Origin of the sequence: Lysinibacillus sp. NPDC056220, from assembly GCF_049315265.1 — a bacterium.
Classification (GTDB): domain Bacteria; phylum Bacillota; class Bacilli; order Bacillales_A; family Planococcaceae; genus Lysinibacillus; species Lysinibacillus pinottii.
This window is the reverse complement of record NZ_JBMOXD010000001.1, coordinates 57,672-115,342: the sequence shown is the minus strand read 5'-3', so window position 1 is coordinate 115,342 and position 57,671 is coordinate 57,672. Positions and strand designations below refer to the sequence as shown.

60 protein-coding genes (1 of these 60 only partly in view) are annotated in these 57,671 nt (G+C 38.7%); 51 read left to right on the top strand and 9 right to left on the bottom strand.

Annotated features, from left to right (window positions below):
• Positions 1 to 52: 52 nt before the first annotated feature.
• Positions 53 to 424 carry a hypothetical protein gene (locus tag ACOZBY_RS00535; protein WP_012293582.1) on the bottom strand — a complete coding sequence of 124 codons (372 nt, stop codon included), beginning with the start codon at positions 422 to 424 and terminating at the stop codon, positions 53 to 55.
• 386 nt (positions 425 to 810) lie between these two features.
• On the opposite strand from ACOZBY_RS00535, the gene ACOZBY_RS00530 reads away from it, so the two are divergent.
• Entirely contained in the window at positions 811 to 1,341 is a 531-nt protein-coding gene (locus ACOZBY_RS00530; RefSeq protein ID WP_036161135.1) for a hypothetical protein, read from the top strand.
• Positions 1,342 to 1,356: 15 nt separating this feature from the next.
• Positions 1,357 to 2,910: a flotillin family protein gene (locus ACOZBY_RS00525; RefSeq protein WP_012293584.1), complete on the top strand. Its 1,554-nt coding sequence runs from the start codon at positions 1,357 to 1,359 to the stop codon at positions 2,908 to 2,910.
• Positions 2,911 to 3,326: 416 nt separating this feature from the next.
• Here the strand turns inward: ACOZBY_RS00525 and ACOZBY_RS00520 are convergent, their stop codons facing one another.
• Positions 3,327 to 4,208, bottom strand: a complete 882-nt coding sequence (locus ACOZBY_RS00520; protein ID WP_422761225.1) for a tyrosine-type recombinase/integrase — start codon at positions 4,206 to 4,208, stop codon at positions 3,327 to 3,329.
• Positions 4,209 to 4,624: 416 nt separating this feature from the next.
• On the opposite strand from ACOZBY_RS00520, the gene ACOZBY_RS00515 reads away from it, so the two are divergent.
• Entirely contained in the window at positions 4,625 to 7,414 is a 2,790-nt protein-coding gene (locus tag ACOZBY_RS00515) for an S-layer homology domain-containing protein (RefSeq protein ID WP_422761223.1), read from the top strand.
• 379 nt (positions 7,415 to 7,793) lie between these two features.
• Here ACOZBY_RS00515 and ACOZBY_RS00510 read toward each other — a convergent pair whose 3' ends face one another.
• Positions 7,794 to 8,339 carry a GNAT family N-acetyltransferase gene (locus ACOZBY_RS00510; RefSeq protein ID WP_099806161.1) on the bottom strand — a complete coding sequence of 182 codons (546 nt, stop codon included), beginning with the start codon at positions 8,337 to 8,339 and terminating at the stop codon, positions 7,794 to 7,796.
• A 15-nt stretch (positions 8,340 to 8,354) separates the two neighbouring features.
• Positions 8,355 to 9,179 carry a methyl-accepting chemotaxis protein gene (locus ACOZBY_RS00505; protein WP_012293588.1) on the bottom strand — a complete coding sequence of 275 codons (825 nt, stop codon included), beginning with the start codon at positions 9,177 to 9,179 and terminating at the stop codon, positions 8,355 to 8,357.
• A 300-nt stretch (positions 9,180 to 9,479) separates the two neighbouring features.
• Between ACOZBY_RS00505 and ACOZBY_RS00500 the strand changes: the two genes are divergently transcribed.
• Together ACOZBY_RS00500 and ACOZBY_RS00495 are read left to right on the top strand one after the other, a co-directional pair.
• Complete coding sequence (locus tag ACOZBY_RS00500; RefSeq protein WP_207889758.1) at positions 9,480 to 10,685, top strand: MFS transporter; 1,206 nt, start codon at positions 9,480 to 9,482, stop codon at positions 10,683 to 10,685.
• Positions 10,686 to 10,709: 24 nt separating this feature from the next.
• Positions 10,710 to 11,435 carry a sulfite exporter TauE/SafE family protein gene (locus tag ACOZBY_RS00495; protein WP_422761220.1) on the top strand — a complete coding sequence of 242 codons (726 nt, stop codon included), beginning with the start codon at positions 10,710 to 10,712 and terminating at the stop codon, positions 11,433 to 11,435.
• Positions 11,436 to 11,488: 53 nt separating this feature from the next.
• On the opposite strand, the gene ACOZBY_RS00490 is transcribed toward ACOZBY_RS00495, so the two are convergent.
• The 3 genes from ACOZBY_RS00490 to ACOZBY_RS00480 all read right to left on the bottom strand — a co-directional run bounded on the left by ACOZBY_RS00490 (position 11,489) and on the right by ACOZBY_RS00480 (position 13,396).
• Positions 11,489 to 12,271, bottom strand: coding sequence for an enoyl-ACP reductase FabI (locus ACOZBY_RS00490; protein WP_012293591.1), 783 nt, complete (start codon positions 12,269 to 12,271; stop codon positions 11,489 to 11,491).
• Between the two features lie 148 nt (positions 12,272 to 12,419).
• Positions 12,420 to 13,019 carry a hypothetical protein gene (locus tag ACOZBY_RS00485; RefSeq protein ID WP_230584359.1) on the bottom strand — a complete coding sequence of 200 codons (600 nt, stop codon included), beginning with the start codon at positions 13,017 to 13,019 and terminating at the stop codon, positions 12,420 to 12,422.
• Between the two features lie 128 nt (positions 13,020 to 13,147).
• Complete coding sequence (locus ACOZBY_RS00480) at positions 13,148 to 13,396, bottom strand: ferredoxin (RefSeq protein ID WP_004232564.1); 249 nt, start codon at positions 13,394 to 13,396, stop codon at positions 13,148 to 13,150.
• A 106-nt stretch (positions 13,397 to 13,502) separates the two neighbouring features.
• On the opposite strand from ACOZBY_RS00480, the gene ACOZBY_RS00475 reads away from it, so the two are divergent.
• From ACOZBY_RS00475 to ACOZBY_RS00445, 7 genes are all read left to right on the top strand, one after another.
• Positions 13,503 to 14,531: a helix-turn-helix domain-containing protein gene (locus ACOZBY_RS00475; protein ID WP_036165957.1), complete on the top strand. Its 1,029-nt coding sequence runs from the start codon at positions 13,503 to 13,505 to the stop codon at positions 14,529 to 14,531.
• On the top strand, positions 14,532 to 15,974 hold the full coding sequence (locus ACOZBY_RS00470) for a RecQ family ATP-dependent DNA helicase (RefSeq protein WP_422761217.1): 1,443 nt from the start codon (positions 14,532 to 14,534) through the stop codon (positions 15,972 to 15,974).
• 86 nt (positions 15,975 to 16,060) lie between these two features.
• The gene (locus ACOZBY_RS00465) at positions 16,061 to 16,789 is read left to right on the top strand and encodes a LysM peptidoglycan-binding domain-containing protein (RefSeq protein WP_036161149.1); all 729 of its coding nucleotides are present in this window, start codon (positions 16,061 to 16,063) and stop codon (positions 16,787 to 16,789) included.
• A gap of 146 nt (positions 16,790 to 16,935) precedes the next feature.
• Positions 16,936 to 17,691: a metallophosphoesterase gene (locus ACOZBY_RS00460; RefSeq protein WP_012293596.1), complete on the top strand. Its 756-nt coding sequence runs from the start codon at positions 16,936 to 16,938 to the stop codon at positions 17,689 to 17,691.
• A gap of 113 nt (positions 17,692 to 17,804) precedes the next feature.
• A complete protein-coding gene (locus ACOZBY_RS00455; RefSeq protein ID WP_012293597.1) occupies positions 17,805 to 18,770 on the top strand; it encodes a YpdA family putative bacillithiol disulfide reductase in 966 nt (321 codons plus the stop codon).
• Between the two features lie 56 nt (positions 18,771 to 18,826).
• Positions 18,827 to 19,387 carry a glycerol-3-phosphate acyltransferase gene (locus tag ACOZBY_RS00450; protein WP_031417958.1) on the top strand — a complete coding sequence of 187 codons (561 nt, stop codon included), beginning with the start codon at positions 18,827 to 18,829 and terminating at the stop codon, positions 19,385 to 19,387.
• A gap of 4 nt (positions 19,388 to 19,391) precedes the next feature.
• Positions 19,392 to 20,933: an aminotransferase class V-fold PLP-dependent enzyme gene (locus tag ACOZBY_RS00445; protein WP_036165960.1), complete on the top strand. Its 1,542-nt coding sequence runs from the start codon at positions 19,392 to 19,394 to the stop codon at positions 20,931 to 20,933.
• 28 nt (positions 20,934 to 20,961) lie between these two features.
• On the opposite strand, the gene ACOZBY_RS00440 is transcribed toward ACOZBY_RS00445, so the two are convergent.
• Positions 20,962 to 21,930 (bottom strand): asparaginase, encoded by a 969-nt coding sequence (locus ACOZBY_RS00440; protein ID WP_031417960.1) that lies wholly within the window; start codon positions 21,928 to 21,930, stop codon positions 20,962 to 20,964.
• Between the two features lie 84 nt (positions 21,931 to 22,014).
• Here ACOZBY_RS00440 and prsW point away from each other — a divergent pair, with 84 nt between their 5' ends.
• The 37 genes from prsW (at position 22,015) to ACOZBY_RS00255 (ending at position 55,871) form a co-directional block, all read left to right on the top strand.
• The gene (gene prsW, locus ACOZBY_RS00435) at positions 22,015 to 22,689 is read left to right on the top strand and encodes a glutamic-type intramembrane protease PrsW (protein ID WP_012293601.1); all 675 of its coding nucleotides are present in this window, start codon (positions 22,015 to 22,017) and stop codon (positions 22,687 to 22,689) included.
• Positions 22,690 to 22,785: 96 nt separating this feature from the next.
• Positions 22,786 to 23,619 (top strand): spore cortex-lytic enzyme, encoded by an 834-nt coding sequence (gene sleB / locus ACOZBY_RS00430; RefSeq protein ID WP_031417963.1) that lies wholly within the window; start codon positions 22,786 to 22,788, stop codon positions 23,617 to 23,619.
• 15 nt (positions 23,620 to 23,634) lie between these two features.
• Positions 23,635 to 24,918 (top strand): PepSY1/2 domain-containing protein, encoded by a 1,284-nt coding sequence (locus ACOZBY_RS00425; RefSeq protein WP_422761212.1) that lies wholly within the window; start codon positions 23,635 to 23,637, stop codon positions 24,916 to 24,918.
• An 86-nt stretch (positions 24,919 to 25,004) separates the two neighbouring features.
• Entirely contained in the window at positions 25,005 to 25,664 is a 660-nt protein-coding gene (locus ACOZBY_RS00420) for a flagellar brake protein (protein ID WP_012293604.1), read from the top strand.
• A 96-nt stretch (positions 25,665 to 25,760) separates the two neighbouring features.
• Positions 25,761 to 26,435: a (d)CMP kinase gene (gene cmk, locus ACOZBY_RS00415; RefSeq protein ID WP_012293605.1), complete on the top strand. Its 675-nt coding sequence runs from the start codon at positions 25,761 to 25,763 to the stop codon at positions 26,433 to 26,435.
• 102 nt (positions 26,436 to 26,537) lie between these two features.
• On the top strand, positions 26,538 to 27,674 hold the full coding sequence (gene rpsA / locus ACOZBY_RS00410; RefSeq protein ID WP_031417967.1) for a 30S ribosomal protein S1: 1,137 nt from the start codon (positions 26,538 to 26,540) through the stop codon (positions 27,672 to 27,674).
• Positions 27,675 to 27,964: 290 nt separating this feature from the next.
• Positions 27,965 to 29,275: a ribosome biogenesis GTPase Der gene (der, locus tag ACOZBY_RS00405; RefSeq protein ID WP_031417969.1), complete on the top strand. Its 1,311-nt coding sequence runs from the start codon at positions 27,965 to 27,967 to the stop codon at positions 29,273 to 29,275.
• 107 nt (positions 29,276 to 29,382) lie between these two features.
• Positions 29,383 to 30,399, top strand: a complete 1,017-nt coding sequence (locus ACOZBY_RS00400; protein WP_012293609.1) for an NAD(P)H-dependent glycerol-3-phosphate dehydrogenase — start codon at positions 29,383 to 29,385, stop codon at positions 30,397 to 30,399.
• Positions 30,400 to 30,622: 223 nt separating this feature from the next.
• The gene (locus ACOZBY_RS00395) at positions 30,623 to 30,835 is read left to right on the top strand and encodes a DUF2768 domain-containing protein (RefSeq protein ID WP_008180416.1); all 213 of its coding nucleotides are present in this window, start codon (positions 30,623 to 30,625) and stop codon (positions 30,833 to 30,835) included.
• A 22-nt stretch (positions 30,836 to 30,857) separates the two neighbouring features.
• The gene (locus tag ACOZBY_RS00390; protein WP_031417970.1) at positions 30,858 to 31,640 is read left to right on the top strand and encodes a hypothetical protein; all 783 of its coding nucleotides are present in this window, start codon (positions 30,858 to 30,860) and stop codon (positions 31,638 to 31,640) included.
• Between the two features lie 93 nt (positions 31,641 to 31,733).
• The gene (spoIVA, locus tag ACOZBY_RS00385) at positions 31,734 to 33,212 is read left to right on the top strand and encodes a stage IV sporulation protein A (protein WP_031417971.1); all 1,479 of its coding nucleotides are present in this window, start codon (positions 31,734 to 31,736) and stop codon (positions 33,210 to 33,212) included.
• 199 nt (positions 33,213 to 33,411) lie between these two features.
• Complete coding sequence (locus ACOZBY_RS00380; RefSeq protein ID WP_004232618.1) at positions 33,412 to 33,684, top strand: HU family DNA-binding protein; 273 nt, start codon at positions 33,412 to 33,414, stop codon at positions 33,682 to 33,684.
• Between the two features lie 219 nt (positions 33,685 to 33,903).
• Entirely contained in the window at positions 33,904 to 34,473 is a 570-nt protein-coding gene (gene folE / locus ACOZBY_RS00375; RefSeq protein ID WP_012293615.1) for a GTP cyclohydrolase I FolE, read from the top strand.
• Between the two features lie 62 nt (positions 34,474 to 34,535).
• On the top strand, positions 34,536 to 34,754 hold the full coding sequence (gene mtrB, locus ACOZBY_RS00370) for a trp RNA-binding attenuation protein MtrB (RefSeq protein WP_004232621.1): 219 nt from the start codon (positions 34,536 to 34,538) through the stop codon (positions 34,752 to 34,754).
• A 252-nt stretch (positions 34,755 to 35,006) separates the two neighbouring features.
• Entirely contained in the window at positions 35,007 to 35,774 is a 768-nt protein-coding gene (locus tag ACOZBY_RS00365) for a heptaprenyl diphosphate synthase component 1 (protein WP_012293617.1), read from the top strand.
• A 14-nt stretch (positions 35,775 to 35,788) separates the two neighbouring features.
• Positions 35,789 to 36,493 (top strand): demethylmenaquinone methyltransferase, encoded by a 705-nt coding sequence (locus ACOZBY_RS00360; protein WP_012293618.1) that lies wholly within the window; start codon positions 35,789 to 35,791, stop codon positions 36,491 to 36,493.
• A 19-nt stretch (positions 36,494 to 36,512) separates the two neighbouring features.
• Positions 36,513 to 37,487, top strand: a complete 975-nt coding sequence (gene hepT, locus ACOZBY_RS00355) for a heptaprenyl diphosphate synthase component II (protein WP_012293619.1) — start codon at positions 36,513 to 36,515, stop codon at positions 37,485 to 37,487.
• An 86-nt stretch (positions 37,488 to 37,573) separates the two neighbouring features.
• Positions 37,574 to 37,990: a nucleoside-diphosphate kinase gene (gene ndk, locus ACOZBY_RS00350; protein ID WP_012293620.1), complete on the top strand. Its 417-nt coding sequence runs from the start codon at positions 37,574 to 37,576 to the stop codon at positions 37,988 to 37,990.
• A 276-nt stretch (positions 37,991 to 38,266) separates the two neighbouring features.
• On the top strand, positions 38,267 to 39,415 hold the full coding sequence (locus ACOZBY_RS00345; RefSeq protein ID WP_036161172.1) for a thiolase family protein: 1,149 nt from the start codon (positions 38,267 to 38,269) through the stop codon (positions 39,413 to 39,415).
• 15 nt (positions 39,416 to 39,430) lie between these two features.
• Complete coding sequence (locus tag ACOZBY_RS00340) at positions 39,431 to 40,198, top strand: 3-hydroxyacyl-CoA dehydrogenase (RefSeq protein WP_012293640.1); 768 nt, start codon at positions 39,431 to 39,433, stop codon at positions 40,196 to 40,198.
• Positions 40,199 to 40,267: 69 nt separating this feature from the next.
• A complete protein-coding gene (locus ACOZBY_RS00335) occupies positions 40,268 to 41,893 on the top strand; it encodes a long-chain fatty acid--CoA ligase (protein WP_198695200.1) in 1,626 nt (541 codons plus the stop codon).
• A gap of 126 nt (positions 41,894 to 42,019) precedes the next feature.
• Positions 42,020 to 42,250 (top strand): hypothetical protein, encoded by a 231-nt coding sequence (locus ACOZBY_RS00330; RefSeq protein WP_031417976.1) that lies wholly within the window; start codon positions 42,020 to 42,022, stop codon positions 42,248 to 42,250.
• A gap of 84 nt (positions 42,251 to 42,334) precedes the next feature.
• Positions 42,335 to 43,111 (top strand): CheR family methyltransferase, encoded by a 777-nt coding sequence (locus ACOZBY_RS00325; RefSeq protein ID WP_031417978.1) that lies wholly within the window; start codon positions 42,335 to 42,337, stop codon positions 43,109 to 43,111.
• A 298-nt stretch (positions 43,112 to 43,409) separates the two neighbouring features.
• A complete protein-coding gene (aroC, locus tag ACOZBY_RS00320; RefSeq protein WP_422761203.1) occupies positions 43,410 to 44,591 on the top strand; it encodes a chorismate synthase in 1,182 nt (393 codons plus the stop codon).
• Positions 44,592 to 44,594: 3 nt separating this feature from the next.
• A complete protein-coding gene (aroB, locus tag ACOZBY_RS00315) occupies positions 44,595 to 45,686 on the top strand; it encodes a 3-dehydroquinate synthase (protein WP_012293644.1) in 1,092 nt (363 codons plus the stop codon).
• On the top strand, positions 45,683 to 46,051 hold the full coding sequence (gene aroH, locus ACOZBY_RS00310; RefSeq protein WP_012293645.1) for a chorismate mutase: 369 nt from the start codon (positions 45,683 to 45,685) through the stop codon (positions 46,049 to 46,051). Before aroB ends, aroH begins: the two co-directional genes overlap by 4 nt.
• Before the next feature lie 18 nt (positions 46,052 to 46,069).
• Positions 46,070 to 47,170, top strand: coding sequence for a histidinol-phosphate transaminase (gene hisC, locus ACOZBY_RS00305; protein ID WP_012293646.1), 1,101 nt, complete (start codon positions 46,070 to 46,072; stop codon positions 47,168 to 47,170).
• Entirely contained in the window at positions 47,167 to 48,264 is a 1,098-nt protein-coding gene (locus ACOZBY_RS00300) for a prephenate dehydrogenase (RefSeq protein WP_012293647.1), read from the top strand. Before hisC ends, ACOZBY_RS00300 begins: the two co-directional genes overlap by 4 nt.
• A gap of 58 nt (positions 48,265 to 48,322) precedes the next feature.
• Positions 48,323 to 49,609 (top strand): 3-phosphoshikimate 1-carboxyvinyltransferase, encoded by a 1,287-nt coding sequence (gene aroA, locus ACOZBY_RS00295; protein WP_031417983.1) that lies wholly within the window; start codon positions 48,323 to 48,325, stop codon positions 49,607 to 49,609.
• A gap of 96 nt (positions 49,610 to 49,705) precedes the next feature.
• A complete protein-coding gene (locus ACOZBY_RS00290) occupies positions 49,706 to 50,974 on the top strand; it encodes a tetratricopeptide repeat protein (protein WP_031417984.1) in 1,269 nt (422 codons plus the stop codon).
• 14 nt (positions 50,975 to 50,988) lie between these two features.
• Positions 50,989 to 51,546 carry a ReoY family proteolytic degradation factor gene (locus ACOZBY_RS00285; protein ID WP_031417985.1) on the top strand — a complete coding sequence of 186 codons (558 nt, stop codon included), beginning with the start codon at positions 50,989 to 50,991 and terminating at the stop codon, positions 51,544 to 51,546.
• Positions 51,547 to 51,687: 141 nt separating this feature from the next.
• The gene (locus tag ACOZBY_RS00280; RefSeq protein ID WP_031417986.1) at positions 51,688 to 52,137 is read left to right on the top strand and encodes a DUF2487 family protein; all 450 of its coding nucleotides are present in this window, start codon (positions 51,688 to 51,690) and stop codon (positions 52,135 to 52,137) included.
• A 154-nt stretch (positions 52,138 to 52,291) separates the two neighbouring features.
• Positions 52,292 to 52,798, top strand: a complete 507-nt coding sequence (locus ACOZBY_RS00275; RefSeq protein WP_031417987.1) for a ubiquinol-cytochrome c reductase iron-sulfur subunit — start codon at positions 52,292 to 52,294, stop codon at positions 52,796 to 52,798.
• A 19-nt stretch (positions 52,799 to 52,817) separates the two neighbouring features.
• On the top strand, positions 52,818 to 53,492 hold the full coding sequence (gene qcrB / locus ACOZBY_RS00270) for a menaquinol-cytochrome c reductase cytochrome b subunit (RefSeq protein WP_008181573.1): 675 nt from the start codon (positions 52,818 to 52,820) through the stop codon (positions 53,490 to 53,492).
• 41 nt (positions 53,493 to 53,533) lie between these two features.
• Positions 53,534 to 54,301, top strand: coding sequence for a menaquinol-cytochrome c reductase cytochrome b/c subunit (locus tag ACOZBY_RS00265; protein WP_004232669.1), 768 nt, complete (start codon positions 53,534 to 53,536; stop codon positions 54,299 to 54,301).
• 238 nt (positions 54,302 to 54,539) lie between these two features.
• The gene (locus ACOZBY_RS00260; RefSeq protein ID WP_031417988.1) at positions 54,540 to 55,136 is read left to right on the top strand and encodes a DUF1405 domain-containing protein; all 597 of its coding nucleotides are present in this window, start codon (positions 54,540 to 54,542) and stop codon (positions 55,134 to 55,136) included.
• Positions 55,137 to 55,196: 60 nt separating this feature from the next.
• Positions 55,197 to 55,871 carry a zinc metallopeptidase gene (locus ACOZBY_RS00255; protein WP_008181566.1) on the top strand — a complete coding sequence of 225 codons (675 nt, stop codon included), beginning with the start codon at positions 55,197 to 55,199 and terminating at the stop codon, positions 55,869 to 55,871.
• Between the two features lie 56 nt (positions 55,872 to 55,927).
• Here ACOZBY_RS00255 and ACOZBY_RS00250 read toward each other — a convergent pair whose 3' ends face one another.
• The gene (locus tag ACOZBY_RS00250; RefSeq protein ID WP_008181565.1) at positions 55,928 to 56,797 is read right to left on the bottom strand and encodes a YitT family protein; all 870 of its coding nucleotides are present in this window, start codon (positions 56,795 to 56,797) and stop codon (positions 55,928 to 55,930) included.
• A 115-nt stretch (positions 56,798 to 56,912) separates the two neighbouring features.
• On the opposite strand from ACOZBY_RS00250, the gene ACOZBY_RS00245 reads away from it, so the two are divergent.
• Positions 56,913 to 57,248: a nucleotide pyrophosphohydrolase gene (locus tag ACOZBY_RS00245; protein WP_031417989.1), complete on the top strand. Its 336-nt coding sequence runs from the start codon at positions 56,913 to 56,915 to the stop codon at positions 57,246 to 57,248.
• Positions 57,248 to 57,671, top strand: partial view of a 4-hydroxy-tetrahydrodipicolinate reductase gene (dapB, locus tag ACOZBY_RS00240; protein ID WP_031417990.1) — the 5' portion only. 374 nt of this gene lie beyond the right edge of the window; 424 of the gene's 798 nt are visible here — the first part of the coding sequence; the start codon lies at positions 57,248 to 57,250; the stop codon falls past the right edge of the window. Before ACOZBY_RS00245 ends, dapB begins: the two co-directional genes overlap by 1 nt.

The window sequence follows — 57,671 nt, the reverse complement described above, 5'->3', positions numbered from 1 at the left end:
ACATGCTTTTTATGTATGAGCAAGTGGCAGTTCAAGCCGATGAGCCCATTCTTTATTTTTCCTCGGTTTGATCGCGCTTAGCTTGGCGGGAAATCCGTAATAAATCCAGCCCAAGCAATACGATAATGATATAGAACAGTGGGCTAGTAAATGATAAACCAATTTGTGACTGTCCACCGAGCAAAGTCAATACAATCCATAAACCAACTGTATACAGAGTCAAACCAATATAGGCCTTCTTAGACATCTTTTTATATCGACCTTTATCTAAGGCAAGCTGTATGATCACTAGCACGACTAATATAAGAAGAATCATTTTTTTAGTCAAGATCGTTGCAATCGTTGTGTCAGGGAAGAAATCATTAACAAATAATAATGTGAAAAATACTAGAATAAAGAAATTTAAGATCGTCGAGAGCTTCATGCTATATCTCCTTAGTTGCCATAATTCCTTTCTATTGTAACATGGTTCTATTAGATGGGAATGGATTTATGTTATATTAGAGGGAAAATTATAAATAGAGTAAAAATAATACAAGATAACCCTCAATAATTTTGTAGTCTGTGGTGAAAGAGCAAAATAATACTAGAAGCTGAATGAATCTTGCGCTTTCCATTTTATAATCTCCAGGTACTCTTTATGATGAATAGAAGCTTCCTTTCTACCCACTCCATCTATACTTTTATAACATTGCACTTAGTCACTATAAATATGTAAAAATAGGGGAATATTAAAAGTTTGAAAATTTTTGAAACTTTTTCTAAGTGACATCCGTATAGTAGGTAATATGATGAAAAGGGGTGAGCAACTTGACGCTATTTGGCTATTCACTCGAGCAAATCTTTTTGGTGGTTTTGATTTTTTCTGGTCTTGCCACAATACTAGTTATGTTTTTTGGTGATGCAGTTGAAGGTATTGGGGAAGGACTGCCCATTTTTAATCCGAGTGTCATTCTTTCTTTCATTACATTGATGTCTGCAGCAGGATTTATTTTAGAAAAACTAGCCTGGTTCTCTAGCGTTTGGAACATTATTGCTGCATGTATCATCGGCGCTATTTTAAGTACTTTTTTTTATTTATTTGTTCTCGTTCCACTACGGTCAGCAGATGTTTCATTGGCTTATACGGAAGAATCACTAGGTGGACAATTGGGAAAAGTCATTGTACCCATACCTGTAGATGGCTTTGGAGAGGTTGTCATTGAAACCACAAGTGGTATGATTTCGAAGCGGGCAACAGGCTATGATAATGAAGCCATTGACTATGATGAAACCGTACTTGTCGTGGATGTGAAGGATGGTACGCTTTTCGTCAGAACATATGAGAAAAAATTTGTCTAAAGGAGAGATGAGTCTATGTCAATCGAAATTTTAATCGTTTTAGGAATTGTAGCATTTGTATTAATAGCACTAGTAGGTTTATATGTATCAAAATATAAAACAGCAGGTCCTGATGAAGCACTGATTGTGACGGGTAGCTATCTCGGCTCTAAAAATGTACATAAAGATGAGTCGGGGAATCGTATAAAAATTATTCGCGGTGGCGGTACATTCGTATTCCCTATTTTCCAGCAAGCACAGCCATTAAGTTTACTATCTAGCAAACTAGAAGTGACAACGCCTGAAGTGTATACGGAGCAGGGTGTTCCGGTAATGGCTGATGGTACAGCCATTATTAAAATAGGTGGCTCTATCTCTGAAATCGCAACGGCAGCAGAGCAGTTTTTAGGAAAGCAAAAGGCAGAGCGTGAAGGGGAAGCACGTGAAGTGTTAGAAGGTCATTTACGTTCAATTTTAGGCTCCATGACGGTTGAGGAAATCTATAAAAACCGTGATAAATTCTCACAGGAGGTTCAACGTGTTGCTTCTCAGGATTTAGCTAAAATGGGTCTTGTGATTGTATCTTTCACGATCAAGGATGTACGAGATAAAAATGGCTATTTAGATTCACTCGGTAAACCGAGAATCGCTCAAGTAAAACGAGATGCTGATATTGCGACAGCAGATGCGGAAAAAGAAACACGTATTAAACGCGCAGAAGCATCGAAGGAAGCGCAAAAGGCAGAACTAGAGCGTGCGACAGAAATTGCGGAAGCGGAAAAAGAAAATCAATTAAAGGTTGCTGAATTCCGTCGTGAGCAAGATATAGCAAAAGCGCGTGCTGACCAAGCCTATGAGCTCGAAACAGCTCGTGCTAAACAGGAAGTAACGGAGCAAGAAATGCAAATTCGCATTATAGAGCGTCAAAAGCAAATTGAATTAGAAGAAAAAGAGATTCTACGTCGTGAGAAGCAATATGATTCTGAGGTGAAGAAAAAGGCTGACGCTGATCGTTATGCGGTGGAACAAAATGCAGCTGCCGAAAAAATGCGAGAGCTTGCACAAGCAGATGCAGAAAAATACCGTATTGAATCCTTAGCAAAAGCAGAAGCGGAAAAAATCAGAATGGATGGTCTTGCTAAAGCTGATGCAGAACGAGCACAAGGGGAGACAGAGGCAGATATTATTCGTCTTCGTGGTCTTGCGGAAGCTGAAGCTAAACGTAAAATTGCCGAAGCCTTTGAATATTATGGTCAAGCAGCTGTACTGGATATGGTTGTGCGCATGATGCCGGAATATGCAAAAGAGCTAGCGAGCCCACTTGGTAATATCGATAAGATTACAGTCGTTGATACTGGTGGTGGGGAAGGTAGTGGCGCAAATAAAGTAACGTCCTATGCGACTAATTTAATGTCTACACTACAAGAGACATTGAAAGAAACTTCTGGCATTGATGTGAAAGAACTGATCGAGAGCTATGCTGGTAAGCATACATTGCGTCCAGAATTAGAGCAAATTGCCCTAGGCTTAGAAAAAAAGCAGGCACCTGTTGAGGCTGTCGAAACAAAAGAGACTGTAGAGCAATCCTAATCAACCTAAATTTACTTAAAGAAAAACTGCAGCTCTAATTGTGATAGGCTCCCTATTAGGTAGACAGATCAAAAAATCTGTTTATCTAATAGGGATTTTTTTATGACAAAATGTTCTTTCACTAATGATGCAGTTTGAAATATCAGGAAAAGAACACATTAAGTGAAGCAGGAAAAAATTTCCGATGTATTGGTATCTTGGCAATGAAATCAACAGAACACCTAAAAAATATACTATTAAGAGAAATATTTCATTTTACAATAAGGACGTTAATAAAAAATTTTAATAGCATTCAGGGATGCACCAAAAAAAATCACTCTCTACCTAATGGAAACTCCATATCCACATATTTATGCAAAAAAGCCCAATCCTTTCAAATTGCGCTAATTTCGTTTTATATTCAATTTTACAAGTGGTCACATTATTTTTTCCTGAGAATACCCGTAATTTCTTTGCCAGTTCGGGATGATTTTCAGCTTTGCCAACTGCTTTTGTTTTGTTTCAGCACTGGTTCTTAAATACCGTCTTGTGGTGTCAATGCTTTTATGTCCTAAAATATCTGCTAAATCCGACAGTGGATTGCCGCAGTCTAAAAAGCTTCGAGCGAAATAGTGCCGCAGATTGTGGGGGAAAACCATTGCTGGATCAACTCCACATTGCTCTGCTACTTCTTTCATTGCACGTGCAATATAGGAACGGCTTATTGGGCTGCCTTTACTGCCCGTAAAAACGATACCGCTTTTCACATTTTTTTCCCTGCAATATAAGGATAAATAACCTTGTAAGTCCTTATGTATTACAATCGTGCGTACAGTTCCTTTATTCTTAATAAGAACCTTTCCGCTGTTGATAGCCTTAACGGTGATAAACTGCAGTTCCCCTATGCGTATTCCTGTGTAGGCAAGCGTCAGCATAATCATCGCGATTTTCGTCTTTTTATTTGTGAAGGCGCTTTCAATTAACTTGTCAAGTTCCTTTTGGGTAAGCTCATGTTGAGCAGTTGTCTGCTCTTGAATTCTGATAGCCTTTAGCGTGAAATCATCCAGCCCTATAAATTTAAAAAATTTGTTGACCGCCGCAATGCTGCGATTGACGCTTGAAGGTTTCAATCTTATTTCCAATAATTTTTTATACTCTATTAAATATTCTTTTTGCAATTTTCCGTCTTTTTTCTCTAAAAAAGCAAACAGTTTTAAAATATCTTTTTGATAGCTTCTAATACTATTTTTTGCGTATTCATCATATGTTAAATGTTTAATGAATTTAGGCAAAAAGTCCTTTAACGTGTTTATTAGCATAAAAATAATATACTCCTTTTTGACTTTGACACGAGTATATCAGCAAATATTACAATTTACAACACAGTTGCGATAAATATAATTATCGCAACTACTAGCTTTATAATAAACTATAATGAGCATAGTAAACCTTATATTATTTCATTATTCGAAAAAAATCGACAAAAAAATCTCAAAGCTTGCAAAGCACCTTCTTAGAAGGATTTTGTAAGCTTTTTTTGGTTGCGATAATTATATTTATCGCAACTAAAATAAAAAGATTGGTAAGTAAAGATAGGGGTGGGGCTGGGAGGGAGAAGCATTTTAACACATACTTAGACAATCTTTTTTTAACAGAATAAATCACCAAAGTAATATTAATTCAAATTTAAAGTTGTACCTTTAGGAAGTTACTAACAAATTGGAGGTAATGAAAGATGAACTATTTTGAAAGAATAACCGGTACTGTAAAAGGAATATGCAATAAGTGGACGGTTTCACTACTGTTATTTTTGATAATGTTTTTGTCACTCATGCCGCAGTTTTTGTTGTCGGTAAATGCGGATAGCGCAGCTACACTGTTTGTATCACCTAGTATAGTTTCCAACGACACCGCTCCTAGAGTGGATGGCGCAACATATGCTACGCTGCAGGGGGCGATAAATGCAGCACAGGACAATGATACGATTGCTGTAACAGAAGATATAAATCTATCCTCTGCGATTTCAATTATGAAAGATATTACGCTACTGGCTAGCGGTGGAAATTACAAGGTTACACTGGGTATTAATGCTAATTTTAGGGTTCAGGATGGCTTTGATTTGACTTTGGGAGGGGGCTCGGATACTGAAGTACTTACACTTTCAGGTCCCCAGAGAACAATTATAACCGTTGCAAATGGGAATATTGAAATAAACAACGGAGCAAAGCTTTTAGCGACTGGGCCTCGGAATATGGTACTGGATTTATACGATCCGAAGGCATCTGGAAAAATAACCGGCGGACATTTGGAATCTTCTGGATCAATCGCCATTTCGATGACGAATGGTGCCAGGCTGGAGGAAATCAGTGGCGGAACTATCATTGGTAAAACGCACTCGTTATATATGTATGACGAAGATACAAAAATCAATCTAATTTCGGGCGGCACCTTCAGAAATTTAGCTGCTTCTCCAGAGAGGTGGGCGAACGTTCAGGTGGATGGTAAGGCACAAATTGGTGAGATATCCAACGGGGATTTTTTTGCGGAACAAGAGATTGCTGCTCTTCGCCTGCTTCGTGGTGGAACTATTGGAAAAATTAGTGGTGGTCGATTTATTTGTGCCTATACCAAGCTTACTGCAAATTACTATGGAAGAGGCATTGACATTGTAGCATTGGGCGACCCATCAGGTATCGGTGAAATTTCTGGCGGAACTTTTGATGGAGAGATTGGTGTTCTGCTACTAGAAGACGGCGCTTTTATTAACAAGATTAGTGGTGGAACCTTTTTAGGTGGAGAAGCTGGGCTTCAAAATGATATTGGTGGAACTATTGATATCATTAGCAATGCCATTATTACTTCGACAAACGTTGGCCTTCTGAATGTTGGTACGATTAATGAAATCGGCAGTAATACAGAAATCACCGGAGATTCTATTGCCCTTTGGAACTATGCGTCGAATCATCCCAATGCTATTATCAAGCTCATCAGTGGGGGCAAATTTACCAGTGTCAGCGCATCTGGAGAAGCTTTCCTAAATGAAACGACGGTAAACATGATTTCTGGCGGCATTTTCATTGGCGGCTTCCATGCAATCAATTCAACTACTTTAAGTAGCACCTCTCCTGCAAAAATCGACACTATATCGGGAGGCGTTTTCTACGCCCAAACGACAGGCGATCCAAGCTTTGTGACTATCAATCTAGCCAATCCTTTAATTTTGGAACCGTTTTTATTGACTAACAAGGGAAAAGCACGTTTTTGGGGAAACGAAGGCAGTATTTTTAATGATGAAGCCCTAGTAATCTACCCGGCAGATTACCGTATGAGCACTGCTACTGAAACAATAAGCGATATTGTAGGTGTGGGATTTAAATATTTGACAAAGTCACTTTATACAGTAAACTTTAATTCCAACGGTGGTTCTGCAGTGGCAGAACAAACGGACATTCCTCGAAGTAGCCTTATAACCGAGCCAACGCCACCAATCAAAAGTGAGTATACGTTCAGCGGTTGGTATAAAGAAGATACACTAACTAATGCATGGAAATTTGATACAGATACTGTTACCGACAACATTACTTTATATGCAAAATGGACAAGTAAAGGTGGCAGTGGTAACAATAACAATAACAGTAACAGTAACAGTAACAATAACAATAGCAGCAGTGGAGCACCTTCGGCGACATTACTAGTTCAAGGCATAGACAAGCAATCTGGAGAAATTATCTATAGTAAAAGTTCAAGTGTGATAGTCGGCACGACAGAAACGATAAACGCCCTGGCTATTGAGGGTTATCACTTGGATACGGGCAGTAAAAAGACGGAAACGATAACGTTCAAAGCAGGTGAAAACAAGGTTGTATTCTTCTATAGTAAGAACATAGATGCTATCCCCGAGCTTGAAACTGGTGAACATATCAAGTATATTAACGGCTACCCTGACGGCAGCGTAAAGCCAGGAAGCTCAATCACAAGAGCGGAAGCGGCGGCAATATATTTCAGGCTGATAAAAGACGAAAATAAGAATATTGCTGTAAATGGAACATTCAGTGATGTCGGTGGCGACACATGGTATGCACAGTCGGTCAATTACCTTGCAAGTCAAGGCATACTGGTGGGGTATAGGGATGGCACGTTCAAGCCTAGACAGACAATTACAAGAGCGGAATTTGCAGCCATAGCTTCAAGATTTGATAACCTATTAACAAACGAAAACACTTCGTTTAAAGATGTCTCAATCGACCATTGGGCGGCAGCGTATATTGACAGCGCGTATACTAAGGGGTGGATAAATGGCTATCCTGACGGCAGCTTTAGACCGGCAAGTTCAATCACTCGCGCTGAAGTGGTGAAAATTATTAACAACATGTTAAACCGCAAAATCGAACTTAGCGATATCCCATCGGACGCAGTGCAATATAAGGATTTAAATAAAAAACATTGGGCGTATTGCTACATCATAGAAGCGTCTACAGAGCATAGCTACACGCGTAAGGATAACGGCTTTGAGCTGTGGAAATAGTAAAGGAAGTATTTTCTATTATTTTGTATAGGGGAAATTTATCTGGCTAATTATATTCAAAAGTGAACTGCGCTAAATTGTTAGACACATTCTAACAATTAGAAGCGCAGTTTTTTTATGGATAAATATACGGCTAATAAAAAATTAGAAGCTGTTTACGTTATTTAAATGGCAAAGTAAGTTATAGAGAATCGGGAAAATGTACGACGGCAATTGTCAAACAAACTGTCAAAAGTTATTTGATTTTTAATAACGGTAACCGAATATAAGCGAAACGAAACAACCAGTCGCCGATTCATTACCAGCAACGATTGAATGATCTTTTTGATCTCTGTCTTATATAGGAGTTAGTCCCGAATCGATTCATCAGGTCGCTTTGTTATTTTTGTTGCTGCCACTCACTTCGGAGCATGCCATATACAACATGATCCACATAATGATCATAAAGCCATTCTGCTGCTCGTAGGGTGCCCTCTTTCATTAAACCAAGGCGCTCTGGGATTGCGCGACTTTTTTCATTGCCAACAGCAGCACGAATTTCCACTTTATGAAGTTGTAATGTTTCAAAGGCATATTGTAATAGAGCTTTTACAGCTTTGGTCATAATGCCATGCCCCTGTGCACCTTCACTAAGCCAGTAGCCAATCGTGCCGATTTTATTAGTGGGATTAATAGTATTAAAGCCAGCGATGCCGACAATTTCATTTTTAAAGAGAATGACGAGAGAAAGGCTATTATTCGCTTCATACCCCTTGATACAGCCTTCTATATAGGCTTTTGTATCTGCTACTTCCTTTGTATAGTCCAGCCATGGTAGCCATTCCTTTAAATACATTCTTGAAGCATCGGTACATGCAAAAACTGCTTCTGCATCCTCTAGGGTAATTGTACGTAAAGATAAATCATCATTAATGTAAATATCCATCTCATCACCTCATTTCTATTTTAGTGCATCATGCATAAAGCCTTTCATTTCTCGGCTAAGCACTGTCAGCTCTTCGATAATTTCGCTAAAATCTTGTACGAGCTGTGCTTGCTCATTCGTGGCATCATTAATTTGTCCCATATTTTGCTTTAGGTTTTCAAGATTTCTATTAATATTACGTAAGGAGGATTCTATATTTTCGGTAGCACTAGATGTCTCAAAGGACAATTTTCGAACTTCCTGTGCCACAATATTAAAGCCAGCACCATGTTGTCCAGCGCGAGCGGCCTCTATGGATGCATTTAAGCCAAGTAAATTGGTTTGGCGGGAAATGCTTTTAATTAAATCCGTTACGGCATTGGTTTTTTCTGAATCCTCTAGGGCATGCTGTGCCTGCTTATTTATTTCCTCACTAGTCGCCGCTAATTCCTCTGAATGGGAAGCAATTGTATGTACTTTATCCTGTAGGCTATTGACAATATTATCCATAGTACTCATATAATCTTCGAGTTTAAGCTCATTATCTATTGGTAGGCCAAACGCTAAGGCACCTACTACTAAACCATTTTCGCGAATGGGGAATGAAAAAGCATTGATTGCTACGCCGTAAACATCCTTCGGTATAACCACATCTGCATTTTGTCCGTTAAAGGCAATGTAAACATTTTGGTCATTAGCATTTACTTTTTGTCCATCATGATAGCCTGAATCTACACGTTTACCTGCTAAATACTTGATGACTGTTTCACTGTCCTTTTCAATAACAGCTACAATGGCTTCTTGCTTTAATGCAAGGTGAATATAAGGTGCTGCAAGGGCTAAAGCTTCGATAATTTTCATAAAAATTCCTCCAAGTCTAGTCAATGAAAAATGGTTGTGTCATCTGTATTCATTGTGACAATGGTTCTAGATGATTACCTTTACTGTAGCATAATATTTGCCAAGTCAAAATAGTAAATTCCTTTTTATAAATAGCGTTGGAAAGAGAATTGGATTGTTTTTAAATGTCAATTAAATTTTACTTTTTTTAGTGAAAATGACGATGGATTTGTCCATTTTTTGACGGAGAGGTCGTGTGTTTTGCAAAATATTGTATTAAAATAATAGTAGAAATGCTGAAGAGCTGAAGGAGAGAGAGTCATGGAATATATACAAAAGGGCACGAAAGCGTTTCGTAAAGCAAATTGGGCCTTATTTTTGGCAGGCTTTATTACTTTTGCTAACCTCTATATAACACAGCCATTACTGCCGACATTTGCAGATTTGTTTCACGTGTCGCCAGCTGTTGCAAGTTTATCTCTTTCTGTCACTACCTTTGCCTTAGCAGTGAGTTTAATTATTATTAGTTCGTTATCTGAGGCATGGGGAAGAAAATCATTGATGACGATTTCTATTTTTGCAGCCTCTGTATTGACAGTGGCACTTGCGTTTTCACCAAACTTTGAAATAATTTTAGTATTGCGAGTGCTTCAAGGAATCGTTTTTGCAGGTTTACCGGCAATTGCCATGGCTTATTTAGGCGAGGAAATGGAACCAGCAAGCTTAGGGGTTGCCATGGGTCTATACATTAGTGGTAATTCTGTAGGAGGACTTAGTGGACGAGTCATTATTGGGACATTAACGGACCATTATAACTGGCATGTAGGGATGATGGTGCTAGGAGGAATCAGCCTTATTGTCAGTGTGTTGTTTGTCTGGATGCTGCCAAGCTCTAAGCATTTTAGCCCTCGTCCTTTACAATTAAAAGCATTAACTAAAACGCTGTGGCAACATCTGAAGGACCCTTCTATGTTGTGTCTATATGGTATAGGATTTGTTCTGATGGGAAGCTTTATCACACTTTATAACTATATTGGCTTTAAATTAATGGCCCCTCCCTATAATTTGAGCGCGACCATTGTAGGTTGGATATTTGTTATATACCTAGTAGGAACAGTAAGCTCAGCTTGGTTTGGTAGTCTAGCCGATCGTTACGGACGCCAACAAATGCTATTACTAGCCATTGCCATCATGTTGGCAGGAGCCGTTGTAACACTCAATGGGCTCCTTACTTTAAAAATTATAGGCATTACGGTGTTTACCTTTGGTTTTTTTGCTGCTCATTCTATCGCAAGTGGCTGGGTGAGTAAACGGGCAACACATGATAAAGCACAAGCATCATCCCTTTATTTATTTTTTTATTATGTTGGTTCGAGTGTTGGTGGGACAGTAGGTGGTGTTTTTTGGGTGAAATATGGCTGGATAGGTGTGGTCGCCATGATTGCTTTATTTTTACTAATTGCTTGCGTGTTATCTTTCTTATTGAAGGAATTAATTGCTAAGCAACATGTTACCACCACTCTATAGTATTAAATGATGTGAGGTGTTGTTTTGCAGGAATTACTTTTGTACTTTTTTATTATACTAACAGCTTCCATTTTGCAAACAAGTACGGGGTTTGGTTTTTCTATTATGGCCACCCCTTTTTTATTGTTGCTTTTTTCTCCGCAAGAGGCGATGCAAATAAATATCGTACTGTCCCTTGTTATTTCCTGTTCTCTAATTTGGAGGGTGAGGCATGATATTGATACCGTTTTGCTGAAGAGGATTATAATTGGTAGTGTTGTGGGTGCTCCTTTCGGTAGCATTGTATTTGCTTTAGTTGATGCCACGACATTTAAACTTATAATCGCCATCCTTTTAATTGGCCTTACGTTTTTATTGATGAAAAATTTCTCTATTCAACAAACAAGTGGTAGAGATTATGGCGTTGGTTTAATCTCAGGAATGTTTACAACAAGTATTGGTATGGCAGGACCGCCATTGTTGATGTATTTTGCGAGCACGCATCAAAATAAAGAAACCATTAGAGCTATTTCACTAGCCTATTATATTTTTATCTATCTTATTAGTTTACTATCTCAAGTTACTGTTGAGGGCACAAGTACACTAGTGTGGATTTATAGTCTGTATGCCTTGCCTATTGTTTTCATCGGTTTGATTTTGGGACAAATGTTGTATACTAGGCTCAATCAAAAGCTATCTAGATCATTGATTTATCTTCTTTTAGTAGCAGCAGGTCTGATTTTATTCATACAAAGTATTGGGACGATATGATAAAGAAAAAAGAAGAATGGAAGAGAGTATTTATCTTCCGTCCTTCTTTATAGTTAACCCATAATATTGTAGCCAGCGTCGATGTAAATAGTTTCACCAGTGACACCACGTGATAAGTGAGATAGCATAACAATGGTCATATCAGCTACTTCATCTTGTTGAACATTTCGTTTTAAAGGAGCTGTTTCCTCAATTTTGTGTAAAATTGTATTAAAGGAAGGAACCCCCTTTGCAGCAAGTGTACGAATAGCACCGGCTGAAATAGCATTGACGCGAATATTGTCTTGACCAATATCAGCAGCAAGATAGCGCATAGAAGCCTCTAATGCAGCCTTTGCTACACCCATCACATTATAGCCATCAAGCACTCGTTCCGCACCTAAGTAACTCATTGTAACGATCGAGCCACCCTCTGTCATATATGGATGAGCGGCTTTTGCTGTTGAAATTAGAGAGTAGGCACTTGTATCTTGTGCAAATGCGTAGCCTTCACGTGTTGTTTCTAGGAAGCGGTTGTGTAAATCTTCGGCGTGAGCAAAAGCTACTGAATGCACAATACCATGAATAATGCCAACCTTTGAGCCAATTTCATCAAATGCTGCTTTTGTACTTTCATCACTATTAACGTCACATTGAACAACAAGAGAATCAGCTTGACCCATATTGTCTAATTGCTTTTGTAATTTTTTCAATGAGCGTTCTTGACGATAAGTGAAAATAACGTTTGCCCCTACATCAAATAAACGTTTTGCAATGCCCCATGCGATACTACGATCATTCGCTACACCCATGACAACAATATTTTTATCTTTTAATTGTAATAAATTATCCATCATTATAAAGAACTCCTTTGTGAGATAATATCTGTTATTAGTACCAACTACTAAAATCTTATCATACATAAAAAAACGTTGCAATAGAGTAGCCGATTATCGGGCAAAAAAAATTCATCCCTACTATGTGAGAGACGAATGAAATGGCATACTAATTAGCTACATAATCTTCATACATATCTACTGCTTGATAAACAGCACTATTGATAGTGATTCTAAAGCAATTGTGGTTACGAATTGTTTGAGCAAGTATTTTGATGGCTCTTGTTTGGTCTCTATGGAAAGGCGTGTTGTCCGTTTGAAACCCATCATCTAAATATGCGAGAAAATAAGGTTTGTCTTCCTGAGAATTTAATAAATCGGCCGCAGTACTTTTTCCAACCGTCTTATAAACCCATAAATCGATGGCATTTCCTAACTGAAACGCAGCAAAGTATTGTAAATCGTCATTATTACATTGATTTATTTTTTGAATTATTTGAATTTTTTTGAGCTCTTCCAGCAAAAATGTATTGATAGAGTAGTAGATGGCTTTAGAAGGATTGAGAATCAGTTCATCGGTATGCTGAGATTTAAAAAAAAACCAATTATTTAACACAATGGCCCATGAATCGAGTGTATTCAAACATTTCGCATAAACCTGCGGAAAAATTATTTGCCATTTTGCCGCGAGTTTTTTAAATTGATTGATATGCTCTTTATCGATATGGAATAAACTATGCTCTACTTGTAACTGCTCAAACATCATCATTCCTCCAATAGATTGGTCTGTATAGCATATGATTGATAATCTTGTTGCAAAAGTTAGTAGAATATTTCATCCAAATGAAGAAGGCACCCATTGAAGGATGCCTTTTGGGTGTACATACATATTGAAGACTATTCGAATTTTAATGAGTCACCATCAAAAGTTTCATCTGCTACTTTGATAGAGTCAGTTGGACACCCTTCAAAAGCGTCTTGCATATCTTCTAATAGATCTTCTGGCACTTCAGCAGTTCCCATGTTATCATCTAAAATAACGAAGGCAATACCTTCATCATCATAATCATAAATGTCTGGCGCTGCGGCTCCACATGCGCCACAAGCGATGCATGTATCTTTATCAACTATTGTGTATTTAGCCATTTTTTTCTCTCCTTTAACGATGTTCCTACAAAGCTTCATACTCATTTTAAAGATGTTTATCTTACATTTCAACTTAAATACTATTAAATTGGAGGAATTTGCGTCAATGTTTCATCAAATTCTATTGCAAATCTTTCAAAAACTCAATAAGGAACGGACGATTTCGGCTGCTTATCACGTCTTGAAAGGAAAGCGGTCAGGTCAGACTATTCAAGACATTGGCCTTTTTCAGTTGCATCAATATTTTGGTTTATTACCTAAACTACCACGGACTACCTTTGATGAGGCGGTAACGTTATTTATGCAATATAGTTGGCTAAAAGTGCAGGAATCTGGTCACTTTTACATGGAAAAGCTAGGTTTGCAGCGAGCGCAACAAACCCCGACATTTTTCTTTGATGGATGGCATTATCGAGGAAATGAGCATGTGTTTTTTGCACGTCTTTCATTAATTGTGCAAAGTTTGTCGTATCAAACTGCAGCTGTTCGTTCTTTCTCACCCATCAGTAGAGATCCTGATATTCAAAATTGGGTGCGATCCTTTTTGCAGAATCATCATTATCTACAAGGTCATTTACAACAGCAATTATTAGATGAATGCACCAGCGTGCTGAAGAATATTCCAGTTTCAGATGGTAGCAAACAGCTTGTCCTTTATCGATTAAGTGGGTATCGTTTGCCTGGTTGGACATGGCAGCAGCTTGCCGATAAACGGAAGGAGTCTGTGCTAGATAGTCAATTAGCTTTTATTGAAACACTACATAAATTATTAAACGAAGTGCAACAAAACAATGATTATCCATTGCTTAAAGAAGTGGCACAAGGAGTAAGGGTGAAAATATTGCTAACCGATTCCGCACAGCAAACAGCACAATTGTATGAACAGGGATATTCAGTTGAACAAATAGTGCAAATAAGAAAACTGAAGCAAAGTACTATTGAAGACCACTTTGTGGAATTAGCGATGTATGAACCGAACTTTTCCATTGGTCCATTCGTCTCATATGAGGAAGCTGAAAAAGTTTGGCAGGCATCAAAGCATTATCAAACGAAAAAATTGAAAATCTTACATGAGGCTTTAAAGGAATTGAGTTATTTTCAATTAAGGCTTGTCCTTGCGAAAGGAGAAGTATAAATGGAACTGGAAGAACTATTGCATAAACATTTTGGTTATTCATCATTTCGACCAGGGCAAAGGGAAGTCATTGAAGCAATACTTCAAGAGAAAGATGTAATGGCCTTATTGCCAACAGGAATGGGAAAATCACTTTGCTATCAGCTACCAGCTTATATTTTAGAAAAGCCAGTGCTGATTGTATCGCCATTGCTTTCATTAATGCAAGATCAGGTAGAGGAATTGAAACGTTTTGGGGAAAAGAGGGTTGTCGCTTTAAATTCTTTTTTATCCATCACAGAAAAAAGATATGTATTACATTATTTAGAACAATACCGTTTCATTTTTACCTCGCCAGAGATGCTACTTCAGCAGCAGGTTCAAGAGAAACTAGCACAGGTAAAATTAGGTTTAATCGTAGTGGACGAGGCACATTGTATATCGCAATGGGGCTATGATTTCCGACCAGATTATTTACGGATAGGTGAGTGGCTATCGAGGCACAATCGACCTCCATTGCTAGCACTATCCGCCACTGCAACAAGTAAGGTTATGCAAGATATTCGAGAAACATTATCGTTAAAGGACCCATTTGAATTTATGTATAATGTTGATCGGCCCAATATTCAATTAGGACGCATTGTTCTGGAGGATAAGGCGGATAAAGCGAGCTGGCTTATGCGACATGTCAAAGCAACTGCTGGCCCAGGTATACTGTATGTTTCCTCACGCAAACGAGCGCATCAGTATAGTGAGGCATTTTTACAAGTAGGTATTCGTACTGCAGCCTATCATGCAGGCTATGGGGCTGAGGATCGCCAATTTATTCAGCAGCAGTTTATTGATGGTGAATTGGACTGGATAGTGGCAACAAATGCTTTTGGTATGGGGATTAATAAACAAGATATTCGTCAGGTCATTCATGAATCAATGCCTGCTAATATTGCAAATTATATGCAGGAAATTGGTCGAGCAGGTCGAGATGGTGAACCTGCACATGCCATTTTACTCTATTGTGATGGTGATGAAGAGCTGGCGAAGTTCGTTGTGACAGGTGACCTTCCGAGTTCTCAACATGTTGATCGCTATGAGGAGCTTCTTTCTCAGCAAGTACTACCAGCACAGATGTTAAAAAATGGAGAATTAGGAGAGACAGCATTTCGTGTGTTGGACTATTGGATGCAACAAGAAACTAAGGAGCAAGTAAAGGCTCGCCTCAATCAATTAGCCCTAGAAAAATACCGTGCAGTCGATGAAATGTTGAAGATTATACAGACAAAAGACTGTATTCGTGAACATCTTGTCGGGTATTTCGGGCAAAAATTGCAAAAAAAACCGGAAAAGTGTTGTGAAAATTGTGGAATCCATTATGATGAAATCAAGAAAGTACGCTTAACAACAGAGAAAAAAATAGAAATGATTTCGTGGGAACGTCGATTGCAGCTACTATTACTGGGTAATTAGACTAAAACTGACGGTCATTTACTTTTTTCGTAAAATTCGTCATAATAGAGTGACAAAAAGAGTAGTAAGGTTTGGGGGAAAGACAAATGAGTAAAGAAGATTATCGCGATAAAATAGAAGAACATCGTCAATCATTTGAAGATGAACAAAACGAACAGCAAACTTTGTCGAGAGTTTCCAGAATGAATAAAAATGGAGATAAGAAACAAAAGCCTAAAAATCCGAAACGGAAAACACCGTTAATGACGATTCTTTTTGTTATATTTATCCTTATTCCATTAACAATTCTAGTCTATTTTTGGAAGTTTTACGAGCCAGGGAAAACAATAGAGCAAGCTGAGAAAGATTCAGGTGAACAGGTCGTCGAAATGGATTCTTCAGAGGCATCTGCATCTGACAAGGACAAAAATAAAGACAAGGGCGAGCAAGCTGATCAAAAGTCAAACGAACCATCTAAAGAAAATGCTGATAAAGTAGCAGCTGACCAAAAAGCTGCTGAGGCAGCGAAAAAAGCTGAAGAGGCAAAAAAAGCGGAAGAAGCAAGTAAAGCGGAAGAAGCTCGCAAAGCTGAGGAGGCAAGAATAGCTCAGCAACAGGCCGAGGCAGCGAAAAAAGCTGAAGAGGCAAAAAAAGCGGAAGAAGCAAAACAAAATACTAAAGCAAGTACACATACTGTTAAAGCAAATGAGAACTTATTCCGTATTGCATTAAATCATTATGGTGATGGCAGTGAAGCGACTTTAGCTAAAATTCGTGCTGCCAATGGTATGTCTTCAAATACAGTTATGGTTGGGCAAGTAATTAAACTTCCTTAGACAAAAACCATATAATGGTCATATAGTTTAGCTAGTATAAAATAAAGGACAAACGTTCACACCAAAACGTACGTCTGATTTAGTAAAAAGACGATTCTTCATAGGAAACGAATCGTCTTTTTGCTGTCGTAAGGAGAAGTGAGGGAATGCTATATATAGGGCTATTGCTTATCGTAGTGGTCGTCTTTCTGATTTATATGTTGAAGGTGGCACATGAAAACAATGTTTTACATCACCAGCTACTATTAAAGGGAGCGCCGGAAAAACTACGTTTATTTTTTATTTCAGATGTTCATTTACGTAAAATTAATAAAAAAATGATTGCTCAATTAACAGGACATTTTGATGCTGTCATTATTGGTGGAGATTTAGCAGATAATCGCACACCCATTCCACGTATTCATGAGAATTTACAATTATTAACTTCTATTGGACCTACTTATTTTGTATGGGGAAATAATGACAGAGAAGTGGGAGAGGAGAGGCTTAAGAGCATATTGCAGCAGCATCATATTCAAATTATTGTCAATGATGCGGTGCTGTTACCTGCGAAAAACCGTTTCTGGCTTAGTGCAATTGAGGATACAACAGTTAAAGAATATAGCTTTGAAAAAGCATTTGAAAAAGTAGAAGAGCATGATCTAGTTGCTTTTATTGCGCATAATCCAGGTGTTTTTGAGAAAGTCCGTGCCAAGTACCGTGCTGATTTAATGATGGGTGGACATTTACATGGAGGACAGATTCGATTTGGTCCATATGGTGTCCATCCTAATGGTTCTTATCGAGAGCGAGATGGTGTTATGACTTTAGTTAGTAATGGCTATGGTACTACATTATTGCCAATGCGACTTGGTGCCAAACCACAATGTCATATCATCGACATTGATATTTCGAGTAAATAAACAAACAAAACTTGCTAGAAGGCGTATAATAAAAAGGTATCGTCTATTTTAATAATGGATGTAAGCAAGGAACAGCAACTATAGCTGTCCATATTCGATTGGAGTGTCAAGAAATGCAGCAAGCAGATGCGATTATTGTTGGAGGAGGCCCATGCGGTTTAGCAGCAGCAATAGCTTTGCAAAATATTGGATTAAAACCCATCGTTATTGAAAAGGGAAATATCGTAAATGCGATTTATCATTACCCTACCCACCAGACTTTTTTTAGTACAAGTGAACGATTAGGGATTGGCGATGTGCCATTTATTATTGAGGGACGTAAGCCCAAACGGAATCAAGCCCTTGTATATTATCGAGAAGTTGTTCGATTAAAAAATATTCAAGTTAACCGCTTTGAAAAAGTGCAAAGTGTTGTGAAAAATAATGGTATGTTTACTGTTACTTCAGATAAGGATAGTTATGAAACGCCTTATGTCATTATTGCAACAGGCTACTATGATCATCCTAATTATTTAAATATCAATGGAGAACAATTACCTAAAGTTTTCCATTATTTTAAAGAGGGACATGAATTTTTTGATACGGATGTTCTTGTCATTGGGGGCAAAAATTCAGCTATAGATGCAGCGTTGGAATTAAATAAGGCTGGTGCTCGTGTTACGGTTGCCTATAGAGGACATGAATATTCTCCAAGTATTAAGCCATGGGTATTACCTGAATTTGAAGGAGTAGTCAAAACAGGAGAAGTTGACATGAATTTTAATACGAATGTGTTAGAAATACGTGAGCATGAAGTAGTCTTAGCAATAGATGGCCATGAAAAGGTGATGAAAAATGATTTTGTCTTTGCTATGACTGGCTATCATCCTGATCACTCCTTTATTAAAGCTATGGGCGTCAATATTGATGAAGAAACGGGTCGCCCTTATTTTACACCAGAAACGATGGAAACAAATGTGGAAGGATTGTTTATCGCAGGCGTCATTGCCGCGGGAAATAACGCCAACGAAATTTTTATTGAAAATGGACGTTTTCATGGGGATTGCATCGCACAAACTATCGCTCAAAGAAAAGGATAAAGGTGAGGCTGTATAGGCATGTAGCTTATACAGCCTTTTAGCAAGGGGGAATATGATTGATTGGTTTGTATTTGCTCTTCAGTTATTTAATAGGAAACTTCATGACAGCATTTTTCGTTGGAAAGATATATGGTGTTAATTTACAGGAAGAACGCAGTAAAAACTTAGGTGCGCGCAATGCGGGAAGCGTCCTTGGCAAGAAGGCCTTTTTTATGACATTTCTAGGTGATACCATGAAAGGTGCACTGGTGGTAAGTTTAGGGCGCTTATGGCATTTAGAAGAATGGGTCATTGTTAGTGGAGCAGCCTGTGTCATTGCAGGGCACTTATATCCATTCTGGCTGAAATGTAAAGGAGGAAAAGGAGTCGCAACTTTTATTGGAGTTGGCCTCGCTCTATCACCAAGCTTGTTTTTATGGATGATTGCAGGTACGGCGGCCGTGCTTATATGCACAAGGAGCTTAACATTAGGCATGGTTGGAGGTTTTATTTTTTATGTTGGCGCTATCATACAATCGGGTCAATTAGAGGCCTATGCACTTTTGATTATTGCAATCGTGTGTATGATCATAAGACATATGTCTAATATTAAGGAGTCATGGAAAAGAGGGAAGTAACGAGATGTATTGGTGTAAAATAGCTCAAACAAATGAAGAGTATGAGGCGATTGCGCGATTAAATTATGAGACATTTGTGGAAGAAATTCCACAGCATGAGCCCAATAAGCAAAGACTAAAAATTGACAGATTCCATCAGGAAAATACATATATAGTAGTGTATAAAAAAACAGAATTAATCGGAATGGTAGCATTTAGAGATCAAAGACCCTTTTCGATGGATGAAAAAATTGGTAAGGTAGAGCAATTTTTACCGGAAGAGATTTGTGGCAAGATTTGTGAAATACGTCTACTTGCTGTGAAAAAAAATTACCGAACTGGGCGAGTCCTATGGAGGCTCACACAAGCTTTAAACACATTTGCCTATGAAAAGGGCTACACCGCAGCCGTAATTTCAGGAACAACGCGTGAAGAAAAGCTCTATAAGCAAATGGGCTTTCAACAATTTGCACCAGCTGTTGGAGCAAAGGATGCACAGTTTTTACCAATGGTGCTTACTAGAGATGTATTTGAGCATGACCTACAACGTAGGCTTGCAAAAGATGACTATACTTTTTATCCTGGACCTGTTAAGCAATTGGAGACAATTGGTTATACCAATTTATCGCATCGTTCGTTAAATTTTAAGGCAATCTATGAACGAGTACAACAACAGCTACTACATTTAGCGAATACTAAGCATGTTGGAATAATCGTTGGAACTGGAACTTTGGCCAATGAAGTGATGCTTGCTCAACTACACGCTCAGCAACTAGGAAAAGGTCTTATTTTAACAAATGGAGAATTTGGTGAACGGTTAAGAAAACAAGCGGTCCGTTGGTCTTTAGATTTTGATGCAGCAGAACAACAATGGGGAACAATTTTTGATTACGAGAAAATAGCATCGTTGCTAGAAAATGGAGCATATCAGTGGATGTTGGTAGTGCATGGGGAAACCTCAACGGGGACTTGCAATGATTTAGAGAGTCTTGGTCATTTGGCAAAGTGTTATAATGTAAAACTTTGTGTAGATAGCATCAGTACGTTTGGGGCTATGCCATTTTCGTTACAGGACTGTTATTTAGCTACCGCAGTGAGTGGGAAAGCAATTGGGGCAATGAGTGGGCTAGCATTTGTATTTTCACAATATTTAGCACAATCCACCACTACATTGCCTGCATACTTGGACTTAGCAAATTACCACCAAGGCGCCATACCCTTTACGCTTCCAGCCGTGTTGCTCGGAAATTTAGATGAGTCATTACAAGCCTATCCAGTCCGCTATGCGCAGCTACAGCAACGTTTTGAGGCGCTACTGCAGCTACCATATATGCACTTTCAATTACCAACAACTCAGTACCCAATGCTTATAACGATTCAACTGCCAGACACACTCTCAAACTTACACATCGATTTAGCCTTAAATGGACTTTTGGCTCATGGTGATAGCCCATATTTACGCCAAAGAGGATTCCTTCAATTCGCAGTCATTCAGCCCGATTTCGAAGACGCCCTTGTACGTCTTCATGAAGTGCTGTACTATTATGAACAAATAACCGAGGCATAAGCAAGTGCTCCATATGAATACATTGATTCTACAGGAAAAAATCCTTTAAATTTAAAGGACTTCCAGTTGTGTTCAGTCCAATTAATAATTTTAATCGTGCCTTTTGACCATTGATACCCGTGGCAAATATTGCACCTAAGTCTTCCAGCATTTTACCGCCACCAACATATCCATAGACACCTTCTGCGATACCATTAAAGCAGCGGGAAACAAGGATTACAGGGATATTGCGTTGGATCAAGCTCTCAATGCCTTTTACAACAGAAGGAGGGACATTTCCTTGTCCTAATCCTTCAAGCACCACACCTTCATATTTACATGCGAGCACGACATCAAGTAAATCTTCTTCCATACCAGCATAAACCTTTAGCATAGCTACGCGTTTAGATAAACTATTAACGTCTACATATTGACGACGAATTGGCGCATGATGGAACAAAATACGTGATTTTGTAATAAGCCCGATTGGTCCATATTGTGGGGATTGGAAAGTATTGACTGAACTTGTGCTCGTTTTCGTTGTATTGACGGCAAGATGTACCTCATCATTCATAACAACTAGAACGCCTTTGTCCCGAGCTTCATCATCGACTGCTACTCGGATTGCCTCCATCAAATTATAAATGCCATCTGCTCCAAGCTCATTGGATGAGCGCATCGCACCTGTTAGTACGATGGGGATGGCTAAATTTGTTGTCAGCTCTAAGAAATAGGCAGTTTCTTCTAATGTATCTGTACCATGCGTAATAACAACACCGTCGATTTGCTGGGCTGTAGTTTGCTCCATAATCAAGTTGCGTAATAGAAGCATTTCTGTTGGCGTGATATGTGGAGAAGGTAGGTTAAAAGCTTCTATTTCAATAATGGTCGCCAATGAATTAAGTTTATTACTCTCTTTCATGAGAGGGTTTTCTTTGTTGGGCATAACTGCTCCCTCAGCACTCATCGCCATGGAGATTGTGCCGCCAGTATGAATTAATAAAATTGTTTTTTTCATGAAAAATAAAATCTCCTTTTAAAAAGTTTTTTTGTCATTACATGGTATAATAATAGCAGTCTATTGTTGAAAGGAGCCGGCATCATGATCATTTTATTATCTGCTGCCATTGCTCCCGGTCTAGCGCTTTTTAGTTATTTCTATTTGCGCAATCAAATGGCTACGGAGCCAAGAAGAACTTTATTGCAAACATTTTTATACGGTGCATTTTTAACGTTCCCGATTCTGTTTTTACAATATGTACTAACAGAGGAAGGAGTTTTTCGATATTTTTACCTTCAAGACGTTCTTTTTTCTAGTGTTATTGAAGAATTTTTTAAATGGTTTGTACTATTAATAGCCATCTACAATCATGTAGAATTCGATGATCCATATGACGGTATATTATATGGGGCAAGTATATCACTTGGTTTTGCCACAATTGAGAACGTACTTTATTTATTATCCTTTGGCTTGGACACAGCATTTATGCGAGCTCTATTACCTGTATCAAGTCATGCATTATTTGGCGTAGTAATGGGCTACTATTATGGACGTGCTAAGTTTTCAAAGCTTGCCAAGACAAAAGAAATGATTGCTATGGCGCTTTGTGCACCAATTGTACTTCACATTCTATACAATACAATATTATCATTTAAAGGTCACTGGATTTATTTAATGATTCCGTTTATGCTGTTTTTATGGTGGTTTGGCTTACGAAAAGTGAAACTAGCGCATTACCATCTGGTACAACATTTGCATATGCATAAAAAAATATAAAGCGTAGAAATCGTCAAGATTTCTACGCTTTATTCTTTTTTATCATGTATAAATTGCCTCATTTGTTTCAAGCTATAAAAAAAAGGAGTGATAAAAGTGCGTTTAGTAAGCATACTTTTTGCTTTGATATTAGGAATTAGTATAATTGCGATTCCTCAAAATGAAGTGATTGCATTTAGTGACCAGCAAATTACTCGTGGTGCCTATGGAGATGATGTCATTGAATTGCAAGCAAGGCTACAATACTTAGGTTTTTATAAGAGTAAAATTGATGGGAAATTTGGCTATAACACATACTGGGCATTACGTAATTTCCAAGAGAAATATGGTTTGCCAGTAGATGGTATCGCTGGAGCGAAGACCAAAAAAACTATAGCTGGTTATTCTGATTACGATGAAAAATGGGTGAAAGCGCAATTAAATGCTGGTAATCAATTTACCTATTATGGTGGTATTCCGCTCGATCAGCAAGTGAATAAAGGAACTAGTACAGGTAGTGGTGCTGGCAGTGGCGGAGGAAATAGTAGTGGTACTACTAATAACAATGGGACACAGACACAAGTTCCTCCAAAATATACAGAACGTGATTTACAGTTAATGGCGAATGCTGTGTATGGAGAAGCTAGGGGAGAGCCGTATGAGGGACAAGTAGCAGTAGCCGCAGTTATTTTAAACCGTTTAGAAAGTCCTGATTTCCCAAATACTATTTCCGGAATTATATTTCAGCCTTTAGCGTTTACAGCGGTAGCAGATGGACAAATTTGGTTAGAGCCTAATGATAGAGCAAAAGAAGCTGTTATTGATGCAATGAATGGCTGGGACCCATCTGAAAATGCATTGTATTATTTCAATCCGAAAACAGCAACAAGTAAATGGATTTGGTCACGTCCGCAAATTAAACAAATTGGAGAGCATATTTTCTGTTCATAGAAAGGAGGAACTTAGATGAAAACTTGGCTCGTGGTCTTAACGATAGCTGTTATCGGGTTAGGGGCATATAGTATTGATTTACATGGAGATAAAGAAGATTTACAACGTACCGTATTAGCACAGTATACAGATAAGTTAACAGATGCATCTGAAAAACTATCTCATCTACAGCGATCAGTATCGCAGTCACTACTGTTTCAAGACGAGCAGGCAATTCACAGTGAATTAGATTCAGTTTGGCGTTTAAGCTCAGAAGTTCGTTCTTCAATTGCTAATATTCCGATAGGGCAAGAACTATCAAATGAATGGATGAATTATTTAGGGCGACTTGGCGATGAAGCGAAGAGAACAGCAAAGACAGGCGATTATGTAGCTTGGCGTGAAAAAATGCCACAGGTTTCTTCGAATTTACAAGCGCTGTCTGATGATTGGACAGCCGCAACTGTCGATTTTTATAAACATAATGGAAAAATGGATGTTTGGCTGCAGCAAGTGGATAATAAAAATCCAAACACAAACTTTGATAAAGTGAAGGACACGTTAAAAGGTTATGGAGAAAAGGATTTCCCGCTAACATTATCTGAGTCAGACTGGCAAAAAAAGATTGAGTTAAAAGCTTTACAGGATGCCGAAATTACGGAAAAAGAAGCGTTAGAAAAGGTGAAATATTTATTCCCAGTTATTAAAGACGCGACATTTACTGTAACAAAAAGTAGTGACACGGCACCGTATCCGTTCTATCACATACAATTCCACCAAGGAATTCGTTTAGGGTATGTGGATTTAACGGTAAAGGGAGGGCATTTACTGTCCTATTTAGTGGAACGTCCTGTTGATGAAGCGAAGCAGTCACAGGAGGAAATCCTCAAAAAAGCCGAAGAATATGTCAAAAAACTTGGCATGAAAGATGTAGCCTATGTGGAATCGCGCGAAAATCATCAGGCTTGGCACGTAACATTTGCCCGTGTACATCCAGGAGATAACGCATTAATTTATGCGGATGGTGTTCAACTTAAATTAGCTAAAGATACGGGTGAGTTGTTGGGTGCAAACGCGATGGAATACATTCAAGAAGAGAAAATTAAAAAACAAACAGCAAAACCAATCGATTGGAAAACATTCTTCCAAGATGATATTCAAGTCCAAGAAGTAAAAAATATTTATACGGATAATGGGGAATTTGAACAACGTCTATGCTATGAGGTCATTGCATTGCGTGATGGTAAAACACAAGAGACATTTAGAATCGTCATTGATGCAGAAAATCATAATGTTTTAAAAGTGGAATATTTAACTTAATAATAAGAAAATACTACCAATTTTTATAGCCAAAATTAATATCTCATGAGATAATTAAACCATATTTTTCGTACGGGGAGATGCTCATGGAGATTAAAATTGGTACACAATTACAACTTGAACCTACTTATACAGAGCGTGTGGAGAAATTCCGCTGTAAGGTTGTAGAGCAACAAGATCATATTCTTTATATTGATTATCCAATTAATATGGCGACAAAGAAAACAGCATTTTTGATAGATGGCTCTGAATTTAGAGCAACCTTTCGTACCGAGGACAAACAATCATTTGCCTTTAATACAGAGGTAATAGGTCGTAAAGCGGGCCATATACCTATGATTATGTTGCATTGCCCAAAGCCAGAGGAATTTATCAAAATTCAACGTCGAGAATATGTCCGTGTTGAAACACCAGTGGATGTGGCCGTTCAGTTCAAGGATCACAAATATCAGTTAGTAGCTGCGGATATTAGTGCAGGAGGCTTAGCCCTCATTTTGAAAGGAGAAGTAGCTTTCGATGATGGCGATGAGGTGAAATTAACAGTTGCCTTGCCGTTTGTCAATGGGGATGTGAAATACGTAATAACAGAGGCAACTGTCGTGCGTATTTTTGAAAAAGATTCTAAACGAATTGCAACAATCCAGCTGACGGATTCAGATGATGTAGACCAGCAACATATCGTTCGCTTTTGCTTTGAGCGCCAGTTAGGCAATCGACGTAAAGAATTGAATCCATTTAATGCTTAATATGCCGCATAGTAATTTTTTAAAAGCCCTCTTCTAGCAGAGGGCTTTTTCTAGGTTATATGATACAATATGAGGTGACAGAAAGTAGGGAAGAATATGAAGAAAAACATCCAAATTGCGATAGATGGTCCTGCTGGTGCCGGTAAAAGTACTATTGCAAAAATTGTTGCTGAGGCACTTGATTTTACTTACATTGATACAGGTGCAATGTATCGAGCAGTTACGTATAAAGCGATGCAACAAAACATACATTTAGATGATGAAGCAAAATTAGCGGAGATGCTAGCGGCTAGCACCATCGATTTAAAGCCATCTCCACAGGGGCAGCTTGTTTTTTTAGATGGTCATAATGTATCAGCCGATATCCGTTCAAATGAAGTCACTTCATCCGTTTCTCAGGTAGCTGCACATGCAAAGGTTCGAGAGTTATTAGTAGCTCAACAACAAAAGCTGGCAGCAAATGGTGGCGTCGTAATGGATGGCCGCGATATTGCAACACATGTATTGAAAAATGCAGAGCTAAAGATTTTTATGTCTGCAACGGTAGAGGAACGTGCAAGAAGACGATTCATAGACAATCAAAAAAGAGGAATCGACTCTTCGCTTGAAAAACTTCAGGAAGAAATTGCATTGCGTGATAAAAAAGATAGTGAACGCGAAGCATCACCACTTATCCAAGCAGAAGATGCCATATTTTTAGATACGACAGCATTGTCTATCGATGATGCAGCACAAGCTATTTTAAAATTAGCAGAAGAAAAAATGCTATAAATCCTAAAATTTCAGACATTTTTCGAATTTAAAGGATTTATTTTTGTCTTTGTCTTCAATATCGAATAAAATAATAAGGGAAGATGCGAAGGAGGGTTACATATGTCTGAAGAAATGAACTATGCAGAACAAACGTTTAACGAGGGTGATATCGTCAAAGGTATTGCAGAGCAAGTTGATGAAAAAGCAGTATCTGTATCAATTCCGGGTGCACCATTTGATGGTATTATCCCAATCAGCGAATTATCAAGCTTACACATTGAGAAAGCTTCTGATGTCATCTCTGTTGGGGATGAGTTAGAATTGATGATTACAAAGGTTGAGGAAGAAAATTTTGTCCTATCAAAACGTAAAGTGGATGCTTTAAAAGCATGGGATACACTCGAGCAACAATTTACCGCAGGAGAAATTTTTGAAGCGGAAGTAAAGGATATTGTTAAAGGTGGTCTTGTCGTAGATTTAGGTGTACGTGGCTTTGTACCAGCATCACTTGTAGAAGACTACTTTGTCGATGATTTTGAGGGCTACAAAGGCAAATCATTAAGCTTCAAAATTGTTGAGCTTGATAAAGAAAAGAATCGTCTTATTTTATCTCATCGCGCAGTGGTTGAATCAGAAAAGGCATCACAAAAGAAAGACGTTATAAATCAAATCAAGGCTGGCGACGTTTTAGATGGTAAAGTACAGCGTTTAGCATCATTTGGGGCATTTATTGACCTTGGTGGTATCGATGGTCTTGTCCACATTTCACAAGTGTCTCACGAGCATGTGAGTGATGTAAGTGAAGTTTTATCAGAAGGACAAGGTGTAACTGTAAAAGTTCTATCTGTTGATCCAGAAAATGAACGCATTTCATTATCTATTAAAGAAACGATTCCTGGACCGTGGTCTAATATCGAAGAACGTGCAGCTAAAGGTACGATTTTAGAAGGTAAAGTGAAGCGTCTTACATCATTCGGCGCATTTGTGGAAGTTTTCCCTGGTGTTGAAGGATTAGTGCACATTTCGCAAATTGCTCACAAACACATTAATACACCACATGAGGCATTAAAAGAAGGACAAGAAGTACAAGTAAAAGTCCTTGATGTCAATGCTGAGGACGGTAGATTAGCGCTAAGCATTAAAGAATTACTTGAAAATCCAGAAGCAGAAGAAGTGATCGATTACGAATTACCTGAAGAAAACACAGGCTTCTCATTCGGAGACGTAATTGGCGATCAATTAAAAAATTTTAAATAAGAAGAACGCGAGGATACAAGATTGTATCCTCGCTTTTTTGTTGGAGTAATGGAATTCGAAAGTGACGGATAGAACCTTTGGATTAAATAGTAGATAGGATTCAAAAAGCAAAGGATTTATCCTCAAAAAGCCTTCACACATGCTCTCAAAATACATGAAAAAACCGGGAAAATAAATCGTTTGGATTGTTAAAGCCATACATAGCGTTCTACTTTATGGATATGATATGATATAATGGCATTTTTCGTGTATAATAGCGAAAGACAAGAAGTTGGAAGGATGAAGTACAGATGACGAAACCAGTAGTAGCCATCGTAGGTCGTCCGAACGTAGGTAAGTCGACGATTTTTAACCGTATCGTTGGAGAGCGTGTGTCTATTGTGGAGGATATTCCAGGCGTAACACGTGATCGTATTTATAGTTCGGCAGAGTGGTTAACACATGATTTTAATATTATTGATACAGGTGGGATTGAAATTGGGGACGAGCCGTTTTTAGAGCAAATTCGTCAACAAGCCGAAATCGCCATTGAAGAAGCAGACGTTATTATTTTTATGACAAATGGTCGTGAAGGGGTAACCGCAGCCGATGAGCAAGTAGCTAAAATTTTATACAAAACTAAGAAACCAGTTGTTTTAGCAGTCAATAAGATTGATAATCCTGATATGCGTGAAATGATTTATGATTTTTATGCATTGGGCTTCGGTGAGCCTTGGCCAATTTCTGGCTCTCACGGCTTAGGGTTAGGGGATTTATTAGACGAATGTGCGAAACATTTCCCAAAAGAAGATGAAGAGCAGTACGGAGATGATGTGATTAAATTCTCATTAATCGGTCGTCCAAATGTAGGGAAATCATCTTTAGTGAATGCTTTCTTAGGTCAAGATCGAGTGATTGTAAGTAATATTGCAGGGACAACACGTGATGCAATTGACACACCTTATGCGTATGAAGATCAGGAATATGTCATTATTGATACTGCAGGTATGCGTAAAAAAGGTAAAATTTATGAGACGACAGAGAAATATTCAGTTTTGCGTGCGTTACGTGCGATTGAACGTTCAGACGTTGTGTTAGTGGTACTGAATGCGGAAGAGGGTATTCAGGAGCAAGATAAGAAAATTGCTGGGTATGCACATGAAGCTGGAAAAGCAGTGGTGATTGTTGTCAATAAATGGGATGCTATCGAGAAAGACGAAAAAACGATGAATGTTTTTACGCAGCAAATTCGTGAGCATTTCCTATTTTTAGACTATGCACCGATTATTTTCGTATCGGCGAATACAAAACAGCGTGTTCATCAGATTTTACCAATTATCCAACGTGTCAGTGAGAATCATGCGATGCGTATTCAATCTTCTATTTTAAACGAAGTCATAGAGGATTCTGTAGCACGTAATCCTGCGCCAACCGATAAAGGTCGTCGTTTACGTATTTACTATGCTACGCAGGTTGCGATTAAACCACCAACATTTGTGGTATTTGTCAATGAACCTGAGCTTATGCACTTCTCCTATGAACGTTTCTTAGAAAATCGTATTCGTGAAACATTCGATTTTGAAGGAACACCGATTCGTTTAATTACACGAGCACGAGCTTAAAGTTATAGTCATACACATACAATACGCCAACCCGACATATTTGTTGGGTGGCGTCTTTTTACAAGAAAAAATTAGTGTAGACAACCCACTATAAGGGAGGATTTTTTATGGAAAAAGTTTGTGTGTTAGGAGCAGGCTCTTGGGGGTCTGCGCTGGCAATGGTACTAGCGGAAAATGGCCATGATACGCTTGTATGGACACATCGAGCTGAACAGGCAGAAGAAATCAACCGTATGCATACTAATAAAAAATATTTACCTGAAACGGTATTGCCAACAAATTTACATGCTACGAGTGATATTGCAAAGGCAGCAACACATGCTGAAACAATCGTTGTGGCTGTGCCGACAAAAGCAATTCGTGAGGTTTGTGAAAAATTGACGGCTGAATTAACAAAAAAAGTTTTATTTGTACATGTTTCAAAAGGAATTGAACCAGATTCTTTAAAGCGAATTTCTGAAATATTAGCAGAGAGCCTACCTGCTGAAAAAGTGGATGAAATTGTAGTGCTTTCAGGGCCGAGTCATGCGGAGGAAGTAGTTCTTCATCATCCTACAACAGTTACAGCTGCATGTGCAGACATAGACGCTGCTGAAAAAGTACAGGATCTATTTATGAACCAATTCTTCCGTGTTTATACAAATGACGATGTGATCGGTGTAGAAATTGGTGGGGCACTGAAAAATGTTATCGCTTTAGCTGCAGGCATTACAGATGGCTTGAATTATGGTGATAACGCGAAAGCGGCATTAATTACGAGGGGGCTTGCGGAGATTACTCGTTTAGGTGTAAAAATGGGTGGTAATCCATTTACGTTCTCAGGCCTTACGGGCATGGGAGATTTGATTGTAACGTGTACAAGCGTTCACTCAAGGAACTGGCGAGCAGGGAATATGTTAGGGCAGGGCATGAAGTTACAAGAGGTTCTTGATCAAATGGGAATGGTTGTAGAGGGAGTCCGGACTACAAAGGCCGCCTATCAATTAGCAGAGAAGTATGGTGTGGCAATGCCTATTTCTACGGAGCTTTATAGCGTACTCTTTAATGATGTAGAGCCGAAAGTGGCTGTTGATGCACTTATGATGCGCATGAAAAAACGTGAAATTGACGAGATGAAGCATTAATATTATTTTTATGATTAAATTTGTCATGAAACGGACATAAATAAGGTGTCTTAGTGAATCTACTGAGACACCTTATTATGTGCTATTAGTTGAATAGTGAAAGCATTTTAAAAGGTTGTCCATTTCTTGATAGTTATGGGACAACTATTTCTTTTTAACAAAGGCACATAGTATAATATACTTTGATTGTGTCTTGACATAGAAAGAAAGGTGGTTATTTGAAATGGGCCCGTTAGCTCATATGCCTGCTTTAGATGTAATGTGGGTATCGTTTTATTGTATAGGTTTTATGATTATATCAGTCGGCTTAATTTATTTAGCTCGTAACAAGATTTCAAATGTATTTTTACGAACAATCGTAAATTTATGTGCATACATACTGTTTGGACTTGGCACATTTTTAATGGTACTTATAGTTGCCACTTGGCCAGCATAATAAATAACGAGGTGTCAGTAACATGAAAAAACTAAGTGCTTTTCTGTTGGTAATTGCAACCGCCATATTGTTAGTCGGGTGTGCGTACCCAGAAGACGAGAAAAGGGCGAAGGTTACGCCTGATGTGGACCAACTAGCAGCTGTTCAGCGTGCTGTTAATGAATACCGGGAAGCAACTGGTGGGCTAGTACCCATTAAAAATAGCGAATTAGATACAGATTTATATATCAAGTATTTAATCGATTTTGAAAAGCTTATGCCGAAGTATTTGTCGACGATCCCTGGAAACGCCTATGAAAAAGGCGGTATATATCAGTATATTATTTGGGATCCAGAACATGATGCGACCGTTAAACTAGTAGATTTAAATGCTGCAGAGCGTATTCGTGAAATAGGTATTCGGAAACTATCTACACAATACTTACCAATAACAGGTTCAACATCTGATAATGTGTACCAAATTAATTATAAGGATTTGGGCTATAAAACAGAGGTTACTGTGAAAAGTCCCTATTCTGGCGTCGAATTGCCGCTCTTTATGACTGGAGACGGTGAATTGCATGTAGATTATTCCATTGATTTAGGGCAACTTCTAAAAGAAGACAAGCCAGATGTCAAACCAGGTGATGATATTCGCCAATTACTTGTCGATAAATTTCCTGTAGTACCTGCCTACTCTGTTCCGTATACAGTGGATGAGAAAGGTGAGCCAGTTTATGATATGGACACTTATAAGGCAGATGTCAAGAAGGCCCAAGAACGACAAAAACAAGAGGCCGAAGCCGCCAAGAAAAAAGAAGAATAATAAAACAAGCTCCTTACATTTGTGAGGGGCTTTTTCATATTTGTCTACAAGCTCGCATATAGTGAAAAAGCGTAGATAAAGGAGGCAGAAACCTTGAGTGAAGCAGTATTTAGAGAAATTGCAGAGCGAACAAATGGCGATGTTTATATTGGTGTTGTCGGTCCAGTACGTGTAGGTAAATCAACATTTGTAAAAAAGGTAATGGAATCCGTCGTGTTACCAAACATTGTGGATGAAACAGAAAGAATGCGAGCACAGGATGAGTTGCCACAAAGTTCTCCAGGGCCAGTCATTATGACCGCTGAGCCGAAGTTTGTGCCTGCTCAAGCAACCCGTATTGTGGTCGGTGATGATGAAATGCCATTTCAAATTCGTTTAGCAGATTGTGTGGGTTATATTATCGAAGGAACAAAAGGCTATGAAGATGAAAATGGTCCGAAATTTGTTCATACTCCTTGGCATACAGAGCCTATTCCGTTCCAGGAAGCAGCGAAAATAGGTACGGATAAAGTAATTCGCGATCATGCGAATATTGGAATAGTAGTGACGACTGATGGAACAGTTAACGGTATTAGTCGTCGAGCTGCAGAGAAGGCAGAAGAAGAGATTGTTGAGCAATTAAAAGAAATTGGCAAGCCTTTTGTCATATTACTTAATTGCCAAATGCCTGCTAGAGAAGAAACTGTTCAACTGCGTAATGAGTTGTTTGAACGTTATAATGTTCCTGTTATCGCCATTTCAATTGATCAAATGAGAGAAGCGGATATTCAGTATATTTTACAAGAGGCACTATTTGAATTCCCAATCCGGACAATTGAAGTGGAGAAGCCAGATTGGTTAGACGTGCTAGATGCCTCACATCCATTAAATGTTGCACTGATTGATTCGATGGAAGAGGTACTTTCTTCTGTTATGAAAATTAGGGATGTGCAACAAGCATCTGACGCTTTTAAAGCTATTGATTTTATAGATCAAAGTGAAGTAGTTCATGTAGATGCGGGTATTGGAACAGCTGTAATTCGTGTGTCCTTACAGGGTGAACTATATAAATCGGTTTGTAATGAATGGTTAGAGGAACCGATTGAAACGAAAAAAGATTGGCTACTATTTATTAAGGAAGCCGCTGAGGCAAAAGAAGCTCAAAAACGCTTTAAAAGTGCCATACATGATGCGGATATGACAGGTTATGGTGTTACATTACCAATGATGCAGGAATTTGAGCCAACAGCTCCAGAATTAATTAAGCAAAATAATTTCTTTGGTGTACGAATGAAAGCGAAGGCGCCATCTTATCATATTATTCGTGTCGATATGGATTCAGAATTTGCCCCATTAATCGGCTCTGAGTTCCATAGTCAGCAACTTTTAAAAGATTTGAACCATGCTTATTTACATGATCGTGATGCTCTATGGAATACACAGCTATTTGGAACACCATTACATGAAGTATTAAAAGAAGGTATTCGCTATAAAATGGATGCAGTTCCACCTACTGCCAAAAAACGTATGCGTCAAACGATCGAACGTATGGTAAATGAAGGGGATCGTGGGTTAGTTACCTTTATTTTATAGTGATAAAAATTAAAAAGAAGTGTAAAAAAATAGGTAAAGGGCTTTTCGTTTTTATGCGAAAAGTCCTTTTTTTTGATTTTTTGGGTGAAAAACTGATTTTTTGGTTATAATCATGAATGAATACAGTTGCGTAGCGGTTTTCTATGTGTTACTCTTTTTACAGAATTGGTTCATGACCCTTTGAGAGGAGGTGAATGGTGTGAATAAAACAGAATTAGTAAACTCTGTTGCTGAAGCTGCAGGTCTTTCTAAAAAAGACGCTTCTAAAGCAGTTGAAGCTGTATTTGATACAATTCAAGATGCTCTTGCAAAGGGTGACAAAGTACAATTAATTGGTTTTGGTAACTTCGAAGTACGTGAACGTGCGGCTCGTAAAGGTCGTAACCCACAAACTGGTAAAGAAATCGAAATCGCTGCTAGCAAGGTGCCTGCTTTCAAACCAGGTAAAGCGCTTAAAGACGCGGTAAAATAATACACGTCTAGTAGTTACATAGAGCAGTCTTCATGTTAACGAACATGGAGACTGCTCTTTTTAACGTCAAGTATTAATACATAATCATATAAAAGCTAGATTTGCTAACTTGCAACAAATTTTTTGTGAAACAAGTAAGTCATTTTGCGCTTACCTTTTGGATGTGCTACGATGCATAGGGAAATGTGTAATGTTTTGATATGCAGGAGGTTTTTTTGAATGTCGAATATAGATTTATTAAAAATAGAAGAAGCCGTTAAAATGATTTTAGAGGCGGTAGGTGAAGACGTAAATCGAGAAGGTTTATTAGATACACCAAAACGTGTTGCCAAAATGTATGCTGAGATGTTTAGTGGCTTACATGAGGATGCTAAAGACTATTTTAGAACAGTGTTCCACGAGGATCATGAAGAGTTGGTTCTTGTCAAAGATATTCCTTTTTATTCGATGTGTGAGCATCATCTAGTTCCGTTTTATGGAAAAGCACATGTCGCTTACATACCGAATGACGGCATTGTGGCAGGGCTAAGCAAATTAGGTCGTGCAGTAGAAACAATTGCTCGTCGACCACAGTTGCAAGAGCGTATTACGTCTTCAGTCGCTGATACAATAATGGAAATGCTAGCACCAAAAGGGGTTTATGTGGTGATTGAAGCTGAGCACATGTGTATGACCATGCGCGGGCTGAAAAAACCAGGCTCCAAAACCGTAACATCTGTAGCAAGAGGTGTTTACGAGGAAGATGAAGTGAAACGTAGAGAAGTTCTATCATTTATTCAAATGTCTTAAATTGCTTGTCTAATTATGTTATGATGAACTAAGAATTTGTCGGATTTAAGGAGTGTACAAGAATGTCACAAGATTATATTGTTATTCAAGCTGAAGAAGATGGTGTACATGTCATTGGTTTAACGCGTGGAACAGATACAAAGTTCCATCATTCTGAAAAGTTAGATGCCGGCGAAGTTATGATTGCTCAATTTACAGAACACACTTCTGCGATGAAGATTCGAGGGAAAGCACAGATTCATACAGCACATGGTGTGATTAATAGTGAAGCAAAAAAATAATAAATAGACAAGATATGGTTTCATAATAGTTTTTATCCGTGCCATTTAGGCACATATAAATGAGTTAGATGTGAAAAACTAATTATATGGGCAGTAGCATTCCCACCTCATGGGAAAGCTTTACTGCCTATCCTCTTGAAGTAAGCAAAATTTTTTTATTCCGCATCGTTGCGTATGCTATAATGACTCAGTAAGCAAACGTTAAGACTAAGATAGGATTAACGTATTTGAAAGTGAAATGGAGTAAGGTCTATGAATGCAACATACATTCAAAATTCAATTGCCCAGTTAAAAACAGAGATTTTCATGGATGTTCGTCATAGAACTTTGCAAAAATACACAGGAATGCCTGTGCTAGATGAAAATCAATTGTTTTATTTGTTAGTCCCATTTTTGAATGGTGAAGTGTGGCAACAGGAGCAACAAGAGGCTGCCATTACTGTTGGCATTGTGTATGCGGCATTGGCGGCACACGATCATATAAAAGAATTAGATGCTACTTCTAAAGAACAGCAGCTAACGGTATTAGCTGGGGATTTTTATAGTGGTCGTTATTACGAAATATTAGCAATGTCTGGAAATGTCGAATTGATACGAAAATTGTCACAAGGAATTGTGACACGATGTGAAAACCAGATAAAGGTTTATGAGGCTGAACAAAGAACGATCGAGCAATGGTATGCTTCGATGTGCAATATTGAATCAGGATTAATTGCTCAATTTTTCGAGCTTTATTCTTTTAGTGAATATATACCGTTAATGGAAAAAAGTTTATTGATTTTACGTTTAGAAAAAGAAATGACAGCTTATCAACGTGGACAATCGTCTTTAATAGGTAAGGCACTTGAAGAAAGTGTTCAACGTCATGGTACAACTTTTCATAGCGTCATCAAGCAGAAAATAGTGCATTTAAAAATAGAGCTGTCAAAGATGGTGGAGAGTGCATCATTTTTACAAAATGATGTGAAACGAGCTTTACATGCACATGTAGAGGCTTCTATTGCTTCTACTAACGGATAAGAGAGGTTTTCAAAATGGCTAAAACGAAAGCAGAGCATGTTCATGAAGTATTTGAGAGTATCTCGGATAATTATGACAAAATGAACGGTGTTATTAGTTTCCAAATGCATATTGGTTGGCGTAACGATACCATGAAACACATGGCTGTCAAACCGGGATCAAAGGCATTGGATGTTTGCTGTGGTACAGCAGATTGGACGATCGCATTGGCTGAGGCAGTTGGAGAAAGTGGAGAAGTTAAAGGACTCGACTTTAGTCAAAACATGCTTAAAGTTGGCGAAAAAAAAGTACAACCATATCCGCAAATTGAATTGATTCATGGAAATGCTATGGAATTACCTTTTCCAGATGATACGTTTGATTATGTGACGATTGGTTTTGGTCTACGCAATGTACCAGATTATTTGCAAGTATTAAAGGAAATGCACCGTGTCGTAAAACCAGGTGGTATGGTTGTATGTTTAGAAACATCTCAATCTGAAATTCCTGGTTACCGTCAATTATTCCGTTTTTATTTTAAATATATAATGCCGATATTTGGTAAAATATTTGCGAAAAGTTACAAGGAGTATTCTTGGCTTCAAGAATCTGCGAATGATTTCCCAGGTATGAAAAAGTTAGCGGCATTGTTTGAGCAGGCAGGATTAGAAAAAGTAACGTACAAAGCATACAGTGGCGGGGCTGCGGCAATGCATATAGGCTTTAAAAAGATACGTTAATGGGGGAAGGTTTTCACACGTGGAAAAGATGAAGTTAAAACTACTCTATTCCGATTTGAAATCAGATATCGATATCATTGAACGAGAGTTAGAAAATGCGGTGGACTCATCTTCATATTTGATCAACGATGCTTCTCTCCATTTATTACAAGCTGGTGGCAAACGTATACGACCAATTTTTGTATTACTAGGTGCAAAATTTGGTGAATATGACATTGAGAAGATGAAGGATGTTGCAGTCCCTTTAGAACTCATTCATATGGCATCACTTGTCCATGATGATGTTATTGATGATTCCAATATGCGAAGAGGACGCCCAACTGTCAAAGCGCAATGGAATAACCGAGTAGCAATGTACACGGGCGATTTTATTTTTGCACGTGCTCTCGAATATATTACAAAATTAGAAGACCCACTAGTTCATCAAATTTTAGCACGTACCATGGTTGAGATTTGTAACGGTGAAGTTATTCAAATTGAAGATAAATTTAGACTAGATCAAGGTTTAAAAGATTATTTTAGAAGAATCAAACGCAAAACAGCTTTACTCATTTCCTCAAGTTGTGAGTTAGGGGCTGTGGCGGCAGGCGTTGATGCTAAAACTGTACGTCATTTAAAGCGCTTCGGCTACTTTGTGGGCATGAGCTTCCAAATTATCGACGATGTTTTAGATATAATGGCAACAGATAAGGAGCTAGGAAAGCCAGCGGGTAGTGATTTACTACAAGGCAATATTACCTTACCGATTCTCTTGTTAAAGGATGATCCGGAGATGCAGCCTTATTTAGTAAAAGTATTTGCCGGTACATTAACAGAAGTCGAACGTCAAAATATGTTGCACTATGTGCGTAAATCTCATGCAATTGAGCAAGCTAATCGTATGAGTGATAAATACTTGAAAAAAGCTTTACAAGAAATAGATGCCTTACCAAAACATCCCGTAAAGAAAAAGCTACGTGATGTCGCATTGTTTATGGGTAAGCGCAAATTCTAGCTTTTTGTTGTACAAAGTCGCGTTTTTTGTTAATATTTATCGGTAGGTGTAAAACCTGTTAGAAGAACTTAAGGAGTGTTTTAAACATGGCAATTGAACAAACTTTTTTAATGGTTAAGCCAGATGGCGTTGAGCGTCAAGTAGTTGGAGACATCGTTGATCGTTTTGAACGTCGCGGTTTTGTAATGAAAGGTGCTAAATTAATGGTAATTCCAAAAGAATTAGCAGAAAAGCACTATGCTGAACATGCTGAGCGTCCATTCTTTGGGGAACTAGTTGATTTCATCACTTCTGGTCCTGTATTCGCTATGGTATGGGAAGGCGAAAACGTAATTAAGCTTGCTCGTACAATGATGGGAGCAACTAAACCTGAGGAATCTAACCCAGGTACAATCCGTGGTGACTATGCAACAACGGTTTCTCACAACATCATCCACGGTTCTGACTCTCTTGCTTCTGCAGAGCGCGAAATCGCTTTATTCTTCGGTGAAGATTTAGTTTAATTTCGAATAGATTAGGCAATCTCAATATAATTGGGGTTGCTTTTTTTATTGCTTAAAAAATGGAGATGGATAGTATCGTGGAAATACGATAGTGGTAAAATGCATGCTCCTTCTTATTAGCTAAAATATTAATTTATTTCTAGAACCGTCTAGAATTGTTAAAAACTACTTACTCATGTACAATAAAAGATGTAATATTCTGATAATTAAATTAGGTATATATTAATAGTCTTGTCAATAAACTGTGAAGGATGACGAAGAAAAGGGGTAATGGAGATGAGAGAAGTGGTGATTGTTGCAGCTGTGCGAACGGCTGTGGGGCGAAGGAAGGGAGCATTAAGTCATGTTCGAGCGGATGATCTGGCAGCTGATGTGTTACAGGAGGCTGTACAAAGAGCAGGCATAACTAAAGAACAGGTGGATGATGTTATTTTAGGTTGCGTAACACAAACAGCAGAGCAAGGGGGAAATATTGCACGGACGGCCCTGTTAATGGCTGGATTTCCTGATAGTGTGCCAGGGGTGACCATCGATCGTCAATGTGGTTCGAGCCAGCAAGCTGTGCATTTCGCAGCACAAGCCATTTTAGCAGGAGATATGGATGTAGTTATTGCTGGCGGTGTGGAAAGTATGTCTAGGGTTTCTATGGGGACTAACATGCAAAATGCTCATTTAGGTAATCGCTTACAGGAAAATTATAATATTATACATCAGGGGCTATCAGCAGAAAAAATAGCCGAAAAATGGTCATTATCAAAAGAGCAGCTCAATAGTTATGCCTATGAGAGTCATCAACGCGCACTAGCAGCCATTGAAGCTGGGTATTTCAAAGATGAAATCCTACCAATTGAAGTAATCCAAGAAGATGATACTGTAACAACCGTTGGTAGGGATGAGGGTCCTCGTGCTGAAACTACTGTTGATATTTTAAATAGTTTAAAAACTGTTTTTCAAGAGGATGGCGTGATTACGGCTGGTAATGCGAGTCAGATGAGTGATGGGGCATCAGCAGTAGTGGTTATGGCTTTGGATAGAGCGCAGGAACTCGGTATTCAGCCACTCGCTAAAATTATTACAAGAGTTGTTGTGGGCTCTGACCCGACATTGATGTTAACAGGGCCAATCGAAGCGACTCGAAAGGCGTTAGAACGTTCTGGCCTGAAGATAGAGGATATTGATACCTATGAGGTCAATGAAGCCTTTGCACCTGTGCCACTTGTTTGGTTGCAGGAAATTGGTGGGGACCCAAAGAAACTCAATCCAGATGGAGGAGCGATTGCACTAGGACATCCATTAGGTGCTACCGGAACAAAATTGTTAACGACTTTGCTCTACCGCATGGAGCGAGAGAATTACCGATACGGCTTACTAGCTATTTGTGAAGGTATGGGGATGGCTAATGCTACGATTATTGAAAAAATGTAAGGGGGGATATGGGCAATGAGGAAGCATGATGTAGTAGCAGTAGTAACAGGTGGTGCATCGGGTTTAGGAGAGGCGACTGTTCGCCAAATCGTCGAACAAGGTGGCAAATCCATCATTTTTGATGTGAATGATGAACGTGGACAAGCTATAGTAGAGGAATTAGGGCAACATGCACTCTATGTACGAGTAGATGTTACAAAGGAAGAGGATGTAGCAACAGGTCTTGAGCAAGCCATAGCTGCATTTGGCCCTATTAATGTTGCAGTGAATTGTGCAGGAATTGCGGATGCGAGCAAAATAATTTCCAAGCGAGGTGTTCATGCACTTGGTTTATTCGAAAAAATAATAATGGTTAATTTAATTGGTACATTCAATGTCATCCGTCTAGTTGCTGAGAAAATGCAGCTAAATGAGCCAAATGACGATGGTCAGCGCGGCGTTATCATTAATACGGCATCCGTAGCAGCATTTGATGGCCAAATTGGACAGGCTGCCTATAGTGCATCAAAGGGTGGCGTAGCAGCGATGACACTACCAATTGCACGTGAGCTCGCCGCGTTTGGTGTGCGTGTGATGACTATTGCTCCTGGTTTAATTGAAACACCGATGTTTGCTTCTTTACCAGAACCTGCAAGGATGGCTCTTGCGCAAATGACACCATTCCCTAAACGGCTTGGCAAGCCGTCAGAATATGCACTTCTTGTAGAAAGCATTATCCAAAATGGTTTGTTAAATGGTGAGGTCATTCGCTTGGATGGAGCCATTCGTATGCAGCCTAAGTAAATCTTTTTATCTGTAGTGGCAGTCATCCTCGGTTGTTTCAAAAATTTGTCAGCGAAGGGGAGCGGTAACATGCATATGATGGATACGCCTTTATTATTAACAAGTTTTTTGAATCGAGCAGAACGATTTTTTCAGTCAAAGAAAATATATTCGCGAACAAGTGCTACGACAATTCATGAATTTACGTATAAAGAATATGTCAAACGAACTCGTCAATTAGCGGATGCTCTCACAAAATTAGGTATGCAGCAGGGCACGAAGGTTGGGACATTTGCTTGGAATCATCATCGTCATTTAGAAGCCTATTTTGCTGTACCTTGTGCAGGAGCAGTTCTTCATATGATCAATATTCGGTTGGCACCTGAGCACATTATCTATGTCATTAATCATGCAGAGGATGAAATATTATTAATTGACGACAATTTAGTACCCCTTATTGCACCATTTGTTTCCCAGCTGAAAACGGTTAAACACATTATCATTATGGGTGATGCTGTGGCACTTGAATCTATCCCCATTCCAAATGCTTTGTCCTATGAGGCATTAATTGCAGATGCTAATGAGCATTTCTCATTTCCAGATGATTTAGATGAGAATACACCTGCAGGTATGTGCTATACAAGTGCAACGACTGGTATGCCGAAAGGAGTAGTTTATACACATCGCAGTATTGTCCTTCACAGTTTAACTGCTGGGCTTGCGGATAGTATTGCTATTTGTGAATCAGATGTTGTACTACCTGTTGTACCAATGTTTCATGCTAATGCATGGGGATTCCCCTTTGCTAGTGTAGCCTTTGGTGCCACACAGGTATTACCTGGTCCAATGTTTACGCCACAGCTTTTACTTGAGCTTTTTGATGTGTACAAAGTAACCTTGACGGCAGGTGTACCCACTATTTGGCTGGGCGTTTTACAGGAGCAACGTCTAAACCCTCGTGACCTATCGTCTATGCGGTTAATTGTTTGTGGAGGTTCCGCCTCACCTATTGGTCTTGTAAAGGGCTTTGAGGAAGAGTTGAAGATTCCTTATATGACTGGGTACGGCATGACAGAAACCTCTCCACTTGTAAGCTTATCAACGTATTTAACCCATATGCAGGACTATACGGCTGATGAAAAAATGCATGTTCGCATTACCCAAGGGATGACAATGCCACTTCTTGAGACTCGTGTTGTTAATGAAAATGGAGAGGTGCCATGGGATGGTAAAACGATGGGAGAACTAACGATACGAGGTCCGTGGATTGCAAATGAGTACTATCAGGATGAGCGTACCGATGAAGCTTTTAAGGATGGTTGGCTTTATACAGGGGATATTGCGGTAATGACGCCGGATGGTTATATAAAAATTACGGATCGTACAAAGGATTTAATTAAGAGTGGCGGTGAATGGATTTCGTCAGTTGAGTTAGAAAATGCCTTGATGTCCCATCCAAAAGTCTTTGAAGCCGCTGTTATTGCCATCCCACATGAGAAATGGCTGGAACGCCCTTTGGCGTGCGTAGTGCCAAAGCCAGAATACAAAAATTCTATTTCTAAAGAGGAACTAATCGAAAACTTACAAGCGCAATTCCATAAAACATGGATACCAGATGATATTGTTTTCATTCAGGAGGTACCAAAAACATCTGTAGGTAAGTTTTTGAAGGCGAAATTGCGAGAAGATTTAAAACATTACCGTGTACAAGTTTAGTCCTGTAGCTAGAATGAAGGTAGTGAAAAACTACCTTCATTTTTTAAATTGAAATAAATTTCTGGAAAGTGAAACTATTTTTTCTATTTTGCCGTATAATTTTAGAAACGAAAGGATGTGGATATATTGTCAATTGCCATTGTAGCGATTATTGGTGGGGTTATTATTTCTTTAGCAGGAATTTTTACAGATTCCCGTACAAGACAGCAAAAAATAAAATTAAAGGCTATCGAAAAAGAAGTAGAATTAGAAAAGCTGCGATTAGAAACCTATACAATTGAAACGGAAAAAATGCGCCTTGAATTAGAACAGTCGAAGGTGCTACTATTAGAGGAAAAACAAAACTCAAACAAGTAGACGAGTATACATGAGAAAGACTATTTCAGGATTGTCTCTTTTCAGCTATAATGGAACTACGACGCTAGAGGGGAAGATGACCATATGTCTGATTATGAACAGTTTATAGAAGGTATCAAGCGCAAAACAGGAATAGATTTAGCGTTATATAAAGAAGCGCAAATGAAAAGACGATTAACCTCACTTTATGAAAAAAAAGGTTATCGAAATTTTGTTGACTTTCTAAGGGCACTTGAACAAAATCGTGATTTAATGAATGAGTTTTTAGATCGTATGACGATTAATGTTTCTGAATTTTATCGTAATGGCAAGCGTTGGGAAGTATTGCAAAAGAAAATATTACCTAAGCTATTACAAACTAATAAGCGTTTAAAAATTTGGAGTGCTGCTTGTTCAACAGGAGAAGAGCCGTATTCATTAGTAATGGTCTTATCTCAATTAGTGCCTTTATCTCAAATTCAAATTATTGCTACTGATTTAGATGAAAATGTCATTCAAAAAGCGAAATTGGGTGTCTACCCAGAGCGCTCCTTAGCTGAAGTGCCAAATGACATTAAAGCTAAATGTTTTGAACAAGAAGGATCCTTCTACCGCGTGAAAGATGAGATTAAGCGTTGTGTGACCTTTAAAAAACAAAATTTGCTCAATGATACCTATGACAGCAATTATGATTTAATAGTTTGCCGCAATGTAATGATCTATTTTACGGAAGAAGCCAAAGATCAAATTTATAACGATTTTAGTAAAGCATTACGCAAGGATGGCATATTATTTGTAGGATCGACAGAGCAAATTTTTAATCCATCTCGTTACCAATTTGAAGTAGAGGACACATTCTTCTATCGGAAAAACAGTTTATAATATGAATGAAAAGCTTGTACAAATGACTGGTTTCATCATGTACATATAGTAACTAAAGCATTAACATAGATAATTCGTACGCTTTTCGCTTATCCTAAGCAAAGGCGTATTTTTTATAAATTTTAGCACTTCACTTCAGTAGTGTAGTAATGTTTTATGCAAGTCGTTCAGAATATTCGCATATAGGTTGTGTAAATAGTATGAACTTAAAAGACATTTGCAAAAGGACTGTTTTTTTAAAGAATATATGTTATAGTGAAAAATACATACTTTAGCGAGTTGAAGGGAGAAAGCGTTTATGCGTTACTTAACAGCGGGTGAGTCACATGGCCCCCAACTAACAACAATTATTGAAGGTTTACCATCACTCTTACCTATTACTGCAGAAAAAATTAATCACGATTTAAAGCGACGTCAAGGAGGTCATGGACGTGGACGACGCATGCAAATTGAAACAGATACAGTAGAGATTGTCGCAGGCGTTCGTCATGGACAAACACTTGGATCACCTGTCGCTCTAGTTGTAGCCAATGATGATTGGAAGCATTGGACGAAAATTATGGGTGCTGAGCCATTAGCAGAAGATGTAAATCCTGAGGATATCAAACGGCAAATTTCACGACCTCGTCCGGGCCATGCAGATTTAGTTGGAGGCATGAAATACGGACACCGTGATTTGCGAAATGTATTAGAGCGTTCTTCAGCTCGTGAAACAACTGTACGTGTAGCAGTCGGCTCTGTAGCAAAGGCTTTATTAAATGAATTAGGTATTTCTATTGTGGCGCATGTTACGGAGATTGTCGGAATTAAGGCTGATACCTCCTTAGTGGAAGGGAAAACAGTCGATGAAATTCGTGCCATTGTGGAAGCGGACCCTTGCTATTGTGTAGATCCAGTGGCATCTGCAAAGATGGTAGATGCGATTGATGAAGCAAAAAAAGCTGGGGATTCTATCGGTGGAGTTGTTGAAGTCATCGTAGAAGGTATGCCAGCAGGTATAGGGTCTTATGTACACTATGATCGTAAGCTCGATGCTAAGTTAGCGGCGGCAATGCTTTCTATTAATGCATTTAAAGGGGTAGAATTTGGGCTTGGTTTTGAGATGGCTCGTCGCAAAGGCTCTGAAGTTCATGATGAAATTATTTGGACGGAAGAAGAAGGCTATACTCGTGCGACCAATCGACTTGGTGGCTTAGAGGGTGGTATGTCTACGGGCATGCCAATTGTTGTACGAGGTGTAATGAAACCAATTCCAACATTATATAAACCATTACAAAGTGTGGATATTGAAACAAAAGAGTCGTTTAAAGCAAGTGTAGAGCGTTCGGACAGCTGTGCGGTACCAGCTGCATCAGTTGTAGCGGAGCATGTTATTGCCTGGGAAATAGCGACTGTTATTTTGGAACAATTCCATAGTGACCAATTACCACAATTAAAAGCTCAAATTGATGAACATCGTCAATATACGAAGGGGTTCTGATATATGCGTGTTCCAGTTGCAACAAAATCACATCATTATGAGGTTCTACTTGGCCATCGTTTTCTAACTGAAGCTATTCAAACATATGCGGATCAGCTAAATAAAGCAGATAAGTTTTTTGTCTTTACAGATGCTCATGTATGGGAGGCTCAGGGAGACTATTTCAAGGCAAATTTCCCATATGATTTTGAAGTATTTATTTTGCCTGGTGGCGAAGCATGCAAAACCTTTGAGCAATATTATGCAGCTCAAACTTTTTTACTTGAGCAAAAATGTTCTCGGAAATCATTTGTTTTTGCTTTTGGTGGAGGGGCTGTTGGTGATTTAACGGGATTTGTTGCAGCAACCTATATGCGCGGAATTCCGTTTATTCAAATTCCAACAACTATTTTGGCGCATGATTCAGCCGTAGGTGGTAAGACGGCTATTAACCATCCATTAGGAAAAAATATGATTGGCGCATTTTATCAGCCGGAAGGTGTTATTTACGATACAGTTTTTTCTGAAACCCTACCTGTACGCGAAATTCGTTCAGGAACAGCTGAGTTAATCAAACATGCGATGATTTCTGATTCAGCATGGTTAGAGGAATTAATGGCAGCAGATTCCGTGATGCATTTTAATCAGCAGGAATTAGCGATGCAGCTAAAAAAGGGAATTGAGGTTAAGGCAAAAATTGTCGCAGAGGATGAAACAGAGCAATCTGTTCGAAAGTTTTTAAATTTGGGCCATACATATGGACATGCGATTGAAGCGGCTGCAGGCTACGGCAAAGTCGCTCATGGTGAGGCAGTCATGATTGGTCTTGTGTATTGCTTATTATTGAGTGAACGTTATGGGGAGCTCAATCGTCCATTTACTAAAGCATTTTTACAATTTGCAGTTAAAAATGGCTATCCTTTTGAGGCAGTAAATGACTATACATTCGAACAATTAACAAGTTATTTAATGAAAGATAAAAAGACAGAATATGGAATTTTGCAATTTGTTTTGTTAGAAAAAATCGGTAAACCGTTTGTGCGGGCAATTGATTTAAAAGAATGCAAAGAAGTAGATGCCGAATATAGAGAGTTATTAGCGGAGGTGCTTGTATGATTCGTGGACTTAGAGGAGCAATTACAATTGAATCTGACAAGCCAGAGCTTGTATGGGATGAGACAGCAAGATTAGTGCGTGAGGTTGTGGCAGCAAATAATGTAGAAATAGATGATATTGCTTCCATTTTGATTTCTACTACGCCTGATATTACCTCAGCATTTCCTGCTCGGGCAGTCCGATTGATGGAAGGGTGGCAATATGTTCCAGTGATGTGTACACATGAAATGGATGTACCGAATGCCCTACCATTATGTATTCGAGTATTAATTCATGCGAATATAGAGGTAGCCCAAAAAGATGTTAAGCACTTGTATCTCAATGATGCAGTGAAATTAAGACCAGATTTAGCACAAGCTAAATAAGTAGAGGAGATGTTTTAGATGAAGTGGAAACAACAATTGGACGGTATGCAAGCGTATAAACCAGGAAAACCAATTGAAGAAGTGCAACGTGAATATGGCTTAAAAGAAGTTATTAAATTGGCATCTAATGAAAATCCATTTGGATGCTCACCTAAGGTGACAGCTTATTTACAAAATAATGCAGTGAATCATGCTCTTTATCCAGATGGCTATGCACAAAATTTACGTACAGCTGTTGCAAATCATCTAGGTGTTCAAGAGACACAGCTTCTATTTGGTAACGGCTCTGACGATATCATTGCTATTATTACTCGTGCTTTGTTGTATCCAGGGGTAAATACCATTATGGCTGACCTATCCTTCTCCCAATACTGGCATAATGCTGAAATTGAAGGTGCTGAAATCCGTAAAATTCCTTGTGTGGAGGGTGCACATGATTTAGAGGCGATGGCTGCTGCGATTGATGATCAAACAGCCGTTATATGGGTATGTAGTCCGAATAATCCTACTGGTGTGGTCATTCCAGATACGGCTTTACGTGCCTTCCTTGCCAAAGTACCAAACGATGTACTTGTCGTACTTGATGAAGCGTACATTGAATACGTGACACATCCTGAACATAAGGATACTCTACCAATCATCGACCAATATCCAAATGTTCTTTTATTACGTACATTCTCTAAGGCATATGGTTTGGCATCGTTCCGAGTTGGCTATGCGATTGGCCAACCAACTATTATTGAAAAGCTTGATCCGGTCAGAGGTCCATTTAATAATACAAGTCTAAGCCAAGCCGTAGCTGCTATTGCACTTAGTGATCAGGAATATATAGAAGCATGTCGTGAAGCGAATGAACATGGTAAAAAACAATATGTTGAATTCTGTGAAAAACATAATCTAAAATACTTCCCATCTGATACGAACTTTATTTTCTTTGATACAAAGGCTGATAGTGATGTCATTTTCCAAGAGCTTATGAAAAAGGGCTTTATTGTGCGCAGTGGTAATGCATTAGGATTACCAGGATTTATCCGTGTCACAATCGGTACCGAAGCCCAAAATGCAGCATTGCTAGTTCAACTTGACAATGTATTAAAAGAGCAAGGAGTATTTGCATGACACGCAATGTGCTCGTTATTGGGCTAGGATTAATCGGTGGTTCTATCGCCCTTGCTTTACAGAAGGCACCAGATACAAAGATTATTGGTTATGACATGGATGCTCAAACACGTGAGCATGCACAAGCATTAAATATTGTACATGACACTGTGACGGATCCACAGGCAATTGCAGCGGATGTCGATATTATTATTTTCGGTACACCAGTTAATGCAACGCTTGAATGGATGGAGCAATTAAAATCATGGCCATTAAAAAATAAAGTCATTGTAACAGATACAGGAAGTACAAAAAAATTAATTATGCAAAAAGCTGGTGAATTACGTGAACTGGGCATTACGTTTATTGGTGGACATCCAATGGCAGGTTCACACAAAAGTGGCGTATTAGCTGCAAAGGCGCATCTTTTTGAAAATGCCTACTATATGCTTACACCGCTCGCTGGTGAAGAAATTGTTCATATGGCACAGCTAGAAAGTCTATTAAAATTTACGCATGCAAAGGTGGTAAGTGTTTCTGCAAGTGAGCATGACCATATGACAGCTGTGGTGAGCCATTTCCCTCATGTTATTGCAGCTTCTCTTGTGCATCAATTAGGAGGAGAGAATGGGGAATATCCTATGACTCGCTCTCTTGCAGCAGGAGGCTTCCGTGATGTGACGCGTATAGCCTCTTCCAACCCGGTTTTATGGCGAGACATCACTTTACAAAATCGTGATGAGTTACTTACTCAGCTAGAAGGCTGGGAAAAAGAAATGGGCCGTATTAAGGATTTGCTGACGAATGGTACCTCTCGAGATATTGAAGACTATTTTTCTATTGCCAAAGAACTGAGAGATGAATTACCAATTAGCGCAGGAGCAATGTATACAGCGTTTGACTTATACGTAGATGTTCCAGACTATCCAGGTGTCATTTCCGAGGTAACAGGTTTGCTAGCTGATGAGGCAATAAGTATTACGAATTTAAGAATTGTCGAATCGAGGGAGGATGTTTTCGGTATTTTGGTCATTAGTTTCCAAAGTGAAAATGACCGCGAACGTGCAGCAGCATGTATACAAAAACGTGCGAAATTTGAAACATATATTTCATAAAAAAAGAAAGCGTCGGGATTACGGCGCTTTCTGTCTTCATATTGGAGGGAGTAAATTAATGAGTGAAAAAGTTTTACAATACAATAAGCCATCTTTACAGGGATCACTAACTGTTCCAGGCGATAAATCGGTCTCTCACCGTTCTGTGATGTTTGGTTCCATTGCGACTGGAACAACAACAGTAGAAGGTTTTTTACTTGGGGAAGATTGTTTAAGTACCATTGATTGCTTCCAGAAGCTTGGTGTGCATATTGAGGTGGAAGGAACGAGTGTAAAGATAGAGAGTCCAGGGATGGATAGTTGGCAGGAGCCTACAGAGGTGTTGTACACAGGTAACTCTGGTACAACAACGCGCTTAATGCTCGGAATTTTAGCAGGATCTTCAGTTCATTCAGTCATGACGGGGGATGCCTCTATTGGCAAGCGACCAATGCGACGTGTTATTGATCCACTGCGTCAAATGGGAGCCCATATTACGGGACGTGCAGACGGTCAATATACACCATTAGCCATTCAAGGTACAAAACTCCAGGCCATTGAATACAACATGCCAGTAGCTAGTGCACAAGTTAAATCTGCTATATTACTTGCAGGCTTGCGTGCTGAGGGAACAACGATAGTTAGAGAAACAGAAGTGTCAAGAGATCACACTGAACGAATGCTCCGTCAGTTTGGTGCCGATGTCGAAGTGAAGGATGGGGTTGTTTCATTAGAGGGTGGACAAGCTTTAAGTGGGACTCATGTTTCTGTACCAGGGGACATCTCATCTGCAGCCTTTTTCTTAGTGGCGGGGGCAATCTGTCATAATAGTCAATTAACACTTGAAAATGTTGGCGTTAATCCAACACGTGATGGAATTATCGAGGTCCTTTCTAAAATGGGTGCAACCATGACAGTGATGCCAAATGACGATAGTCAAGCTGAACCAACAGCAACTATTCAAATCCAAACATCTACTTTATCTGGTACAACAATCGAGGGAGACATGATTCCTCGTTTAATTGATGAAATACCAATCCTTGCTTTACTTGCTACACAGGCACATGGTCAAACCATTATTAAAGATGCCGAGGAGTTAAAAGTAAAGGAAACAGACCGTATTACAGCGGTTGTAGCTGAATTAAAAAAGCTGGGTGCTAACATCGAAGCAACAAATGATGGTATGATTATTGAAGGGCCAACACCATTAAAGGGTGCAAGTCTCAAAACATATGGCGATCATCGAATCGGAATGATGGGTGCTGTGGCTGCTTTAATGACCGAAGGACCAGTCACTTTAGATGATGCACAGTGTATCGCTGTATCCTATCCATCATTCTTTGAACATATTGAGGCAGTAAGGTAACAATTGAAGATTGACTCTCCAAGCTTTTGGGGAGTTTTTTCTTGTTTCGGTGGTAAATGTTTTGTAGCATAAAGGTATCAAAGAAAGAATAGGTGAATGACTGTGAACAATGCGATGACTGAAATGATGCAAGCACTTGAACAGGGAGACTTAGCATTAATAGATCAGCTACTTGAAACATTTTTAGTGAAGGAGCTACCCGAGGAAATTTACGCACTTTCAGAAATTTTTATGCAATATGGGTACATGAAAGAAGCTGACCGCGTACTGGAGCATTTACAATTCTTATTCCCAGAAGAGGCACAGTTAAAAATAGATCGTGCAAATGTATTAATGGAGCTTGGTGATGAAGATGAGGCATTAAATTTATTGCTTGAAATCGAAGAAGGCTCACCAGAATATCCACAAGCATTATTAGTTTTAGCGGATTATTATCAAATGCAGGGGTTATTTGAGGTAGCAGAAAAACGTATAAATGAAGCACTAGCAATTTTGCCAGACGAGCCATTACTTCATTTTGCCAAAGCCGAACTGTTATTTGAAACAGGTCGTTTTTTGGAAGCCGCAAGATTGTATGAAGAATTAAATGAGCAACAAGAAGAATTTGCTGGTATTCATCTTGTGGAACGATTAGCGGAGGTTTATCGTGCCGGGGCTGCCTACGAAACAGCATTGGATTATTATTTAAAGGCACTTGAAGATGAGGTGAAACCAGATATTTTATTTGGTGCTGCGTATTCAGCCTTCCAATCCCAAAAATACGAGATGGCTATTAAACAATTAGAGGAATTGAAAGAGTTAGATCCTGATTACTTCTCGGCTTACTTATTGCTGGCAGAAAGCTATGCGATGACAGAGGAAAATCAAAAAGCCTATACGGCGATCCAAGAGGGATTAAAACGCGATGAATATGATAAAACGCTCTATTTATTTGCTGGAAAAATGGCCTTGAAAAATAGTTTGCCAGTAGAAGCTGAGCAATATTTACGAGAAGCAATAGCATTAGACCCTGAGTATATGGAAGCCGTGTTAGCACTTATTTCTGTTTTAGGACAACAGGAACGGAATGAAGATGTTATCGAATTATTTGAGACTCTACAGCAAAATGATTTTGAATGGAGCACGTTATATCCATTTGCTGCAGAGGCATATGAAAATTTAGAATTGTACGACCGTGCATACGAATTTTACCGTTTGGCATATAATGATTTTAAGGAAGACGCAACATTTTTAGAAAAATATGTGTACTTTTTATTAGAGGAAGGGAAACGTTCAGAAGCGAAAGTGGTTCTTGAACAATTAATTAACATTCAACCAGGTGAACCAGAATGGCAAGAGAAGTTAGAAGCCTTAGAATTTGAGTAAAGGAGGGAGTGGGTATGACTGCTTCTGTATCAGTTGTTGATAAAAAAGCATTTGTTCGATGGTTTTTAAAAAATTATCAATTGAAACGTCGTGAGTGTGTGTGGATTTTAAATTACTTACTTAGTAATGATGACTTATTAAAACGAATCCGATTTGTGGAAGAAGCTCACTATTGTCCTAGAGCAATGGTGATGTCTACGGTTGATTCAACAGGTGTGCCTTTTCGTTTCTATAAAGGCAATGTAATGACGGCAGACGCTGAAAAGTCTTTCCATGATTTACGCTTACACGAGCAAGAAGATATGTATATACAATTGAATTTTCCAAATATACCACCAAGTGCACAATACTTAGCAGTTTTAGAAGAAAACCCTTATATGCCAGAGACACTGTTAGTTAGTGAAAAAGATCGTTTACTGGCAGAAGAACTGCTTTCCAATAGCTTACTCGTATTCCAAGAAGAAAAATTACTTGCACAAATTGATGATGCCCTCGATCAGGGAGATGAAGAACGTTTTTATGAATTGTCTAATTTGTTACAAGCATTAAAGGAAACGGCTAATTTACCTTAGTTATAGGTAAAAATTGAATGTCCTTTACCCACTTCAATATGGTAACATTACTAGTGAATGATTGTTTTCACTTTTAATTGGGTATCCTATTTGAAGAGTGGAAAAGGGCATTTTTATTATGTGATAAAGGAGGTTTGTTGAATGTACTTTAATGCAAACGATGTGACATCATTTTTGGGACAGAAGGATTTCATCGATACTGCGATTGTTCCGCTCATATCCATCGATTTAGCTTCTGAGAAAATGAAACAAAGTGGCGCTGAGGTAGATTTTCTAATGTCTTTAACTTCTTTCATAGAACAACAGTTTAAAGGCCGTTTACTAGTCATGCCACCTTTTTCTTATATGGCTTCTTTAAAAAACGAAGAATTACCGAAGCAATTTGAAACACAATTACATAATGCTGGCTTTAAGCATGTGTTCTTCATTACTTGTGATCACTCTTGGACAAATATTGGAGATATAGTAAATATTATTTGGTTACCAGCAATTCCATTAGAAAGCATGGACGCAGGTGTGAAAAAATCAATTCTCGAAGATCAATTACGGCAAGTGGTTCCCATGCTTTCGACCAAATGGGCACAGATTTAACAATTAGTTTCAATAAATGTTCACATTCTCCAGCTTTCCACAGAATGCTATATTGACCAAGCTATGGACTTGATATATCATATATATGTCCTAGTATTACTATTTGTAAAAGTATGTCCGTTGGACTGACCTTTAAGTTAGAGGGGGGAAAATAATGAGTAATAATCGAGTTTCACGTCGTCAATTTCTAAGTTATACTCTTACTGGTGTAGGTGGATTTATGGCGGCAGGTATGCTAATGCCAATGCTTCGCTTTGCAATTGATCCTGTGCTACAAAAGCATGAGGGTGGAGATTTTGTAAAAACAGAGCATAAAATCGCTGACTTGACTGAAGAGCCTGTAAAAGTTGACTTTTCATATGAACAAGTGGATGCATGGTACAAATCACAGGTTACAGATGTAGCTTGGGTTTATAAAAGTGGCGATCAAATCATTGCCCTTTCACCTGTTTGTAAGCATTTAGGATGTATGGTTGACTGGAATGGAGATTCTGCACACCCAGGTCAATTCTTCTGTCCATGTCACGCAGGACGTTATGAGAAAAACGGGAAAAACGTTGCAGGTACACCGCCTCTAGGTCCGTTGGATGAATTTGAAGTACAAGAACAAGATGGCTATTTAATGATTGGTCCAGCTAAAGCAAATACTCTAGTTAAATAAGTAAGGGGGTACGACAACAGTGCTAAATAAAATTTATGATTGGGTCGATGAACGCCTAGATATTACACCTATTTGGCGTGATATTGCCGACCACGAAGTGCCAGAGCACGTTAACCCTGCACATCATTTTTCAGCATTCGTTTACTGCTTCGGTGGATTAACATTCTTCATCACAGTAATTCAAATTCTATCTGGTATGTTCCTAACAATGTACTATGTACCAGACGTTGTGAATGCCTGGAAATCAGTTTATTATTTACAAAACGAAGTAGCATTTGGTGAAATCGTGCGCGGTATGCACCACTGGGGAGCTTCATTAGTTATCGTAATGATGTTCTTACATACACTTCGTGTGTTCTTCACAGGTTCTTATAAGAAACCTCGTGAGCTAAACTGGATGGTTGGTGTAGGTATTTTTGGTGTAATGATGGGTCTTGGCTTTACAGGATACCTATTACCATGGGATATGAAAGCATTATTCGCTACTAAAGTAGGTATCGAAATTGCAGCATCTGTACCGTTTATCGGTTCGATGATTAAAGTATTATTAGCGGGTGACACTACAATTCTTGGTGCTCAAACGTTAACTCGATTCTTTGCGATTCATGTATTCTTCTTGCCTGCAGTATTGTTTGGGTTACTTGCAGCACACTTTATCATGATTCGTCGTCAAGGAATTTCAGGGCCGTTGTAATTGTCTTGACGGTTCGATGATCTTTAAAAGGAGGGGACACTATGCATCGCGGAAAAGGAATGAAATTTGTCGGCGATTCTCGTATTAAAGCGAATCACAGAATGCCGAATGTTCCAAAGGATTATTCCGAATATCCAGGTAAGACGGAAGCTTTCTGGCCGAACTTCTTACTGAAGGAATGGATGGTAGGTGCTGTATTTTTAATTGGATACTTATTATTAACTGTCGCTCACCCGTCACCACTTGAAGGGCCGGCAGATCCAACTAGAGCATATACACCGCTACCGGACTGGTACTTCTTATTCATGTATCAACTTTTAAAATACTCATTTGCTTCTGGTCCATACAATGTAATTGGAGCAATTGTAATTCCAGGTCTTGCATTTGGAGCGCTATTATTAATGCCATTTTTAGACAAGGGTCCAGAACGTCGTCCATCTAAACGTCCATTACCGACAGCGTTTATGTTATTAACTCTAGCTGCTATGTTCTACCTGACTTGGGAGTCAGTTGTTAACCACGACTGGGAAGCTCAAAAAGCTATGGGTGCAATCGTAGAAACAGTTGAATTCGATAAAGAATCAGAAGGTTATAAACTATACGCTGGTTCAGCATGTATTACATGTCACGGTGAAGGCTTAGAAGGTGGAGCTGGTGCACCATCTCTAATGAACACTGGATTAACAGCTGATGAAATTAAGGACATTGCTCATAATGGTCGTGGTAACATGCCACCAGGATTATGGACAGGTTCAGATGAAGATCTTCAGAAACTTGCTGAATTTATCGAAAGTTTAAAAGCTGAGTAATAGTAAAAGAGTCAGGAAACTGGCTCTTTTTTTTCGACCTTGTTATATATTGGGACTGAAAGCTAGTAGAAAAGGTTCCCTTACCCTCGATTTTTTAGCGAAAAATGTCGAAAAGTAGATAAAAGCGAATGAATTCTATCCATTAGCACATATTGAAGTTGTGGAAATAATTTCACCTACAAAAAATCTATACTGTACATAAACAAAGAATTTTAGCAAAGCGCAAGGAGTTGTAATCATGCAGATAACACGTGCAAATCTTTGGTATCTTCTTAACCATAAGTCATTCTTAATAGCGCTGCTTATTATTAATCTATTAGGCACAGTATATGGCTATTATTGGTATGGATGGCAGCTTGCAATCACTAAGCCTATTTTTTATATTTTTGTTCCTGATAGTCCAACAGCTAGCTTATTCTTTTGCTTTGTGTTAATTGCTTGGATTATGGGAAAAAGATGGCCGTTAATGGAAGTATTAGCGCTTGTAACATTAGTGAAATATGGTCTATGGGCTGATGTCATGAATATTTGGACATTAATTGAAACAGGGTCAATCGGTTGGCAAGGCTGGATGCTAGTTGGCTCACATTTTGCAATGGCCGTTCAAGCAATCTTATATATGAAGAAATATGTATTCACTTACTGGCATGTATTTATAGCAGCTGTCTGGACGCTCCATAATGATGTCATTGACTATGTGTTTGGTCAAATGCCTATGTATGGGGATTTAGTCAAGTACACAAGCTATATTGGCTACTTTACGTTTTGGTTATCAATTGCATGTATTCTCCTTGCGATTTTCTCAATTAGGTGGCGCAAATATTTGCCGAATTAGGGTATAAATTATAGAATTATAGTATAGAGGTAGAAAGGGGTTAGAATATTGTCAACAAGCATGTATATAGTTTATTTTATTATTATTATGCTGCTACCACTTTATGCACAAATGAAAGTAAAAGGCACGTATAATAAATTTGCGAAACAACGTACAATGAAAGGCCAAACAGGTGCAGAGGTAGCGCGTGCGATTTTAGATGCGAACGGCTTATATGATGTACGAGTTGTGCCAACACAAGGTGTGTTGTCTGATCATTATAATCCGGCAACTAAAACAGTTGCTTTATCAGAAAGTAACTTTTATGAAGCGAGTGTTGCAGGTGCTGCGGTAGCTGCCCATGAGGTAGGTCACGCCATCCAACATAAAGAAGCTTACTCTATGCTTACATTACGTAGTAAGCTAGTCCCAGTGGCAAATATTTCTTCGAATGCATCTTGGATTTTTGTAATGATTGGTATTTTTGCAAGTAGTACGAATTTCTTGCTTTTAGGTATCATATTATTAGCAGCAGGTGTTGTTTTCCAATTAGTGACACTTCCAGTGGAGTTTGATGCTTCAAAGCGGGCATTAGTTCAAATGAATTCGCTTGGCATTATTACAAATGAAGAAGAACGACCAGCACGAAAAGTATTGAGTGCTGCAGCATTAACATATGTAGCAGCAGCAGCGGTAGCGGTACTAGAATTATTACGTCTAATTCTAATTTTTACGAATATGCGTAGCGATGACTAAGAAAAAAACTTGTTATGGTGGAACACCACTATAACAAGTTTTTTATCTTCAAACACTTAATGAAGCGGTTGTTTTTGATCATCAAGAGTGAAGCCTTCTCCTGCTACATCGCGTACTTCTATAATAGAAACGAAAGCGTGTGGATCCACTTCATGAACAATGGATTTTAGGCGTACAACTTCGTTGCGACCGATCACACAATAAATAACTTCCTTAGGCTGCTTAGTAAAGTGGCCATGTCCTTCTAAAATAGTGATCCCGCGTTCCATTCGTAAGGCGATTGTTTCGGCAATAACACCGGACTTCTCAGATATAATGAGAGCACCACGCGCTGCATAGGCTCCTTCCTGTACAAAGTCAATAACACGAGCGCCAACAAATACAGCGACTAATGTGTACATCATGGAACGAGCATCTAAAAATGTAAGCCATGAAAGGATGATGACAATGGCGTCGAAGACAAACATCGTTTTACCCATACTCCAGCCAAAATATTTATGTCCAAGTCGTGCCAAAATATCAACGCCGCCGGTAGTGCCACCAAAGCGGAAGACAATTCCTAGGCCAAGTCCGACGAATATACCCGCGAAAAGAGCAACGAGTAACATGTCATCTTCTAAATGAATGGTAAACTGATATTTCTGGAAAATCTTTAGAAAAAGAGAAACAGATAAAGTGCCAACAAGCGTATAAACAAAAGATTTCTTTCCAAGTAATCGATAACCAATTATAAACATGGGAATATTTAATAATAGGTTCATTAAGGCGGGGTCCCATCCTAATGTAAAGTATAGTATGAGTGTAATTCCACTTAGTCCACCTTCACCTAGCTGATTTTGAATATTGAAGTGAACAAACCCGAAGCTAAAAATGGCTGCTCCGAGCATTATTGCGATAATATTACGAATTTTAATCTGTTTTAACATTTGGCCTCCTGTAGTTCCAAACAAATGAAGTAGTGATATCTATTATCTGACATTTTATTGGTTTTGACAACAACGGTGTAAATTATATAGGATGGTAAATAGGAGTGTGATGTAAATGACAGAACAACTAACAATGCAAGCATTACAACAGCGTGTTGATAATTATATAGGACAATTTAAAGAAGGATATTTCCCACCATTCGAACTGCTAGCCCGTTTAACAGAGGAATTAGGAGAGCTATCTCGTGAGGTTCAGGATGTATATGGACAAAAAAAGAAAAAGAATACTGAGGAAATAAACAGTATTGAAGAAGAACTTGGTGACTTTTTCTTTGTTTTAGTATGCTTTGCCAATGCTCAGGGTATTAAATTAGATGAAGCTCTATTAAGAGTCATACATAAATTTGAAACAAGGGATAAGGATCGTTGGACGAGAAAGGATGAAGAATGATGTCGATTCGTGTAGCTATTGCAGGAGCAAGAGGAAAAATGGGGGCTGAGGCTGTACATACGGTCATGAAACATGACAAAATGGAATTAGTAGCTGTACTAGATTATAAGGAAGTAGGAAAAACATTAGCTGATTTAGACATGTTCCCAGCGAGCTATACAGTACCTATATTTACGGAAATGCATGATCTTGTAGAAGCAACTTCTCCAGACGTATTAGTGGATTTAACGAACCCACATTCTGTATACAATCATACTAAAGAAGCGTTGAATTTAAATGTACGACCTGTAATTGGTACAACAGGATTTACTGATGCACAACTAGAGGAATTATCAACCATTGCCAAAGAAAAAGAGTTAGGCTGCATTATTGCACCAAACTTTGCGATTGGCGCTATCCTGATGATGAAATTTGCGAAAGAAG

Excerpts from the sequence above, each read along its gene's own strand:
- ACOZBY_RS00535 (WP_012293582.1), bottom strand. The coding sequence starts at position 424 with ATGAAGCTCTCGACGATCTTAAATTTCTTTATTCTAGTATTTTTCACA.
- ACOZBY_RS00525 (WP_012293584.1), top strand. The coding sequence starts at position 1,357 with ATGTCAATCGAAATTTTAATCGTTTTAGGAATTGTAGCATTTGTATTA.
- ACOZBY_RS00520 (WP_422761225.1), bottom strand. The coding sequence starts at position 4,208 with ATGCTAATAAACACGTTAAAGGACTTTTTGCCTAAATTCATTAAACAT.
- ACOZBY_RS00515 (WP_422761223.1), top strand. The coding sequence starts at position 4,625 with ATGAACTATTTTGAAAGAATAACCGGTACTGTAAAAGGAATATGCAAT.
- ACOZBY_RS00510 (WP_099806161.1), bottom strand. The coding sequence starts at position 8,339 with ATGGATATTTACATTAATGATGATTTATCTTTACGTACAATTACCCTA.
- ACOZBY_RS00505 (WP_012293588.1), bottom strand. The coding sequence starts at position 9,179 with ATGAAAATTATCGAAGCTTTAGCCCTTGCAGCACCTTATATTCACCTT.
- ACOZBY_RS00500 (WP_207889758.1), top strand. The coding sequence starts at position 9,480 with ATGGAATATATACAAAAGGGCACGAAAGCGTTTCGTAAAGCAAATTGG.
- ACOZBY_RS00490 (WP_012293591.1), bottom strand. The coding sequence starts at position 12,271 with ATGATGGATAATTTATTACAATTAAAAGATAAAAATATTGTTGTCATG.
- ACOZBY_RS00485 (WP_230584359.1), bottom strand. The coding sequence starts at position 13,019 with ATGATGATGTTTGAGCAGTTACAAGTAGAGCATAGTTTATTCCATATC.
- ACOZBY_RS00480 (WP_004232564.1), bottom strand. The coding sequence starts at position 13,396 with ATGGCTAAATACACAATAGTTGATAAAGATACATGCATCGCTTGTGGC.
- ACOZBY_RS00475 (WP_036165957.1), top strand. The coding sequence starts at position 13,503 with ATGTTTCATCAAATTCTATTGCAAATCTTTCAAAAACTCAATAAGGAA.
- ACOZBY_RS00470 (WP_422761217.1), top strand. The coding sequence starts at position 14,532 with ATGGAACTGGAAGAACTATTGCATAAACATTTTGGTTATTCATCATTT.
- ACOZBY_RS00465 (WP_036161149.1), top strand. The coding sequence starts at position 16,061 with ATGAGTAAAGAAGATTATCGCGATAAAATAGAAGAACATCGTCAATCA.
- ACOZBY_RS00460 (WP_012293596.1), top strand. The coding sequence starts at position 16,936 with ATGCTATATATAGGGCTATTGCTTATCGTAGTGGTCGTCTTTCTGATT.
- ACOZBY_RS00455 (WP_012293597.1), top strand. The coding sequence starts at position 17,805 with ATGCAGCAAGCAGATGCGATTATTGTTGGAGGAGGCCCATGCGGTTTA.
- ACOZBY_RS00445 (WP_036165960.1), top strand. The coding sequence starts at position 19,392 with ATGTATTGGTGTAAAATAGCTCAAACAAATGAAGAGTATGAGGCGATT.
- ACOZBY_RS00440 (WP_031417960.1), bottom strand. The coding sequence starts at position 21,930 with ATGAAAAAAACAATTTTATTAATTCATACTGGCGGCACAATCTCCATG.
- prsW (WP_012293601.1), top strand. The coding sequence starts at position 22,015 with ATGATCATTTTATTATCTGCTGCCATTGCTCCCGGTCTAGCGCTTTTT.
- ACOZBY_RS00425 (WP_422761212.1), top strand. The coding sequence starts at position 23,635 with ATGAAAACTTGGCTCGTGGTCTTAACGATAGCTGTTATCGGGTTAGGG.
- ACOZBY_RS00420 (WP_012293604.1), top strand. The coding sequence starts at position 25,005 with ATGGAGATTAAAATTGGTACACAATTACAACTTGAACCTACTTATACA.
- cmk (WP_012293605.1), top strand. The coding sequence starts at position 25,761 with ATGAAGAAAAACATCCAAATTGCGATAGATGGTCCTGCTGGTGCCGGT.
- rpsA (WP_031417967.1), top strand. The coding sequence starts at position 26,538 with ATGTCTGAAGAAATGAACTATGCAGAACAAACGTTTAACGAGGGTGAT.
- der (WP_031417969.1), top strand. The coding sequence starts at position 27,965 with ATGACGAAACCAGTAGTAGCCATCGTAGGTCGTCCGAACGTAGGTAAG.
- ACOZBY_RS00400 (WP_012293609.1), top strand. The coding sequence starts at position 29,383 with ATGGAAAAAGTTTGTGTGTTAGGAGCAGGCTCTTGGGGGTCTGCGCTG.
- ACOZBY_RS00395 (WP_008180416.1), top strand. The coding sequence starts at position 30,623 with ATGGGCCCGTTAGCTCATATGCCTGCTTTAGATGTAATGTGGGTATCG.
- ACOZBY_RS00390 (WP_031417970.1), top strand. The coding sequence starts at position 30,858 with ATGAAAAAACTAAGTGCTTTTCTGTTGGTAATTGCAACCGCCATATTG.
- folE (WP_012293615.1), top strand. The coding sequence starts at position 33,904 with ATGTCGAATATAGATTTATTAAAAATAGAAGAAGCCGTTAAAATGATT.
- mtrB (WP_004232621.1), top strand. The coding sequence starts at position 34,536 with ATGTCACAAGATTATATTGTTATTCAAGCTGAAGAAGATGGTGTACAT.
- ACOZBY_RS00365 (WP_012293617.1), top strand. The coding sequence starts at position 35,007 with ATGAATGCAACATACATTCAAAATTCAATTGCCCAGTTAAAAACAGAG.
- ACOZBY_RS00360 (WP_012293618.1), top strand. The coding sequence starts at position 35,789 with ATGGCTAAAACGAAAGCAGAGCATGTTCATGAAGTATTTGAGAGTATC.
- ndk (WP_012293620.1), top strand. The coding sequence starts at position 37,574 with ATGGCAATTGAACAAACTTTTTTAATGGTTAAGCCAGATGGCGTTGAG.
- ACOZBY_RS00345 (WP_036161172.1), top strand. The coding sequence starts at position 38,267 with ATGAGAGAAGTGGTGATTGTTGCAGCTGTGCGAACGGCTGTGGGGCGA.
- ACOZBY_RS00340 (WP_012293640.1), top strand. The coding sequence starts at position 39,431 with ATGAGGAAGCATGATGTAGTAGCAGTAGTAACAGGTGGTGCATCGGGT.
- ACOZBY_RS00335 (WP_198695200.1), top strand. The coding sequence starts at position 40,268 with ATGCATATGATGGATACGCCTTTATTATTAACAAGTTTTTTGAATCGA.
- ACOZBY_RS00325 (WP_031417978.1), top strand. The coding sequence starts at position 42,335 with ATGTCTGATTATGAACAGTTTATAGAAGGTATCAAGCGCAAAACAGGA.
- aroC (WP_422761203.1), top strand. The coding sequence starts at position 43,410 with ATGCGTTACTTAACAGCGGGTGAGTCACATGGCCCCCAACTAACAACA.
- aroB (WP_012293644.1), top strand. The coding sequence starts at position 44,595 with ATGCGTGTTCCAGTTGCAACAAAATCACATCATTATGAGGTTCTACTT.
- aroH (WP_012293645.1), top strand. The coding sequence starts at position 45,683 with ATGATTCGTGGACTTAGAGGAGCAATTACAATTGAATCTGACAAGCCA.
- hisC (WP_012293646.1), top strand. The coding sequence starts at position 46,070 with ATGAAGTGGAAACAACAATTGGACGGTATGCAAGCGTATAAACCAGGA.
- ACOZBY_RS00300 (WP_012293647.1), top strand. The coding sequence starts at position 47,167 with ATGACACGCAATGTGCTCGTTATTGGGCTAGGATTAATCGGTGGTTCT.
- aroA (WP_031417983.1), top strand. The coding sequence starts at position 48,323 with ATGAGTGAAAAAGTTTTACAATACAATAAGCCATCTTTACAGGGATCA.
- ACOZBY_RS00290 (WP_031417984.1), top strand. The coding sequence starts at position 49,706 with ATGACTGTGAACAATGCGATGACTGAAATGATGCAAGCACTTGAACAG.
- ACOZBY_RS00285 (WP_031417985.1), top strand. The coding sequence starts at position 50,989 with ATGACTGCTTCTGTATCAGTTGTTGATAAAAAAGCATTTGTTCGATGG.
- ACOZBY_RS00280 (WP_031417986.1), top strand. The coding sequence starts at position 51,688 with ATGTACTTTAATGCAAACGATGTGACATCATTTTTGGGACAGAAGGAT.
- ACOZBY_RS00275 (WP_031417987.1), top strand. The coding sequence starts at position 52,292 with ATGAGTAATAATCGAGTTTCACGTCGTCAATTTCTAAGTTATACTCTT.
- ACOZBY_RS00265 (WP_004232669.1), top strand. The coding sequence starts at position 53,534 with ATGCATCGCGGAAAAGGAATGAAATTTGTCGGCGATTCTCGTATTAAA.
- ACOZBY_RS00260 (WP_031417988.1), top strand. The coding sequence starts at position 54,540 with ATGCAGATAACACGTGCAAATCTTTGGTATCTTCTTAACCATAAGTCA.
- ACOZBY_RS00255 (WP_008181566.1), top strand. The coding sequence starts at position 55,197 with ATGTATATAGTTTATTTTATTATTATTATGCTGCTACCACTTTATGCA.
- ACOZBY_RS00250 (WP_008181565.1), bottom strand. The coding sequence starts at position 56,797 with ATGTTAAAACAGATTAAAATTCGTAATATTATCGCAATAATGCTCGGA.
- ACOZBY_RS00245 (WP_031417989.1), top strand. The coding sequence starts at position 56,913 with ATGACAGAACAACTAACAATGCAAGCATTACAACAGCGTGTTGATAAT.